Genomic DNA, 57,671 nt, shown 5'->3' with positions numbered 1-57,671 from the left:
GTGCTGGTCAGGACGTCGACACCGAGCGCCTTCAGGCGTGCCATGACCGGACGCGTCAGTTCGGCATCATATTGCGGCAGGATGCGGTCCGTCGCTTCCACCACAGTAACCTTCGCACCAAGCTTGGCAAAGGCCGTGCCGATTTCCAGCCCGATATAGCCGCCACCGACAATGGCGAGCTTTTCCGGGATTTTTTCCAGCGACAGTGCTTCAGTGGACGAAATGACTTTTCCGCCAAATGGCAGCGCCTGAATTTCCACCGGGACCGAACCGGTTGCGATCACGATGTTTTCTGCGTGGATCGTCTGGCGGCCTGTATCGGTTTCGACGAGAACGGTCTTCCCGTCGAGAAAGCGAGCCTGTCCATGGAACATGCGCACGCGCGACCGTTTCAGGAGGCCTGCCACGCCGCCATTCAGACGGCTCACGATGCCGTCTTTCCATTCAAGCGTTCTGGCAAAATCGATGGCCGGATTTTCTGCCGAAATACCGAGCGCGCCCTTTGACGCGAAGACAGAAAGCCGGTGGAATTCATCGGCGGCATGGATCAGCGCCTTGGATGGGATGCAGCCCACATTGAGGCAGGTGCCACCCAGTCGTGTCTTTTCCACCAGCACTGTATCGATGCCAAGCTGGCCTGCCCGGATGCCGCATACATAGCCGCCGGGACCGCCTCCGATGATCAGGAGTTTGCAGGAAATCTCGCTCATTCGATCAGCCTTCTACAAAAATCATCGCGGGCGTCTCCAGAAGGCTTTTCAGCTTCTGCACGAAGACAGCAGCGTCCCAGCCGTCGATAACGCGATGGTCGAAACTGCATGACAGGTTCATCATCTTGCGCGGCACGAACTGCGCGCCGTCCCACATCGGACGAACGGCCATCTTGTTGATGCCGACGATTGCAACTTCCGGGCGGTTGATGATTGGTGTCGTGGCGATTGCGCCAAGCGGTCCAAGCGATGTGATGGTGATGGTGGAACCGGTCAGTTCTTCCCGCTTCGCCGTACCGTTACGCGCCGCATCAGTAACACGCGACAATTCGGAAGCCGCCGCGAATAGGTTCATGCTTTCCGCATGGCGCACCACCGGCACAATCAGGCCGTTCGACGTCTGCGTGGCGATGCCGATATGCACACCGCCGAACTGGCGGATGATGTCGGCCTCGTCATCGAAATGCGCATTGAGACCGGGCTGCTCCTTCACGGCTTTCACGATCGCGCGGATGATAAACGGCAACAGCGTGAGGCGCGGACGCCCCTCTTTCTGCTCGTGATTGAGCTTGGCGCGCAGCTCCTCAATCTGGCTGACGTCAACTTCCTCAACGATGGTGATATGCGGAATATGGCGTTTCGCCTCGGCCATGCGTTCGGCAATCTTGCGGCGGAGGCCGATAACCTTGATCTCGTTGACCGAACTATCGGCTGCGTAACCGGACAGAGACGGCGCTGCGCCCGTTTCCTGCTGGAAAAAGAGGTCGAGGTCTTCATGTGTGATACGTCCCGCCGGTCCCGTACCGCGAACACGACGCAGGTCGACGCCTGCATCGCGGGCACGCAGTCTGACGGATGGCGTTGCCAGCGGCTTTTCGCCCTCACCGCGTACTGGGCCAGCGCCGGTGAATGGTCGGCCAGCACTCTCACGCTTCGGCGCAGCGGGCTTCGGAGGAACCGGCGTCTGCAACAGAACCGGTGTTTCAGGAGCTGGTGCTGGTTGCGGTTTGACCGTTTCCACAGCCGCTGGAGCCGGATTTTTCTCGGCTTTTTCGGCAGGCTTTTCTTCCGTCGCACCGCCCTCGATCTCCAGACGGACGAGTTCGGAGCCCACCGCGATCTTCTCGCCGACTTTGCCATTGATGGCGATGACCTTGCCGCCGCGTGATGATGGAATTTCCACCGTTGCCTTGTCGGTCATGACGGCAGCGAGAAGATCATCCTCGCGCACGACATCGCCGACCTTCACATGCCATTCGACAAGTTCAGCTTCGGCAACGCCTTCACCAACATCGGGGAGCTTGATTGTAAAATGTGCCATTCTTCCCTCCCCCTCAGGCTTCCATGATGGATGTTAGCGCGCGGCCCACCCGGTCCGGACCGGGGAAATAGGCCCATTCCTGCGCATGCGGATAAGGCGTATCCCAGCCGGTAACGCGGAGGATAGGCGCTTCCAGATGATAGAAGCAATCGCGCTGCACGAGTGCGGCAAGTTCTGCACCATAACCGCAGGTCAGCGTCGCTTCGTGCACGATAACGCAGCGCCCGGTCTTCTTCACAGACGCCATGATTGTGTCCGTATCGAGCGGAAGCAGTGTGCGAAGATCGATAATCTCCGCATCGACGCCGGTTTCTTCGGCGGCTGCAAGCGCCACATGAACCATGGTGCCATAGGCAAGCACCGTCACGTCGCTGCCCTCGCGGCGAATGGCAGCCTTGCCGAGCGGCACGGTATAGTAGCCTTCCGGCACATCCCCGAGATCGTGCTTCTTCCAGGACGTCACCGGACGGTCGTGATGCCCGTCGAAAGGACCGTTATAAAGGCGCTTCGGCTCGAACATGATAACGGGGTCAGGGTCTTCGATGGCCGCCAACAGCAACCCCTTGGCATCGGCAGGCGTGGACGGCATGACCGTCTTCAGGCCCGACACATGGGTGAAAAGCGCTTCGGGGCTCTGGCTGTGCGTCTGGCCACCATAGATACCGCCGCCGGATGGCATGCGGATCACGATAGGACAGGTGAACTCGCCCGCAGAGCGATAACGCAGGCGTGCCGCTTCCGAAACGATCTGGTCATAGGCCGGATAGACATAGTCCGCGAACTGCACTTCGATACAGGGGCGAAGGCCGTAAGCGGCCATGCCGATGGCGGTGCCGACAATGCCCAATTCGCTGATCGGCGCGTCGAAGCAGCGTTCTTTGCCGTATTTCTTTTGGAGGCCGGCCGTACAGCGGAAAACACCGCCAAAATATCCGACATCCTCACCAAACACGACGACCTTCTTGTCGCGTTCCATGGCGATATCGTGGGCGTTCTGGATCGCCTCGATCATGGTCATTTTCGTCATAGATCAGAACCCCGCTTCCTGACGCTGGCGGATAAGATGCGGCGGCGTTTCAGCATAGACATCCTCAAACATGTCACGCATTGACGGCTTGCGACCATCATGCAGCGTACCAATAGCTTCCGCTTCGCGCTGTGCAGCAACCACCAGGTCCATTACTTCGGCTTCGGCCTGCTTGTGGCGCTCATCCGACCAGACGCCGCGCTTGATAAGATGGTTCTTGAGCCGCAGGATCGGATCGCCGAGCGGCCACGCATCGCTTTCGGCTTTGGGGCGATAGGCGGAAGGGTCATCCGAGGTAGAATGCCCGCCAGCGCGATAGGTCACATATTCGATGATGGTCGGCCCGAGATTACGCCGGGCGCGTTCCACAGCCCATTTGGCAACCGCATGAACGGCCAGATAGTCGTTGCCATCGACACGCAGGGCAGGAATGCCGAAACCGTGCCCACGAGCTGCGAAAGTGCCGGAGCCGCCGCGCGCAATGCCCTGAAAGGTGGAAATAGCCCACTGATTGTTGACGATATTCATCACCACCGGGGCTTTGTAGGTCGAAGCAAAGACCAAAGCTGCGTGGAAATCGCTTTCTGCGGTCGAGCCATCGCCGATCCATGCGGCAGCGATCTTCGTATCATGGCTGATGGCCGACGCCATGGCCCAGCCGACGGCCTGCGTATATTGCGTTGCGAGGTTGCCCGAAATGGTGAAGAAGCCATGTTCCTGCGATGAGTACATCACCGGAAGCTGGCGCCCTTTCAACGGGTCCTGCTCGTTGGAGAAAATCTGGTTCATCATCGTGACGAGCGGATAGTCGTCGGCAATGAGCAGACCGGCCTGACGATAGGTCGGGAAATTCATGTCGCCCTTGCGCAGTGCCTTGCGGAAAGCGCAGCTCACCGCTTCTTCGCCCAGATGCTGCATATAGAACGAGGTCTTGCCCTGACGCTGAGCCATCATCATGCGGGCATCATAAGCCCGCAGGATCATCATGTGGCGAAGCCCGTCCTTCAGCTCATCGTCGGTCAAGGTGCCCGCCCAGGGACCAACCGCCTCGCCTTCGCGGTTCAAAACGCGGATGATGCTGAAAGCCAGATCGCGCATCGCTTCCGGTTTTTCATCAATTTCCGGTCTGCGAATGCTTCCCGCACGCGGAATTTTGACATGGGAGAAATCCGGTGCATCACCAGGCCGCCACTCCGGCTCGGGAACATGCAGGGATAGTACGACATCATCGCTCATGCGGGTAACCCTCGAAACTGGCCTCGGGAACTTACAGAATGTCGAACGGGAGAATATTGGATTGGTTCCGTGCGTTTCGGAAACCCTATTGCCGGCGCTGTTGCTCACATCTGCCGATCTTGTTCCTCCCATGCGACATGGCGCCGATTTCCTCCTTCGGCTCCATCCGTTTTCAGGGTGGAACGGGTTCAAAAATAAAGCAAGATTATTTTTCGACTGCTTCAGCGCTCTTTTGTGAAACCGGTTCGCTCCTGCATTGAAAGGAACAGAGATGCATCGCACGAAACAAGCTTATTTCCGTGATTTAAATGGGATTTTAAGTGGAATGTTTTGCTGTCATATACCGCAATAATATTGCTTTTGATTGACGGAAACGTCAGTACCTATTGGTACTCTTTCGGCTGTTTTGAACACTGTTTTCGTTTCTCACAAATTCAGCATGAGGCGTTTTGTCCATAGGTTTCGGTGTGAATTGCGTCCATCGGACGATGCCGATTCTCCAAAAAGAAAAGCCGCCCCCTGGGGTACGGCTTTTGGATAGAGTCTTGCAGGAAGCTGCGAAATGGCTGGTTCAGCGGATCGCTTTGCCGTTCGCATCGAACCGATGCACCTTGCCCTCATCCGGCGTAATGAAGATCACATCATCTTCATTGTAGTGGTGTTCGCCGAAGAGCCGCACCGTTATCAGGCCGGCAGCTTCTGTTTCGACGTAGAGGATCGTATCGGCGCCGAGATGTTCGGCGTGGATGACCTTGCCTTTCCACTTGCCGTTCTCGCGGCTGACGGAAATGTGCTCCGGGCGGATGCCGACAGTCTTCGCTCCAGTGGCACCAACACGAGTGCTGTCCACGAAAATCATCTGCGGCGAGCCGATAAAGCTCGCGACAAAGAGATTGTCCGGCCTGTTATAGAGTTCCATCGGCGAGCCGATTTGCTCGATGCGACCGGCATTGAGGACAACGATACGATCTGCAAGCGTCATCGCCTCGACCTGATCGTGCGTGACATAGATCATCGTCGCCTTGAGCTCGCGGTGCAGCTTGGCGATTTCGAGCCGGGTCTGAACGCGAAGCGCAGCGTCGAGGTTGGACAGCGGTTCATCGAACAGGAACAGTTCCGGTTCGCGTACCAGTGCACGACCGATGGCGACGCGCTGACGCTGGCCACCCGACATTTCAGCCGGACGGCGACCCAGATAAGGATCCAGTGCCAGCATTGCCGAAGCCTTGGAAACGCGCGTTTCAATTTCGGCCTTCGGCGTACCTGCCTGCTTGAGGCCAAGCCCCATATTGTCCTTGACCGTCAGGTGCGGATAAAGCGCATAGGACTGAAACACCATTGCGATGCCGCGCTTGGAAGGCGGCGTGACGGTTACATCCTCGCCATTGATGAGTACCTGACCGGAAGAGACGTCTTCCAGACCGGCAATGGAACGCAGCAGCGTTGACTTGCCGCAACCGGAAGGTCCGACGAAGATGATGAACTCGCCGTCCTGCACTTCAAGATTGATATCCTGCAGAACGTCCTGGGCGCCATAGCGCTTGTGTACCGATTTGAGTAGCAGCGATCCCACGTAACAAATTCCCTTAGAGCATTTCCAGCAAAAGTGCGAAGCGGTTTTGCGTAGGATAATGCGTGAAAACAGAGAGATAGAGCGGTTCCACGAATCCGTTTTAACTGGAACCGCTCTAATTTCTACCGGCTTACAGTTTGACAGGCTGGCCCGAGCGCACGCTTTCATCCGCCGCAAGGCAGATGCGCAGCGATTGCAGCGCGTCATCCATATGCCGGTCGAGATCGATATTCTCGCGAATGGCCTTCAGCATGTAAGCCTGCTCGCGTTCACACAATTCCTGATGTCCGGGCTCATCAGCCATGGAGAGGTCCGTATCCGGTTTCAGGAACTTGCCGTCCGCCCCGCGTTCTGCGCGATGAACACGGATTGTCGAGGTCTTGGTATGCGCGTCCACATCGTCGGACTTGGTCACGGCCTCGTTCATCACAATCGAGACGCAACCATTCGGCGAGATGACATCCTTCACGAAGAAGGCTGTTTCCGACATCATCGGTCCCCAGCCTGCCTCGTACCAGCCGACCGTACCGTCATCGAACAGCACCTGAAGATGGCCGTAATTATACATATCCGGCTTGATCTCGTCGGAAAGGCGCAAGCCCATGCCGCGCACTTCAACCGGCTTGGCGTCGGTGATCTGGCACATGACGTCCACATAATGCACACCGCAATCGACGATAGGCGACGTGGTGTTCATCAGGTTCTTGTGCGTTTCCCAGGTTGGGCCGCTGGATTGCTGGTTGAGGTTCATGCGGAAAACATAAGGTCCACCGAGCTGGCGCGCTTCGGAAATAAGCCGCATCCATGACGGATGATGGCGCAGGATATAACCGATCACGAGCTTGCGGCCGTTGGCCCGTGCGCAATCGATCACACGGCGCGCATCCTCAACCGTCGTTGCCAGCGGCTTTTCCACGAACACATGCGCGCCCTGCTCAAGCGCCGCGACGGCATAATCCGCATGGCTTTCCGAATAGGTGGCGACACAGGCGAGATCAGGTTTCAGTTCCTTCAATGCTTCATGGAAGGAAGGATGGATTTCATAGCCTGCCAGTTCATCGGGCACGGCAACCCTGGTGCGATTGACAAGGCCGATGACCTCGAAGCCCGGATTGCGGTGATAGGCGAGCGCGTGGCTGCGGCCCATATTGCCGAGACCGGCGGAAAGAACACGAACAGGATTTTGCATTGCAGAACTCATTTTACAGCCCCCGCGGTGATGCCGCGGATCAACTGCCGCGAGAAGATGACATAAAGGACGAGGATCGGGAACATCGCCAGCGAAAGGGCCGACAGAACCGCATTCCAGTTGGTGACGAACTGACCGATGAAGAGCTGCGAACCGAGCGTCACCGTCTTGGTGGCTTCACTTGGCGCAAGGATCAGCGGGAACCAGAGATCGTTCCAGATCGGGATCATGGTGAAGACGGCGACCGTGGCCATGGCAGGCCGGATCAGCGGCAGCACCAGCTTGAAGAAGATCGCATATTCCGACATGCCGTCTATTCGCCCGGCATTTTTCAAATCATCGGACACGGTTCGCATGAACTCCGACAGGATGAAGATCGCAAGCGGCAGGCCCTGCGCGGTATAAACGAGGATCAGCGCCGTCAGCGTGTTGACCAGACCGGCGGCCACCATGCCCTGCAGCAGCGCAACCGTGCCGAGCCGGATCGGGATCATGATGCCGATGGCGAGATAAAGGCCCATCAGCGTGTTGCCCTTGAAGCGGTATTCGGCGAGCGCAAAGGCTGCCATCGCACCAAACAGGATCACAAGGAAGATGCTCACTACCGTCACGACGGCACTGTTCTGAAAGTAAGTCAGGAAGGAACCCTGCTTCAGAACCGTTTCATAACCGATGAGGCTGAAGCTTTCCGGCGTCGGAAACTGCAACGGCGTGCGGAAAATCGCATTGCGGTCCTTGAACGAGTTGATCAGCGTAAGCGCCACCGGAAATACGGCAATCAGCATGTAGAAGATCAGGGCCGCATGGACGAGAGTGGTGCGAATGGGCGATGTACGTGCTTTCGACATGGTCTCGTCCTTCAGAACTGGTAGCGGCGCATGCGGCGCTGGATGCCGAACAGATAGAGCGACACACCTGCCAGAATGATGAGGAACATCACGGCGGCGATGGTTGCGCCCATGGACGGATTGCCAAGCTGCAGCTGGAAGCCGAAGAAAGTGCGATAAAGGAACGTGCCCAGAATATCAGTCGATTTGTCCGGTCCGGCCAGCGCGCCCTGCATCGAATAAACGAGGTCGAACGCGTTGAAGTTGGCAACGAAGGTCATCACCGAGATCAGGCCGATGGATGGCAGGATCAGCGGCAGCTTGATCTTGAAGAACTGGCTCCAGCCGGTAATGCCGTCACATTCGGCCGCTTCGATGATTTCATCGGGAATGTTCAGAAGGGCTGCATAGATCAGCATCATCGGAATGCCAACGAACTGCCAGACCGAGACGAGCGACACGGTGACAAGGGCGGTATCCGCCTTGCCGAGCCACGGGCCGAACAGCCATTTGAGACCGACAAGGTCCATCATCCACGGTGCCACGCCCCAGATCGGGGACAGGATCAGTTTCCAGATGAAGCCGACGATCACGAAAGACAGTAGCGTGGGAAGGAAGATCGCCGTGCGATAAAAGGCAGCAAAACGCAGCTTCGGCAGTGACAGCATGGCTGCCAGCAAAATTCCGATCGGGTTTTGAACAAGCATGTGAATGCAAAAGAATATAACGTTGTTTTTCAACGCATTCCAGAAATCGCGCGACCAGTTCGGATCACCGAAAAGCGCCTGGAAATTCGCGAACCCCACAAAAGCGCGCTGTCCGTCGACGACATTGAAGAATGCCTGCCGAAGGGTCTCGATCAATGGCAGCACCATTACCGCCGTATAGATCAGGACACAGGGCAGAAGAAATACAAGTATATGCCAACGCCGCGGGCGCTTGTGCACAATACCTGTCATGTCGGCAGATTGGCTCATATAGGCATTCGCTCTTCAAGAGCATTTCCAGCAAAGGTATCAACCGCTTGCGTTCGGAAATGCGTAAAACCAATGGTTAGCAGTTCTCACTCACGAGAATGCGTGCAAGTCGGAAATCCTGTTTCCCGTCTCTGCCCGCGCGCGTCACTTTTAAACTGACACGGAATACACCGATTGCAAAACAGCATGTCGATGCGACAGATGAAAAGATATGGGCGGCGCGCCCCCGCGATCGCCGCCCATATTATCCCGCGTTTTTACTTCGCAGGCTTGTACCAGCTGTCCAGACCTTCCTGCAGCTTCTTCGCGGCATCTTCCGGCGTCACAGTGCCGTTGATGACGTTGGCCGACTGAACCCAGGTTTCATTTTCGAGGTTCGGCGTGCCACGCGAGAGGATCTGGTAGGTCGAACGAATGGTCGGCTTGCACTTTTCGCGCCAGGAAACGAATTCCTGCGCCAACGGATCGCTCATCTTCACAGCCGTCGAGTTCAGGCTGAAGAAGCCCGGCAGCGCATTGGCGTAAATTTCAGCGAATTCAGGCGAAGACACCCAGTTCAGGAAAACCTTTGCCTGTTCTGCGTGCTTGCTCGAAGCATTGAGGCCGAGACCGATATCGTTGTGGTCGGAGATGTAGCAGGTATCGCCTGCATTCTTGACCGGCGGCGGGAAGGCCCCCATCTTGAACTGCGCCTGCGTGTTGAACAGGCCGATTTCCCACGAGCCAGCCGGATAGATGGCGGCGCGGCCAAGCGTGAACAGGTTCTGGCTGTCCGGATAGGTCTGTGCTTCGAAACCGTCGCCCAGATAATCCTTCCACTTGGCGAGAACCTTGAACGGCTCAACCCACTGCGGATCGGTGAGCTTTTCGGTGCCTGCGATCAGAGCCTTGCGGCCTTCTTCGCCCTTCCAGTAGGTCGGTCCGATATTCTGGTAGCCCATGGTCGCGGCTTCCCACATATCCTTCGTGCCCATGGCCATCGGGATGTAGTTACCGTCAGCCTTGATCTTCTCCAGAACGTCGAAGAATTCAGCTTCCGTGGCCGGAACCTTGAGCCCCAGCTTGTCGAAAGCTTCCTGATTGTAGATGAAGCCATGAATAACCGAAGCCATCGGTACGCAGAAGGTCTTCGAGCCGTCGTCGGTGGTCCAGGCGGACTTGGCGACGTCGGAGAAGTTCTTCATACCTTCGAGGTCGGTAAGATCGGAAAGTTTGCCCTTGTTGAACAACTCCAGCGAGGTGTCGAACGGACGGCAGGAAATCAGGTCGCCGCCTGAACCGGCGTCGAGCTTGGCATTGAGGGCCGCGTTGTATTCGGTCGGCGCGCTCGGTGCGAAATTGATCTTGATGCCAGGATTCTTGGCTTCAAAAGCCGGAATGATCTTTTCCTGCCAGATTTGCAGATCGTCGTTACGCCAGCTTTCAACCGTCAGCGTGACGTCTTCGGCAAGCGCAGCCGATCCCGACGCCAGAAGCGTGGAACCCAGCAGCATGAGTTTCAACGTATTACGAACCATTTGACCTTCTCCCGTTTTTAGAGCGCGGATGCGCAAAAGAGGCGAAAGTACGCCAGACCGTTTCGGTACGATCGCTCCTCGCGTTGCGGGAAAAGTACCGGCCCCCGCCGGTGATCTCCATCCCAAATCCGCGTGATCCTCGCCCTCAGCGGCATTGCGCTCCCCTTCTGCTGAAATTAATGCCAAAAACGTACCAATTGTCCAGAGAAGTTTACAACTTTCGCGCAGAAAAATTTAAAACGGTCATTTTTCTCAAATTTTATCAACGAATTAATCAATTTTTTCACAAGCCGACAAATCTGCTTGGTTAATGGTATTTTTTTGGTATCTTCAGGTCGGAGGTATCTTCATGACTGAATTCTTCATTGGCGTTGATGGCGGCGGCACGGGATGCCGCGTCTTGGTGGCGGATAGCGATGGTGCGATTCTGGGTTCGGGGCGCAGCGGCTCTGCCAATATCGTCACCGATCCGCAGACGGCGCTGATTAATGTGATCGCGGCGATCGACAACGCCTTTGACGATGCCGGGCTGGACAAGGCGCATTATGCTACCAGTCACGCGGTTCTCGGTCTGGCAGGCGGTAATGTCGAGGGTGCAGGCACCCCGATAGAACGCGGCCTGCCCTTCGCGCACTCCAATGTGGAATTTGATGGTGTGATCGCCCTGCAAGGCGCGCTAGGCGATCAGGACGGGATCGTTGCTATTCTCGGCACCGGCACGGCCTATATCACGCGCCGGAACGGCCGCATCCATTCGGTCGGCGGATGGGGCTTTCCCTTGAGCGACCTTGGCAGCGGTGCAAGGCTCGGCCAAAGCCTGCTACAGGAAAGCCTGCTCGTGCATGATGGCATTCATACGCGCACACGCCTGACGACGGATCTTTTGAACGAGTTCGACAACAATCCGGATAATCTGGTCGAATTTGCCTGGACTGCGAAGCCGGGCGACTTCGGCAAATATGCTCCGCGTATTTTCCAGTATGCGAGCGAGGGCGACGAAACTGCGCGAATGTTGCTGGAGCGCTCCGCTGCCTATGTCAGCGAAACGCTCGACGTGCTGATCAAACAGGGCGCTGAACGCATCAGTCTGCTGGGTGGCATGGCACCGCTTTATGTGGAATGGCTGCCGCCACACCAGCAGAAGCTCCTGGTCAAACCTGCGGCGGATGCTTTGACAGGCGCGCTGCAGCTAGCCCTCAAGCGATATGGGCCGCAAAGCGGAAAGGCGCGCGAATGAGCGGAAATTTCAGCGCTTTCCTGCCCAAGAACCTGCAGGGTTCTGCGCCATCCTCCGGCGGGCCGCTCTATATGCAGCTGCGTCAATCACTGGAGGCTGCAATCCGCGCCGGGCAACTGGTTGATGGCGAAGCCCTGCCGCCGGAGCGCGACATTGCTGAATATGCCAATATCAGCCGTGTGACGGTGCGCAAGGCCGTGGACGATCTCGTCAAGGCCGGGCTTCTCGTGCGCCGTCACGGTTCGGGCACGTTCGTCGTACGCCCAAGCGAGCGCGTGCAGCAGTCGCTCTCGATGCTGACCTCGTTCACCGAGGATATGGCGCGCCGCGGCATCACCACGCAATCCCGGTGGCTGGAGCGCGGCCTCTATTACCCCTCGCCCGAAGAGATGATGAAGCTGGGTGTTTCTTCAGAGACGCGCGTTGCCCGCCTCGGTCGTCTGCGTATTGCAAGCGACATGCCGCTGGCCATTGAACGGGCAAGTCTTTCAAGCGAAATCCTGCCCGATCCGGATGCGGTGAAGGGTTCGCTCTACGCCGAACTGAGCCGTACCGGATTTCGTCCTGTGCGCGCGGTCCAGCGCATAGCGGCCTGCAACATCAAGGACCCCGATGCACGCATTCTGGGCGTCAAGGAGGGCGATGCAGGTCTGTCCATCGAGCGACTGTCCTATTTGCCGTCCGGTCGGGTGGTGGAGTTTACAAAATCGCTTTATCGCGGCGATGCCTATGATTTCGTAGCAGAACTGACCATACCGCAACCTTGATCGACCTCTACCAAAGAAAGCGGCCCGTTTCCGGGCCGTTTTTATTTCATATCGAAGCATAATCCTACCGGAGTGAAATGAGGATCGATAAGATTATGCTTGAAATAGAGGACGTTAGAGCGCCGATCTGAAGCAATCAGATCGAAATGCGCTCTAATGATGTTTCTTGCCTTCACGGGCCAGATCCGCTGTCGGATCGGCCACAAGACGCTTGCGCGCCCGATCGTCCATCAGTTCGTACCACATGGCGTTGAGCACGGCGAAAGCCGCAGCAAGCGGAAGCCCCAACAACCAGGAAAAATACCACATATCGCTTTCCTTTCTCGGTTGGTTCAAGCGCATCCCGAAAGTGTGAAACGGTTTTCGGATAAGATGCGCGTTAAAATGAAACTTACAGAGCGCTGATCTGATGTAATCAGATTGAAAAGCGCTCTAGTAAGCGTGATTGCTTTCGTCTTCGATCATGTCCTTGTCGACCTTGCCCCACAGAACCTTGTAGACCCAGGACGTGTAGAGGACGATCAACGGCAGGAAGATGAGCGTCACGACCAGCATGATGAACAGCGTCATATGGCTGGAAGACGAATCCCATACCGTCAGGCTTGAACGCGGATCGAGCGACGATGGCAGAATGAACGGGAACATCGACACGCCGACCGAGGAAATAATGCCGAAGATCGACAGTTTTCCGAACAGCAGCGGTGCCAGCTCACGACGGCTACGCAATGCTATGAAGACCGCAAGCGCTCCCAAAATGCCAAGCGCCGGAGCGATCAGCAGGATCGGATAGTTTGCATAGTTGGCGAACCACGCACCGTGATCCAGTTCGACGGTCTTGCGCAGCGGATTGGACGGCCCATCGGTCACGATGGCGCTCGTGATCCGGTAGCCCGAAACCCAGAACCAGCTGATGACGCCAGCCAGAACATAGAGCACGACAGTCAGAAGAGCTGCAATGCTGCCATAGGACCGCGCACGCGCCTGAACAGCACCGGTCGTTTTCAACACAAGCCACGAGGCGCCGTGCATGCTGAGCATAGTCACCGAAAGCACGCCGCAAAGCAGCGCAAACGGATTGAGCAGACCAAAGAACGAGCCCTCATAGAAAATCTGGAGATCATCGGCGAGGCGGAACGGAACACCTTGCAAGACATTGCCGACTGCAACACCGAAAATGAGGGCGGGAACGAAACCGCCGATGAACAGCGCCCAGTCCCAGCCTCTCCTCCAGGCCTCACTGTCACGCTTGGAACGATATTTGAACCCGACCGGGCGCAGGATGAGCGCGAACAGGATGATAAACATCGCCAGATAGAAGCCCGAGAAGGACACTGCATAGAGCGGTGGCCAGGCGGCGAAAATCGCGCCGCCCCCGAGGATCAGCCACACCTGATTGCCTTCCCAGACTGGGCCAATCGTGTTGATGATGATGCGCCGTTCGACATCTGTCTTGCCGATGACTGGCATGAGTATATCGACACCGAGGTCGAACCCGTCCATCGCGGCAAAGCCGATCAGCAATACACCGAGCAGCACCCACCAGATAAGGCGCAGGGTTTCATAGTCCAACAAATCGCTGAGTATCATGATCCTTACTCCGCAGGTGCAATGCTGGCCGGTGCGAGAATTGCTTCCGGCTTGCTGTCGGGTTCAGGTCCAGCCTTGATGGCGCGTATCATCAGGCCCATCTCGATGATGAAGAGAACCGTGTAGATCGCCACGAAACCAAGTATGGTCAGCAGCACTGTGGATGCTCCGAGATTGGAAACCCCAACTGCCGTCGGCAATATGCCTTCGATGACCCATGGCTGGCGACCGAACTCTGCAACGATCCAGCCCATTTCGGCCGCGATCCATGGCAGCGGTATCGCAAATACGGCGATCCGCAACAGGAACGGGTAACGGTCGAGTTTACGACGCGCCGACAGCACGAAGAATGTGCCCGTCAGCAGGATCAGAAAGAAGCCGATGCCGACCATGATGCGGAAAGCCCAGAACAGGGGCAGAACGCCGGGAACGGTGTCGTTGGCGGCCTGCGTGATCTGCGCGTCGGTTGCCTGACGCGGATCGTCGACATAACGCTTCAGCAGAAGCGCATAGCCCATCCACTGGCTGTTATCGGCAAAGACGTCCTTGACTTCCTGCGGAACGGCGTTCGTATCGCCAGCCGCGCGGATTTTCTGCAAGGCGTCATAGGCGACGATACCGTTGCGGATATGGTTTTCCGCGCTCTGGACCAGATCATTGATGCCCTGGATAGGCGTCGTGAGAGAGCGCGTACCGATCAGGCCCATGACCCATGGAATATGCACCGCGAAATGGGTTTCACGCGCCGCCTGATCCGGAAAGCCGAATACGGTGAACGAAGCCGGAGCAGGCTCGGTTTCCCACATGGCTTCAATGGCTGCGATCTTCATCTTCTGGTGTTCATTGGCCAGATAACCGCTTTCATCGCCAAGGACGACGACGGACAGCGAGGCGGCCAGACCGAAGGATGCAGCGATAGTCAGGGAACGTTTGGCGAGTTCTACTGAACGACCCTTGAGCAGATACCAGGCTGAAACACCAAGAACGAAAATGGATGCCGTGACATAACCGGCGGAAACCGTATGAACGAACTTGGCCTGTGCAACCGGGTTCATCAGCACCGCGAAGAAATCGGTGATCTCCATGCGCATGGTTTCGGGATTGAACGCCGACCCGACCGGATTTTGCATCCAGCCATTGGCGATCAGAATCCACAATGCGGAGAAGTTCGAGCCGGCCGCAACCGCATAGGTTGCCATCAGGTGCCCGACTTTCGACAGGCGATCCCAGCCGAAAAAGAACAGGCCCACAAAGGTCGCTTCAAGGAAGAATGCCATCAGACCTTCGATGGCGAGCGGTGCGCCGAAGATGTCGCCGACATAGTGGCTGTAATAACTCCAGTTCATGCCGAACTGGAATTCCATCACGATCCCCGTTGCAACGCCCATGACAAAGTTGATGCCAAAAAGCGTACCCCAAAATTTCGTCATCTGCCGCCAGATGAGTCGCCCCGTCATCACATAAACGGTTTCCATGATGGCAAGCAGCACGGAAAGACCCAAGGTCAGAGGTACGAAGAGGAAGTGATAAAGTGCCGTGATTGCAAACTGCAATCGCGACAGGGAGACAATATCGAGTTCCATCTCTTTAAGCCGGTAACCCGGCCCTCCTGGTGTTATGAGCAGCGCTTCCAGCGCGGCCCCATTTTGAATGCGGCGGCTTCTTAGAACCCGCACTCCGCTTCAATTTCAAATATCGGCCCAGATATGGACACGGACTTCAAATCATTCTCCATGTCCACGCGGCTCATCTCATGGTCTCAAGGATTTCGCCAAAACGCGGCGAATTCTTACCTACGGACTCAACTAGAGCGCCTTGATTTAAAACAATGATCCGTTCACAAATTTGCGCATCGCGGCGGATATGCGTGGCGATCAGCAAGGTGCGTGGACCTGTCTTGACCGTGAGACGCTCCAGAACATCCTGTGCTGTTGCAGCGTCCAGCCCCTCGGTCGGCTCATCCAGCAGCCAGAGCGGAACATCGGTCAGGAAAAGGCGCGCCAGAGCCAGACGGCGTGCCTGTCCGCCAGAAAGCCCCAGACCGCCCTCGCCCAGCATTGCATCCAGCCCGGCAGGCAACTCAGCGATAAATGCGCCAAGGCCAGCGGCTTGCAATGCATCCATCAGTTCCTGATCGCTCGCATCAGCGCGCGCCAGCCGGAGATTGTCGCGAAGACTGTCCTGAAAAAGTTCTGTTCGCTGCGTGAGAAGACGGGCGGGCAGCACGGCAACATTGCCCCGATCAGCCGGAATTTCACCTGCGACGAGATTGAACAAGGTTGATTTGCCGGCGCCGCTCGTGCCTATAATGGCAACACGCTCGCCCGCTGCAATATCGAGATCGAGGCTTTTCAGGGCATCCCGGTCGGCGCCATCGTGACGCACGGACACGTTTTTCAGGTGAACGGCCGCGCCATTCTCCGGCTTCTTGGGCACCCCCAATTCGACATCACCGTGCAACTGGGGGGCGACGCGCTTTGCAGCGAGTATCGTGCGTCCAAGTTCCATCGCACCACGCCGCAAAGCAGAAAAAGGTTCCATCGCACCAAGGATGATAAGCATTCCGAGGGCTGCAACGGGTGCGCCGATAGTTCCTGACTGCATCAGCAATCCAACGGCGACGAGGCCACCTGCAAGCAATGCTGCGTGAACGATACCGAAACTGGCGCCAGTGACGATCTCTATGCGATTAAGCTTGCGATCCGAAGCGGCGACATAGCCGTCTGCACGCACCAAGGCCAGTTTCTGATCTTCCAGACGCCCCGCCATTAGAAGCTCGGTCTGCCCGGCAACCAGATCGACGGTGCGGGCGCGCAGCGCTTCCGTGCCCTTTGCGCGCTGTCGCATGGACTTTTCGGACTGGCGAGCTGCCGAAAGCGGAATGCCAAGACCTGCAACGAGCAAAACAAGCGCTACCAGCAGTCCGAATAACGGGCTCATCAGACCAAGCGCGATGCCGGCCACAAGCGCTGTCGCAAGTGCGGCACCGACAGGCACCACCACACGCAGATAAAGCGAGTCGAGTGCATCAATGTCTGCCGTCAGGCGGAACAGGAGACGCGCCGGACGTTTCAATAAAGCGTTTGCAGCACTCGGGCGCGCCCAGCTACGGAACAGCTTTTCGCGTAATGCCGCAAGGATTGCGAGCGTTGCATCATGGGTGACAAGCCGCTCCAGATAGCGGGAACCGGTGCGCAGGATAGCAAGCAGGCGAATACCGGCGGCGGGCGCGAACACGTCGAACACAACTGCGGTCGCAATGCTCAAGCCAGCAATCGCCGTTGCCGTTATGAACCAGCCTGACAGGCCGAGAAGAGCAATACCGGCGAGGACAGTTACGGTTGCCGTCGCGATACCGGCAAGAAGTGCCGTCCCCTTGGTCTGAAAGAAGAGCCGCAAAATCGGTTGTAATGACCGGAGACCGTTCATTCCGCTGCCCTCCTCTGCCAGACCGGATCTTTATCTTCGCTGCCATCCAGACGGATGATGCGATCCATTCTACGGGCAAGGGTTTCGTCATGGGTTGCGACCAGCAACGTCTTGCCTTTGGCGAGCCTGAGAAGACTGTCGGCAATGATCGTTGCCGTTTCCTGATCCAGATGAGCGGTGGGCTCATCAGCCAGAATAATATCTGCATCGGGATCAACTGCCGCACGGGAAAGTGCCAGCCGCAGGGCTTCACCGCCCGAGATTCCGGCACCGTTCTCGCCAATCAGGCTATTGCCGGTAATGCCGAGAACATGGCCGAGCGCCATGTCATCGATGATGGCTTTTGTGTCTTCCGCTTCGGCTTTTCGACCAAGCGTGATGTTTTGGCGGGCCGAACCGGCAAAGATATGCGGCTTCTGGCCGATCCAGCTCATCCGTGCGCGAAGCGCGGTTGCGGTTTCATCGCTAAGTTCAACACCACCGATTTCTATCCGGCCTGCTTGTTGAGCCGTCAACCCTGCAATGAGCGCCAGAATGGTGGACTTGCCGTAGCCACTCGGCGCCAGCAATGCCACGTGTTCGCCTGCCTCGATGTCGAGATTGAACGCATCGAGAACCTTGGTTCCTGTCCCATAACCGAAGTCGATATTGTGCAAAGTGACTGCGGGTGTATCGCCCATTGCAGTTTGACTTCCACTCCTGCCAACAATTGGCATCGGATGCTCAGCGAGCTTTTCCAGCGCGTCGACAGAGGCTTCACCCGCCGCACGATCGTGCCACACGGCTGAAAGATCGCGTAACGGTTCGAAGAATGCAGGAGACAGAAGCAGGACGAAAAGGCCTTCTGCCAAAGTCAACTTATGGCCCCAGGCTCCGAAGTTGAGCTGGCCCAGCAGATGAAAGCCGATATAAACCGCGACCATGGCAACGCCGATAGCAGCGAAAAGCTCAAGCACCGCCGAAGACAGAAATGCGATGCGCAAGACAGACATCGTCTTGGAACGCAAGGTTTCGGCATTTTCGCGCAAGCGGTTCGCCGTAGAATCCACGGCATGGAAAGTGCGAATGGTTGTAAGGCCCCGCAACCGGTCGAGCAGAAAGCCATTCATGCCGCCAAGGGCCGTCAATTGCTTTTCGCTGGCGGCCTTTGCACGCCAGCCGATCAACGCCATGAAGATCGGTATCAGCGGCGCGGCCACCATCAGGACAAGCGCTGCGGCCCAGGAATACCAGAGCACGACGGCAAGTATCGCGAATGGCACCAGCATGACGCGGATGCGGACCGGCACGAAGCGCGAGAGATAGGGAACGACCATTTCCGCCTGTTCGGCGAGAATGCTTGCCGCCTCGCCGGATGACGGGCGCGTGACGTCAAGCGGTGAGCGTTGCGCAAGCGCTGAAACGGCATTGATCCGCAGCCGGGAGAGTTCCTGCCGGGCAGCGTCGAAAGCTTTTGCTGCGCCCGCACTGTCGAGAATACTGCGTAGGCAACCGAGAGCGAAGATGCCTGCAGCACTGTAATAGATGGAATTATCAAAGCCTGTATCGGCCAGTCGCCCGATGGCATAAGCGAGAATACCCGCTTGCGGCAGCCACAGAAGTGCTGCCAACGCCTGTAGATATGCCCCCCGTTTCAGCAAGGACGGAACAGGACGACGATGCGGGCGGCGCGAACCTTTTTGATCGCCTGCCGCTTCGCCGTCTTCTGCCGTCACTGTTTCCGTTCGGGGGACAACGGATGTCACTCTCGCTTAGGCTCCTTTTTGGCCGATGTTCGCCCACGTCCGAGCGCCACGATCCTGTCCGTGGTTTCAAGGAAGCGGGTCACCTTGGCGCCAAGCGCCAGAAGACTGGTCAAACGGTCGGTATCGAGCCGCTTGACGTCGTCGTACCAGTTGGTCAGCCTTTCGATCAGGCCGTACATGTCCTTCATGCGATCCTGCGCATAAAGATCGCTTTCGCCTTTCGGCTGCTCCATCAGGATTTCGCGCAGAACGGTAAGCGTGGGATCGATCTCGCGCTTCTTGCGCTCTTCGGCGAGCGTGCGCAGGATCTGCCACACATCATCGGGCGTCGTGAAAAAATCGCGACGATCACCTGGAATGTGCTTCAGAAGCACCAGATTCCAGCCCTGCAACTCGCGAATGCCCATGGATACGTTCGAACGCGATACACCGAGAGCATCGACGATCTGGTCGGCGCATAGAGGCTCAGGCGATATATAAAGCAGCGCATATATCTGACCCACGGTGCGGTTGATGCCCCAACGGCTGCCCATTTCTCCGAAGTGGAGCACGAACGACTGAACGATTGGCGACAATTCCAAAATTCTCTCTCCCGTAAATTCTGAATTTTCAGAAATTACTGAAATTCAGATAATTCAAATGGCCTCATCCTTCAATCCGCTTGTCCCTGGCAAAGGCCCGAATGGACAATTGGCCGCAGCCCCGGGACACTCCTCCAAATGTCCGAAACGACGATAGGCCGCTGCTTCCGCTCCGCAGTCGGTGGGCAATCAGGCCAGGGATTCGGCAAATGGCAGATGGTGTTTCCGGTGAGCAGGATAGCCGGTCTTGAAGCGAACTCCAAAACAGGTCTCCGGTCAGCCCGGAAGCGACAGCCGCTGCGTCCATGACGGAGCAGCGAGTTTCCCCATTTGGTGCGGCGGAAAACGCTGGCTTTCCGCCCTCTCCGCACCCTCAAGCATGATACCTACAGACCTATAGCGGGTCGGAAGATGAAGGCAGCTCCTTGCTGTCCTGCGTTCTGTCGCGATGGATCACGGCGCGGCTGAGCAGCATGAGCGTTACCGGCGTTGTGACGACCACAAAGACGGTAATAAGCACTTCATGCAGAATCGGCTTCGATTGCAAGATGGAGAAAAATATTATCGACGCGATCAGGATGCCGCCAGCTCCGAAGGACGAGCCAAGTGTGGGCGCATGAACGCGTTCATAAAAGCTTTTGAAACGGACAAGCCCGATGCACCCGACGAGCGTAAGGAAGGCACCGGCGACCAGAAAAAAAGCAATAACTATAGCTGCCCATACGGGAAGTTCGCCTGCGTTGATCATTCGATCACCTCCCCGCGCATGAGGAACTTGGACAGCGCCACTGTTGCGACGAAACCAAGAAGAGCGATAATCAGCGCCGTCTCGAAATAGATGATGCTGCCCGTGCGTATGCCGAACGTAATCAGGAGAAGCAGCGCGTTGAGGTAGAGCGCATCGGCGGCGAGAATGCGATCCTGCGCACGCGGGCCTACAAGCAGCCTGTAGACCACGCAAGCCAGTGCACCGAGAAGCATCAGCTGAGCAGCAAGCAGGGACCAGAAGATGATAACTGCACTCATGCGGATTTCTCCTCTTCCATGATGTCAGCCGCTCCAAATATCTTGATAAGCGGCTTCTCATATCTTCCCTTGATCGTGTCCCGCCAGGCCTGCGCATCATCCAGATCGAGCACGTGGATGGTCAGTTCGCGTCTGGCAGCGTTGTAGTCCACCCAGGCCGTGCCCGGCGTTGCAGTGATGATGCAGGCGAGAACGGCAAGCGCGGTCCGGTTTTCCAGATCGAGCTGGATAACGACGAAGCCCGGACGCCGCTTGCGCTTGCGCGACAGTATGATGCCTGCCACCGCGATATTGGATTGCAGGATGTCGTAGCTCATGGTGCCGAACAGCCAGAGCATCGTCGGAACCGAACGAATATGGTTCTTCTGCGGTTGCAAGGCCGTCATGATGAGACACGCCACGAGCGCGATGATCGCGCCAAGCAGGAGCTGTGCCCGTGTGAAGCCGTTCAAAAGCAGCCAGAACAGCAGCAACGAGGCGAACAGAAGCGGATAAGGCAGGATTCTTTTCACTGTGCCCCCTCCGTTTCGGTGCCTGCGCGCGGCGTATTAAGGACACTGCTTATGTAGGATGCCGGATTATGCAGCGAACGCGCCGTTTCATCCATATAGCGCATGGCTGGACCGGCAGCGATTGTCAGAGCCAGACAGATTGCCAAAAGCCCTGCAATCGGCACAACTTCCCGCACCAGAACGCGCGGCACATTGCCTTCAAGAGAGGCCCAGAACGTGCGAATACCGGTACGCGTCATCGCGATCAGCGCTGAAAGGCCAGACAATAGAAGGAGCGCGACCAGTGCCCAACTTGCCGGGCTGACGGGCATTGCGAGCTGCGGTGTCGGACCATCACCGTTGAAAACGGCTGCAAGGATCAGGAACTTGGCGATAAAGCCGGAGAACGGCGGCAGGCCGATCAGCAATATCGCGCAAATGCCGAAGAATGTTCCCAGGACGGCAAGGGTCGCGGGCAGCACTGCCCCGATCTCGTCCTCGTCTTCTTCCTCCTCGTCGTCACCATAGGCTTCCATGGTAACGGCAAGAACGTTTGCAGCCGCATCCTGTCCGCGTTCGATCAATTCGATCAGCAGGAAAAACGCTGCAATGGTGAGCGTGGAACTGACCATATAGAATAATGCGGCGCCGGTCATGGCAGTGTTACCGCTGCCGATGGCAGCCAGCAAAGTGCCGGAGGATACGAGAATGCTGTAGCTGGCGAGGCGGCCCATTGCCTGCGATGCGACGACCCCGATCAGGCCAAAGGCAAGCGTGACCATCCCGCCGAAATAGAGCCAGTCATTGCCGAAACCATAGGAAGAACCGGCACCGATACCGAACATCAGCGGCGACAGGCGCAGAAGAACATAAATGCCAACCTTGCTCATGATGGCGAATACCGCTGCCACCGGTGCTGCTGCAGCCGTATAGGTTGGCGCAAGCCAGAAATTGAGGGGCCACATGCCTGCCTTGACGAGGAAGGCAACGCCCAGAACTGCCGCCCCTGCTTCAAGCAGCATACGGTCTTCAGCCGCGACCTGCGGAATTCTCTGTGCAAGATCGGCCATATTCAATGTGCCGGTCACGCCATAGATCAGGCTGACACCGATCAGGAACAGCGAGGAAGCGACAAGATTGACGGCAATATAGTGCATGCCAGCCTTTACGCGTGCCGGGCCAGACCCATGCAGCGCCAGACCGTAGGAGGCTGCCAGCATCACCTCGAAGAAAACAAAGAGGTTGAACAGATCGCCAGTCAGAAATGCGCCGTTCAGCCCCATCAGCAAAAGCTGAAAGATTGTATGGAAGTGCGGGCTGGCCTTGTGCCAATGCGCGAGTGCGAAGCTGAGCGAAGCCATACCAAGCAGGCTGGTCAGCATAAGCATGAGTGCCGCTAGCCGATCCAGCACCAGCACGATGCCGAAAGGTGCGGGCCAGTTGCCAATCAGGTAAACCAGAGCGTCGGGCGCCTTGTCGCTCGCCATGCCGGCAAGCGTGATGGCAAGCGCAATCAACCCCAAGGTCGAGATGGAGTTGATGGCCATCTTGAGTTTGCGCTTGCGCTCATCGAACAGCAGCAGGACAGCCGCGGTGACGAGCGGCAGGACGATTGGAGCAACGATGAGGTGCGTTTTCCAGTCCAACATCAGTTCTCCTTGCCGTCCACGTGGTCCGTACGTGTCAATCCGCGCGAGGCGAGCAGCACGACAAGGAAAAGTGCGGTCATTGCGAAACCGATGACGATGGCGGTCAGAACGAGCGCCTGTGGCACCGGATCGGTATATTGTGCGGCCTGAACGTCAACGCCGCTGTCGAGCACGGGGGCAGCATTCGTGCGCAAGCGTCCCATCGAAAAGATGAAGAGATTGACGGCGTAGGAAATCAGCGACAGGCCGATCGCTACCTGGAATGTGCGCGGGCGAAGAATGAGCCAGACGCCTGATGCCATCAACACGCCGATTGCCAGAGCAAGAACGAGTTCCATCAGTTCTCCTCCTTCGTTGCGGCGAGCTTCTCGACACGATGCTTACGCAGCGATTGGTGCGCGAGAGCGATCAAAACAAGGACGGTAGCGCCCACCACGAGGGTGAATACACCGAGATCGAACAGCAGGGCGCTGGCCGTCGGCATTTTTCCGATATGCGGTATTTCCGTATACTGGAAGAACGTGGTGAGGAACGGATAGCCGAAGAACCACGATCCTGCGCCTGTTGCAGCCGCAAACAGCAAACCCAACCCGATCCAGCGCAAGGGCAGAATGCGCAAGCGGTCTTCTACCACTCGCGCGCCTGACGCCAGATATTGCAGCAGGAATGCAATTGCGAGCGTGATGCCGGCCGCAAATCCGCCGCCTGGCAGATCATGACCGCGCAGGAACAGATGCACTGCCAGCACAATGATAACCGGGAACAGCCATTGCATGATGACGGATGGCACGGCCAGATAATCAGCCAGTGTCTCGCCTGCCTTGCGGTCGGGTGCGGCCTCGTCATAGGCATCCTGAATCTTCTGCTGGGCAGTCGATCCGGTTGTGTCGGGCGCAGGACGGAAACGGCGCAGGAGCGCAAAGACTGTAAGACCTACAATGCCGAGAACGGCGATTTCGCCAAAAGTATCGAAAGCGCGGAAGTCGACCAGAATGACGTTCACGACATTCTTGCCACCGCCACCTGAATAGGCGTTTTCGAGGAAATAGTCGCCAATGCTGCTGGGCGACATTCGCGTCATCACCGCGTAGGCGATGACCGCTACCCCTGCTCCGCTGCCGATTGCAAGCAGCAAGTCGCGATAACGGCGGATGCGCGGGCCAATTTGTACCGGGAGCGGATCAGGATCTTCCCAGCGCTTCGGCAGCCAGCGAAGTCCGAGAAGCAGCAAAACGGTGGTGACAATCTCGACCAGCAACTGTGTCACTGCAAGGTCGGGCGCGGAAAGCCAGACGAAAGTGATGCAGGTGACAAGCCCTGCTCCGCCGAGAAGGATCAGCGCTGCCAGCCGGTGATATTTTGCCTGATAGGCCGCGCCGATGGCGCAAGCTCCACCGAGTATCCAGAGACCGGCGAAGATCGGGTCCACAGGCTGGGCGCCGAGCGAGCCGGACTGCAGGCCTGAAGCGAAAATCGGCCAGGCGGCTGCAAGGACGGCCACCGCAACCACAATGCGAAGCTGCGGCTGCAGACGGCGCGTACTGAGGAATGATTCTGCCTTGCGCGCCCAGTTCCATGACAAGGTCACCAGAACACGCTCGAAAATGCGCTGTCCTTGCAAATGCCGGAAGAATGGCGGGCCGTCTTCACTGGTTGCGAGATAGTTCTTCAGCATCCAGTGCAGAAGAATACCGCCGATCATGGCGACGATACTCATTATCAGCGGCAGGTTGAAGCCGTGCCAGACCGACAGGCTATATTCAGGGGTGGCCTGCCCCAATACCGACAGAACAGCCGAATGCAGGAACGGTCCGATGGAAAGGCCCGGAATGATACCGATCAGCAAGCAAAGCAGAACCAGGAGCTCGATAGGACGGCGCATCCAGTGCGGCGGCTCGTGCGGCTCATGCGGCAGGTCATGCGGTGGTGGCCCGAAAAACGTCGAATAGATGAAACGTACGGAATAGGCGACCGTGAAAATACCGGCAATCGTGGCGACGTAAGGCGTGATCGTATCGAGCCAGGACGCCATGTGCGTTTCAACCGCTTCAGCAAAGAACATTTCCTTGGAAATGAAGCCATTGAGCAGCGGCACGCCCGCCATGGCTGCACTCGCCACCATGGCGAGCGTCGCCGTATAGGGCATGGGCCGCAACAACCCGCTCAGCTTGCGCATGTCGCGGGTGCCGGTCTCATGGTCGATGATGCCCGCGGCCATAAACAGCGATGCCTTGAAAATCGCATGGTTGACCATGTGGAAGATTGCAGCAACGGCGGCAAGCGGACTGCCAAGACTAAGCAGAACGGTAATCAGACCAAGGTTACTGATGGTCGAATAGGCAAGCAGCCCTTTGAGGTCCTGCTGGAAAACCGCGAAGAAGCTGGCAATCAGAAGCGTGATGAGACCAGCCGAACCAACGATCCAGAACCACTCTTCCGTTCCGCTGAGAACCGGCCACAGGCGCGCCAGCAGGAACACGCCTGCCTTCACCATGGTTGCCGAATGCAGATAGGCCGATACGGGTGTGGGCGCCGCCATGGCATTGGGAAGCCAGAAGTGGAACGGAAACTGCGCGCTTTTTGTAAAGGCCCCGAGCAGGATCAGGATGAGCGCCACGCTGTAAAGCGGATGCGTCCGCACGATGTTGCCCGCTGCCAGCACCTTGTCGAGATCGTAGCTTCCGACAATATGGCCCAGGATCAAAACGCCTGCGAGCAGGCAGAATCCGCCGATACCCGTTACGGTCAGTGCCATGCGGGCGCCGTCGCGGGCGCTGGCATTGTGATACCAATAGCCGATCAGTAGGAACGAGAAGATGCTGGTCAACTCCCAGAACACGGCCAGCAATATCAGATTGCCGGACAGGACCACGCCGAGCATCGATCCCATGAAGGACAGAAGGAACGAGAAGAACCTCGGCACCGGATCTTCGGGCGACATGTAATAACGCGCATAAATGACGACCAGCAGGCCGATGCCCGTGATGAGCATAGCAAAAAGCCAGGCAAAGCCGTCCATCCGAAAGGTGACATTGAGGCCATAGGCCGGAAGCCATTCCACGGTGCCGTGAAGCACCTTGCCGTCCGAAACAATGGGATAAAGGCTGGCGGTTACGACAAAGGCGACGAGCGCAATCGCTGCCGTAAACCAGGCCGAACCGCTACGATCAGCCCCCCTGAATAATCCGGTTATGGCGCTGCCAAGAAATGGTAGAAGGACAAGCAGGAAAAGCATTCTGCCGTCCATCATCATGCGCCACAGGCCTCCTAGCCGAAATCAAGGTTGATCCGAAGCAGGCACCGCTCAAGAAAACAGCAACAGAATCGCTCCGGCAAGTTGTAGAGAGGAATCATATATTCCGATGGCGTTATTATGACCGGCCACGGAACATTATGGCAATAGCTTTCAATGGCTTATCGCATGGATTTGAATCATTTTATCGTTCTCCGCACCGGAAAATCTATAATTCATCGACCACTGTCAATCGCGATACCTGACTGTTGGCTATACTGACCTGAAAACCTTTCAACCGGATGACACAAAACTTCTCGTGAATTTTTGCCGCAGAAGCGGCTTCATCCTTCAAGCAAGACAACCGATAGCCGCTCAGCCTGAACGCGGATGTCCGGGACGGCAGTGACCTCCCAGAATGCGCCTTTCGTCACCGGGCCGATAGCGAAAAACGGACCGGATGGCTCTCCTCGCGCATTAAGAACTTGCAGATCACGCGTGACATCGAAACCGAGATCGAGCGTATCGGGGCGGGCCAAGCCATGTTCCATGAGGCCGATCAGTGCCGCATTGCGGGTTGTCGAGAAACGGGGATTACCGCCACGACAATCGATAACGGTCGATACGTACAGTTTTTCGATCTGTCGGCTATGCCGCGCGCGATAGCTGATTGCTATTCCCTGACCTTCGTCGCGTACCGAAACAAGATGACCTGCGGCGACTTTAAGTTGGCCGCTGTTCACGGCAGATTGGATACGTTCCGCGACAGCCGGTGCCATGCGATGTCGATGCACATCCCACCAAGGACGCAGATGACGGAGAAAGCTGCGACGTTGCGACATCGGCAACCCCGCCCAGATATGCTGCGTATGCGGACGTAGGCCATCCATCACGCCGCGCCAGCCGGAACCGGATTTTTCCGCTTCAACCATCATGGCGCGCACGCGCTGCATAAGCTTCGAAATGCCCAGCGATACCGGCAGATCGTCTGCTCCGATTGGAAAAGCTTGTGCGGGCGCATGAGACGCGGGCAGAAGCCCACGGCGCGAAATCGCATATATTTCAGCATCATGGCCGTTATCGAGCAGCGACAAAACGCTATCGATCATCGACAGGCCTGTGCCGAATATCGCAACCGGAGCATCTGTTGGCACATCGAAGTAGCCATTGCTCGACCAATATTCCGTAACGTGATTGTCGGATTTTGCGATGGCAGCTTCGTTGCCCGTCGCCACGATTACAGCATCGGCGATGAACTTTTCTCCAGTCTCGGTGGTAATGGTCGGTCTGCCGTCCTTCAGCGCGACATCGACAACGCCGGTCTTTTCAACCGTCAAACGTGTATCCTCGTCGGAAAGATGAGGCGTGATCAGATGCTCCAGATAGGAGCGATAGAGCTTGCGAGGCGCAAAACTGTGCGGTTCCCACGAATAGCTGGCGCCGGCAATGTCGCTCGACTGCAACCAGTTTACGAAATGATCCGGTTGGTCGGGAAATGCGCTCATATTGCTGGCGCGGACATTGAGAAGATGGCTCGGGTTTTCCGTTGCATAAGCAATCCCTGCCCCCAATTGGCCGGAGCGCTCGAAAATTCGCACGACTGATTCTGGTGAACGCCGGAGCAATTGTGCAGCCAGAATGATACCGCTCGCACCGGCTCCGATGATGATAAATGACTTCAAACTATCGTGACCTCTTCCCGTTTCACGAAAACGACGCGAAAGCGCGTCGTTATTTCATCGACCCTAAATCCCACTGTTTTAGTTAGATTCCAATAAACAATTGCGCTTGTAAACCCCATAAAGCCGCAGAAGTTGCACTGTTCAGGCTCTTGTATAGCGCCAACGACGCATGGGTGCGGCGATCAAAGTGTAAACAGTAAAGCCCGGCTAACAACGGATCGTTGACAGTGTGTTTCAGAAACACGGGCTGGCTTCAGCAGCCAAAATAACAATATTTCCTTCAACATCATTCATGAGGTTGTCTTGAAAATCCCAAGCCTGACAGCCTGTTGGACCGCTGAAACACAGGACAGAGTAATGAACAATTCCCTGCTGAATTCCATCAAGAAGCGCCGCACGCAGTACGCTCTGGGCAAGTCTCTTCCACTGTCGAATGAAGACACTGCCGAGCTGATCCGTGAGGCGGTCAAGCACACGCCTTCCTCTTTCAACTCGCAGAGCTCGCGCGCTGTGATCCTGTTCGGCGACGAGAGCGACAAGCTCTGGAACATCGCGAAGGAAACGCTTCGCCAGATCGTTCCTGCCGACGCTTTCGCGCAGACGGAAGCCAAGCTCGACAGCTTCGCTGCCGGTGCAGGCACGGTTCTGTTCTATGAAGACCAGAACGTCGTTAAGGGTCTTCAGGAAAACTTCCCGCTTTATGCCGATAATTTCCCGGTCTGGTCTGAACAGTCGGGCGGCATGGCACAGCATTCGGTATGGACCGCACTTGCCAATGCGGGCATCGGTGCCAGCCTTCAGCATTACAATCCGCTGATCGATCAGGAAGTCGCGAAGGTCTGGGATGTTCCCGCCTCGTGGAAGCTGCGTGCTCAGATGCCGTTCGGCTCGAACGAACAGCCTTTCGGCGAGAAAGCCTTCATGGACGATGCAGACCGCTTCAAAGTGTTCTTTTAATCATTTGATTATATAGAACGAACAAAGCCGGAGGAATTTTCCTCCGGCTTTTTCATAGACCTGTTAAGCCCGTGCGGCGATTGAGCTTTTTCAGGTGTGATGCGTTCGCATCTTAACGCCCTGCTATAAGACACTATTCTCCGTCGAAACTGAACGGCGGTAATTGCTCCAGCGCGGACTTCAGCGCCTCCGACCAGCTTTCCGATACGGTCTGATAATAGGGATCGGTGGCCTCAAATCGTCTGCGGGCACCAGTTTCAAAGCTGCCCGTTTCATAAATCTGCATGTCGAGCGGAAGCCCCACGGACAGATTCGCTTTCAGCGTGGAATCGAAGGATACAAGCAGCAGCTTCACCGCTTCCTCGAAACTCATCCGCTCCTGATAGGCGCGTACGAGGATCGGCTTGCCGTATTTGTTCTCGCCAATCTGGAAGAAGGGCGTATCGGCTGAACTCTCGATGAAGTTGCCCTCGGGATAGATGTAGAAAAGGCGCGGTTGTCCGCCCTTGATCTGCCCGCCAAGAATGAAAGACGCACCGAAAGCATCGGCATTCTGCCCTCCGGTGGCAGAACTCTGGATCACTTCCTTGACGGTATCGCCGACAAGACGTGCAACCTGAAACATTGATGGTGCATCGAAAACTGACGGATGCCGGTCAGCCGGAGCCTTCATGCGTTCTTCCAGAAGACTCGCGACAGCCTGCGTCGTCGCAAGATTCCCCGCCGAGAGCAGAACAATCACGCGCTCGCCGGGCTTGGACCAGCTTCGCATCTTCGAGAAGACAGAAATATTGTCGAGCCCGGCATTTGTCCGCGTATCGGACATGAATACAAGGCCGCGATCGATTTTCATTCCAACGCAATAGGTCATAAGCAATATCCGGCAGGCAATTCGCTATCGAAAAAGATCACTGCCCTACATTGATGTGAACCGCAAGGCTTTCCACCGTACCGCCGAGACGGACCCCCGAAATCGGTGCCGCATCACGATAGTCGAGGCCGGTTGCAATCCGCACATAACGGTCATTTGGGCATATATTGTTGGCGGCATCGAATCCGACCCATCCAAGTCCGTCGATATGGGCTTCGGCCCATGCATGGCTCGCGGTTTGTTCCTCCACGCCTTCCATCATCAGATATCCTGAGACATAACGCGCCGGAATGCCAATCAGACGGGCTGCGGAAAGGAATATATGCGTGTGATCCTGACAAACGCCTTTTCCGGTTTCCAATGCGCTTTCGGCATCGGTTGAAACGCTTGTCGTTCCCGGCATATAGGCGACCGCCTTGTGGATGGTGATCATCAGATCGTGCATCAGGGCAAGCCGTTCCTGCCCAGTTGAAAGGCCGCTCGCCAGTGCCTTGATGCGTTCGCCCGGCGCGGTCAAAGGCGTCTCGCGTTCGAAGAGCCAGAGAGGCGCATATCCATAGACAGGCCCCAATACGCCCACCCTGTCTTCCACATCGATACTGCCGCTGGCGGTTATGACGATCTCGCTGACATTACGCGTATGCTGGACCAGATCGGTCTTGTTGCCAAAACCGTCGACATAGGAAACCTCCGGCTCACCGCCTTCGATTTTCAACTCCCAGTGCTTGACCATCTGGCCTGGTACCGTTGGCGGACGCAGCCGCAACCTCTGGACCGCATAGGGAACCGGATGCTCATAGCGATAATGTGAAACGTGCCGGATGTTGAGCAGCAAGCGAAGACCTCAATAGAAATTATAGGTTTCTGCGATCTCGTTACCGAGCCGGTTGTTGCGGGTAATGAATTCGGTCAGGAATTCATGCAAGCCCACGTCGAAGATCGCGGATATGTCCTGATTTTGCAGGCTCGCATAGATTTTGTCCGCTGTCTCGTGGCAGGCGGCTCGATTGCCATAATCTTTCGACAGATAATCCAGATGTTCGGCGATGCTGCGATAGCAGTAATGGAGCGAACGCGGCATGCGGCCATTCAGGATCAGGTAATCCGCAACCTGTGCCGGACGGTAGTCACCGTCATAAACCCAGCGATAGGAACGATGCGCAGAGACCGATCGCAGGATCGATTCCCATTGATAATTGTCCAGCGTCGTGCCGACATAGGAAATGGCAGGCAGCAGGACATAATATTTCACATCGAGAATGCGGGCCGTATTGTCAGCACGCTCAATGAAAGTACCGAGGCTTGCAAAGTCAAAGATTTCGTTGCGCAGCATCGTGCCGTGGAAAGAGCCGCGAATGAGCGCTGTCTCGCGCTTGATCTGATCGAGGAGCTGCGGGAGGTCACTTTCCTTCAACGGCTTGCACAGCGACTTTTTCAGCGACATCCATGCTTCGTTGACGCTTTCCCACGCCTCGCGTGTCAGCGCAGTGCGCACCATGCGAGCATTGGAACGCGCGGTTTCAATGCAGGTCATCACGCTTGATGGATTGTCTGCATCGCGCAGCAGGAAGTCCGCAACATTGGCGGCGTTATAGACGTCGTATTTTGCAGAGAAGCCCTGACTTGCACCCGCTGAAACCGCGACCGATGACCATTCCTCCGGCGCGTCAGACGTTTTCGTCAGTGCCATGCGAAGTCCCGCATCGACAAGGCGCGCCATGTTTTCGGCGCGCTCTATATAGCGGAACATCCAGTAAAGTCCGTTTGCCGTACGGCCAAGAAGCATAAATCATTCCCCTTTTCGCGCCCTGATCTTTTTGTCAGTTGCAGCACGTCAATCCAATTGTTTCAGTCGTCGAGTACCCACGTGTCCTTGGTTCCACCGCCCTGGCTGGAATTCACGACAAGCGATCCCTCCTTCAATGCCACGCGGGTGAGCCCGCCGGGTGTGATGCGGATGCGATCCGAAACCAGAACAAATGGGCGGAGATCGACATGGCGTGGCGCAAGCCCGCTCTCGGTGAAGATAGGTGTCGTCGAAAGTGCAAGTGTAGGCTGCGCGATGTAATTGCGCGGCCTTGCCTTCAGTTTTTCCGCAAATGCATCGCGTTCGGCCCTCGTCGAGGCCGGTCCGACAAGCATTCCATAGCCACCGGAACCGTGTACCTCCTTGACGACAAGCTCGGCGAGATTGTCGAGCACATAAGCAAGGCTGTCCGGTTCGGAACAACGCCAGGTCGGCACGTTTTCGAGAATGGCCTTGCGGCCCGTATAGAACTCCACGATCTCCGGCATATAGGAATAGATCGCCTTGTCGTCGGCAATGCCGGTTCCAGGCGCATTGGCGATCGTGATATTCCCTGCCCGGTAGACATCCATGATGCCTGCAACGCCGAGCGTCGAATCCGGCCTGAATGTCAGCGGGTCGAGAAATGCATCGTCCACACGCCGGTAGAGCACGTCGATAGCGCGATAACCTTGTGTGGTCCGCATCGCCACACGTCCGTCAACGACGCGCAGATCGCTTCCCTCGACCAGTTCGACGCCCATCTGGTCGGCAAGGAATGCGTGTTCGAAATAGGCGGAATTGTAAATGCCGGGGGTCAGCACCGCGACAGTCGGCACATCCTGCGTGCCGGGAGGTGCAACACTTGCCAGCGACTGGCGCAGCAATTGCGGGTAATTCTCAACCGGGCGAACCTTGACGTTCTGGAACAGCTCGGGAAAGAGCTGCATCATCGTTTCGCGGTTTTCCAGCATATAGGAAACGCCGGATGGCGTGCGGGCGTTATCCTCCAGCACATAGAACTGGTTCTCGGCGGTGCGTACAATATCGACGCCGATAATATGGGTGTAGACATTGCCCGGCGGGCGAAAGCCGATCATTTCTGGCAAGAAGGCTTCATTCTTGGAAATCAGGTCTTTGGGAATGCGCCCTGCCCTGACAATCTCCTGCCGGTGATAAATGTCATCGAGGAAGGCATTGAGCGCCATGACGCGCTGTTCAATACCCTGCGACAGACGCCGCCATTCCTGCCCGGAAATGATACGCGGGATGATATCAAAAGGGATGAGGCGCTCGCCCGCCTCCTGATCGCCATAGACAGCAAAGGTGATACCCGTCTTGCGGAAAACGCTTTCCGCGTCATCGCTTTTCTGCAGAAGTTTGTGCGGGTCTTGGCTGTCGAGCCACTGCTTGAGAAATTCGTAAGGCTGGCGGACATTCCCGCCATGATTGAGCATCTCGTCGAATGGCTTCACTTAATTCCCCTTCTTTTTCCCTATTATTCAGTCCGGACTCAGGGAAAAGCAAGCAAGGAAATTATGCAAAAGCGCAAAGCTGGGTTGCGCAATTTCGTCACGACAGTTGATCTCCGACGCGCGCTCATTCGGCCGCAAATGCAATATCAGCGAAAATTCAACCCGGTCGATGGGCTTTCACGACTGCCGGATCGGTATCGATACGCCCGGCCCCGATGAGGTCGAGACAATAAGGCACTGCCGGAAAAATCGCCTGCAAGGTCATGGCAATTGATGCTGGCTTGCCGGGGAGATTGAGAATGAAGCTCTTGCTGCGACTGCCTGCCGTCTGGCGGGAAAGAATGGCGGTTGGGGTCTGTTCAAGGCTGACGCGGCGCATCAATTCGCCGAAACCGGGCAGTTCCTTATGCAGCACGGCCTGCATAGCTTCCGGTGTTTCATCGCGCGGGCTCGGTCCTGTGCCACCGGTTGTCAGGATCAGATCACAGGCCTCGTTGTCGCAAAGATCGATAAGCGTATCGCGCACCGATTCCATGCCATCGGGAATAACGCGACGAATGGTTTCGTAAGGCGTAACGACAGCGCCTTTCAGCCATGCTTCCATCGCTGGCCCACTCAGGTCTTCGTATTCCCCGCGACTTGCACGGTCGGAAACAGTCACGAAACCGATCTTCACCATCACACCCTCACAGTCAGTTTTCAGCGCTCAGCAGACTTCTGGCGATCTTATAGGCGCTCGCCGGTTTTATGTGAAGGTTTGCATACTCCCAAATGAAAACGCCGCCCGAAGGCGGCGTCTTGCATATGATGTAACTCGAAAATTACGGCGTAACGTCGAAGCCGAACCACTTTTCCGACAGACGCTTGATCGTGCCGTCAGCTTTTGCGGCTTCAATGGCATCATCGAACATCTTCTTCAGTTCGGCATCGTCCTTGCGCAGACCAACGGCGACGCCACGGCCCAGAATGCCGCCCTTGAAGAAAGGACCAGTCATGACGATGTCTTCATTGCCCGGCTTCTTGGCAGCATCCGTGAGGTAAGCAAGCGAAGCTACGATCAGGTCGACGCGACCAGACTTCAGGTCGAGGTCGTGCTGTTCCGTGGTCTTGTATTCGCGAATGTCGATGCCATCCTTGAAATACTTGTCGAGCAGCGTCAGGCCGAGCGAAGCGGTCTGGACACCGACGGTGCGGCCCTTGATTTCAGCTGATACGTCGTCGATTGCCTTCTGGGAAGCAGCTTCATCCTTGGCGAGATAAAGGGTTTCGCCAGTGTGCGGCAGCTTTGCGTAAGGGCTGTCCTTCAGCGTCGCGAAAGTCTGTGGTGTCAGGCCATAGGAGATCGAGAAGCTGATGGTTTCTTCGCGCTTCGGCGTAGCGGTAAGGCCAGCCATGATAGCGTCGAACTTGCCGGCATTGAGCGCCGGAATAATGCTGTCGAAAGGCTGTGCAACCATCGTGCACTCGACCTTCATGCGGGCGCAAAGGTCCTTGTAGAGTTCGACTTCATAGCCATCCAGCGAGCCATCGGGCTTGGTGAAGTTGTACGGGCGGAATGCACCTTCAGTGGCGATGGTGATCTTCGTCCACTTCTTTTCCTCGGCATGGGCCGAGATGCTCGTCAGAGCAAGAGCGGAAATGAACACGGCTTTGAAAAGTCCGGTGGTCTTCATTGCAGTTATCCTATTGCGGTTGTTTCTGTCCGGCTTTCGCCGGAACACAGAATTTCGAAAATTAGGCAGCGTTCTCGTGGCTGATGAACTTGCGGAAACGTTCCGACTTCGAGTTGCTGAAAACGTCTTCCGGAGCGCCGTCCTCTTCCACCAGACCTTGATGGAAGAATACCACGCGGTTGGAGACGTCGCGCGCGAAGCCCATTTCGTGGGTCACCACCAGCATGGTACGGCCTTCTTCAGCCAGACCGCGCATGACGCGCAACACTTCACCGACCAGTTCCGGATCAAGGGCCGAAGTCGGCTCATCAAAGAGCATGACCTTCGGCTTCATTGCCAGTCCGCGGGCAATCGCAGCGCGCTGCTGCTGTCCGCCAGAAAGATGAGCCGGATAGAAATCGCGCTTGTCGGCGATGCCAACCTTCGCCAGCAGGGCCTCTGCTTCCGCCACGCATTCCGCGCGCGGACGTCCCTGCACATAGATCGGCGCTTCGATGATGTTTTCCAGAATGGTCTTGTGCGACCACAGGTTGAAGCTCTGGAACACCATACCGAGTTCCGAACGAATGCGCGAAACCTGCTTCTTGTCCGTCGGGTAAGCTTCACCCTTCGAACTCTTGGCCATGCGGATGGTTTCACCCGAAACCGTCACAGTGCCTGACGTCGGCGTTTCCAGAAGATTGATACAGCGCAGGAAGGTCGACTTGCCGGAACCCGACGAACCCAGGATCGAAATGACCTCACCTTCGCGTGCTTCGAGTGAAATGCCCTTCAGCACTTCATTGGCACCGAAGCTCTTGCGCAGGTTTTCGACTTTCAGCGCCACCGGTGCATTGGGGGAAACGATTTTGCTCACGATGTTTGTCCTTCGGAGGAAAGCTGGAGCATTTCCAGCAAAAGTGCGAAGCGGTTTTGCGTAGGAGAATGCGTAAAAACAAAAAGATAGAGCGGTTCCATCGATATCATTCTAATTGGAGCCGCTTTTGACGACCGGCTGGCGTAGATAAGGGGTCAGCCTATATTCTGCGAACATCAGCGCACGTGTCAGAACGAAGTTGATGGCAAGGTAGATCGCACCGGCGATCACGAAGATTTCTATGGCCCGGTAGCTCTCGGCGATCAGCTTTGCTGCAATACCTGTCACTTCCATAAGCGTGATGATCGATGCAAGCGAGGTTGCCTTGATCATCGAAATCATCTCATTGCCGTAGCCCGGCAGCGCCTGGCGGATCGCAAGTGGCATGACGATGCGGCGGAAGCAGGTGAAGGAGGACATGCCACAGGCTTTAGCAGCTTCGATCTGACCATGCGGCACCGACAGCAGACCACCACGGATGATTTCGCTCGCATAGGCAGCGTTGTTCAAGGTTAGCGCAATGATCGCACACCAGTAAGGTTCACGCAAAATCGGCCACAGGAACGAGTAGCGAATAGCCGGAAACTGGCTGAGGCCATAGTAGATGATGAATATCTGCACCAGAAGCGGTGTTCCACGGAACACGAAGACATAAAGGCGTGCGATCCAGTCCAGCACCTTGACGCCCGACAGTCGCATCAAGGCGAAAAGCAGGGCCAGTATGGCGCCGAACACGATGGAAGTTGCCGCAAGCTTCAGCGTAAGTGGCACACCACCAAGCATCTGGAAGAATGCATCAGAATAAAATTCAAAATTCATTTTGCCCTCCGGACGCCGCGGGAGAAGTGGCGCTCGGCCATCTGCAGAAGCCCGCCGGAAACCGACGAAATCAGCAGATAAAGCGCACCGGCAATGAGGAAGAAGTTGAAGGGCAGACCCGTCGAACCTGCACCGATCTGCGCCTGACGCAGAAGCTCAACCACACCGGCAACCGACACCAGAGCGGATTCCTTGAGCGAAACCTGCCAGACATTGCCAAGGCCCGGCAATGCGTGTCGCAGCGCCAGCGGCGCGATGATACGGCGGAATTTCAGCATCTGGCCCATGCCGCAAGCAGTAGCAGCTTCGAGTTCGCCTTTGGAAACGGCACGGAATGCGCCACGGAATACTTCCGTGTGGTGCGCCCCACAGGAAATGGCAATTGCCAGCACACCTGCCAGAAAGCCCGGAAAGCCGATGAAGCCTTCCGCACCAAAATATTTGCCCAACGCTGTGACTGCCGCACTGCCGCCGAAATAAAACAGATAGATGACGAGCAGATCCGGGATACCGCGAATGATCGTGGTGTAGCCATCGGCAACAGCGCGAAGCGTGCGCCCGCCGGAAATCTTCGCCCAGGCGGCAAAAACGCCAATGGCAGCGCCAAGAAGGAAGCCCAGAACGGCGAGCGCTACGCTCACCAGTGCACCCATCATCAGCACATAGCCCCAGCCGTCCGGCCCGAAGCTCAAAATATCGAGAAAGCCCATCTGCTTCATGATGCGTCAGGCCCTGTTGGAATTGGGGGATTGAATGTCATTTCTATTTTCAGAATCTGTCTGACCGCCCGCATCATTTCGCGGTTTCGGGCAGCGCGGGTTGAACGCTATCTGGGATTGGATTCACGAAAACGGTTCCGTCGAGCCGTTTTTCGTGATCCTGCTTGGCTTTCTTGATCTGCTCCGGATTACGGAACAATTCGATGGCGGTGCTGCCCATGATCTTTGCGGCATGGGCCATGCCCTTATGCGCTGCAGGCAGCTTGCCCTGCGCCACCATCTGCCATGAATGAAGCGGCGTGCCGATTGCACAGGTCGCGCCGCGCATCTGCACGGTTGGAACGACCCAGCTCACGCTGCCGACATCGGTCGAGCCGACGAGGGTATTATCGCCCTTATAGGGCGTATAAATATCTTCGCAAAGCGCGAGACCATTCTTCGGTTCGACACCAAAGCGGCGGAAGGCATCGGAAATGTCTTCCTTGGAGAGCGTCTGCTGGAATCGGCTCGCGATTTCGCGGTCCTGCTCATCGAAGTCAGGAGGACCGAGGCGCTCAAGCTGAAGCTGCATCATCTGTTCAAGCGGCGTGTTGCCGATCAGATCGGCATCGCCACTGACGATTTCGCTGCGGACCGTCGTTTCGGTCATCAGCGCAGCGCCTTCGGCGATCTTCTTGACGCGCTCCAGAAGTGTTTGCATTTCCGGCAAACTGCGGGCGCGAACGAGATAACGGACCGTTGCCTTGGCCTGAACGACATTCGGCGCAAAACCGCCTGTATCGGTTACAGCGTAATGAATGCGCGCCGTGGACGGCATATGCTCGCGCATATAGTTCACGCCGACATTCATCAGTTCGACCGCGTCCAGCGCGCTGCGCCCCAGATGCGGGGCTGACGAAGCATGGGCTGCGCGACCGCTGAAGTGAAAATTGATTTCGTTGCAGGCAAGCGAAACCGGATCGTTTACACCGGCAAAAGGCGCCGGGTGCCAGCAGAACGCGATATCCACATCGTCAAAAAGTCCTTCGCGGACCATGAACCCCTTTGCTGAACCGCCCTCTTCCGCCGGGCAGCCATAATAGCGCACGCGGCCCTTGATGCCCTGTGCGGCAAGATAATCCTTCACTGCGGCAGCGGCGAGCAGTGCCCCTGAGCCCAGCAGGTTATGACCACAGCCATGTCCATGGCCGCCGGCCTCGACAGGTTGCTCTTCAACCAGTCCCGCTATCTGGCTGAGGCCTGGCAAAGCATCGAATTCACCAAGAATGGCGATGACCGGGCCTTCGTTACCGGCCTCGCCCATTACTGCCGTCGGCAGGCCAGCGATGCCGCGTTCGACGCGAAACCCTTCGGCTTCCAGCATCGCGGCATGGGCATCGCTCGATTTGTATTCTTCGTAATTCGTTTCAGGATTATCCCAAACCGTATCGCTCAGTTCGAAATATGCGGCGCTCTTGGCGTCGACGATATCCCAGATATCGTGATGGTTTTTCAACTTGGCTCCATCGCTCATTTCACCGACGCCATGCGATATGGCGGCGGGTATTTGGACGTTCTGGCAAGGAAGCTCCCAAACATTCCTCAGACTGCAATTTTTGATGATGCTGATAGAACTCGGGCCCCGCTCCCGCAAGGGCAGATCGGAAAGATGACGCGAAATTGCTTATTTTCGGGCGATTTTCTGCCCTCAATTTGCTGTTTCGGTTCAATTCGTCCGATTGAAGTTGGCTTCTGGCCTCCCGCACGCCTCAATATTCCTCGCACCTGTACTGACCAGTACCCGAGACGAATGGCGGGGAGTAGCCGTGATATTGGTCAAAATTATCGGAAGTTTTCGCAATATGAAAAGTTCTGCCTGACAATTTGCCAACAAGTTCGTTGAAGTGCTGCGATCGCCGCTTCTGGTTCCCCTTGAGAGCCTATCGATGAAACGATAGTTCACCGTACAAATGAAATTTGAAAGGCAGCGGTCATGGTACACGAAAAGAAGCATGCGGATTTCATCATACGTCCACTGCAGCGCAGCGAAGTGACTGACATCTGGCAAATTGATCGCAGCGAGATCATCGAGGAAATGTATCGCCTCGAAGGAGAGCAACTCCTGCTGGAGCCGCAATTCTACGATGTGCAGGGCTGGCCGGAGGGCGAAGCGGAAATCTACACACATATCCTGCTCGACTGTCACGACCATGGCGGCGTATTTCTTGGCGCCTATCTCGATGGCACCCTGGTGGCCGTCGCAGTTACGGATGTACGTCCTGTGGGCACCTATCGCGAACTGCACCAGCTTGGCTTCATGCACGTAGAGAAGACAGTCCGGGGATTGGGACTTGCTGGTGAACTCTATCGACGCAGCGTGGCCATCGCGAAGGACGCCGGAGCAGAAGGTTTCTATATTTCTGCGACGCCCACACGGCGGACCATCGATTTTTATCTGAAGCAAGGCGCAAAAGTCACAACAACGCCTGATCCGTTGCTCTTCGAGCGCGAACCGGAAGATATTCACCTCATCCATCGTTTCAACGCCCAAGCTTCTTGACGCGGAACTGAAACCACTATCAACGTCAGACATGCGCATTCTACTCGTAGAAGACAATCTCACTCTTGCAAACTGGCTGGCAAAAAGCCTGCAGCAGTCGAACTACAGCGTCGATACAGTGCACGACGCGGCGGATGCGGAACAGGCAATCGCCTTCACGGAATACGATCTGGTGATCCTTGATCTAGGCCTGCCGGACAAGACCGGGCTCGACGTGCTGGAACACGTTCGCGGTAGAGGCAATGAGGTGCCTGTCATCATTCTGACAGCCAATGCCAGTCTCGATGGGCGTATCCGCGGATTGGATGCCGGTGCTGACGATTATCTGGCGAAGCCCTTCGAACTCAGCGAACTTGAAGCGCGCATCCGCGCCCATCTTCGCCGGTCCAGCCAGCGAACAGCACCAGTTGTGACCTGCGGCCTTTTGCGTTTCGACACCAACACCCGGTTGTTTTCGCTTGGAGACGATCCGCTGTCACTTGCGCCCAAAGAACATGCAGTTCTCGAACAGCTTTTGCGGCGCATCGGAACCACCGTCAGCAAGACAACACTTGTTCAAGGAATCTACAATTTCGACAGCGAGACCGATGAGAACGCCATCGAGATTTACATTCATCGTCTGCGCAAGAAGCTGGAGGGGAGCAGAGCCGAGATCATAACCTTGCGCGGACTGGGCTATCTGCTGCGTGAAGCGAGTTGAGATGAAACGGCTGTTCAACCGCCTTTCCCAAAGCCTGCGTGCGCAACTCGTTTCCTGGATCGTGATCCCGTTGATTGTCGTGGCCGCGATCAATCTGTGGACGGCATGGCGCGCTTCGGAAAACATGGCCGGGATCGTGTCTGACAGAATGCTGACGGCGTCTGCGCGTGCCATCGGTGAAGCGACTGCCGCCTCGCATAATGCCATTGATGCCGTCATTCCACCGGTAGCGCTGGAGATGTTTTCGACTGGAAATGGCGACCGGGTCTATTATCGCGTTGAGACGTCGGATGGACGCCTGCTGGCAGGCTTTCCCGACCTGCCAAAGCCGGCCAAAATAGCGGATTACGACCCGCTCCATTATGAAGGCACCTATCGCGACAATCCCTTGCGACTGGTTGTCGTGCGTCATCCCGTTGCCGCACCGTCCAACCTGCCACAAGCTGTCGATGTGGTCGTGGGTGTCACGCTTGCAGGATATACCGCCATGCAGCAGGAGCTATGGCTGAACTCCGTGCTGGAACAATCACTGCTTATCATTGTCGCCGGTGCCCTTTCGCTTTTGGGCTTGCGCTTTGTGTTGCGCCCGCTGATCCGGCTCCGCAACGAGGTCCGCAATCGCACATCCGAGCTGGAACCATTTGATCCGCAGACAGTCCAGACCGAACTTCGACCGCTCGTCACAGCGCTGAACCAGTATATGGAGCGCGTGCGCAAGCAGATGTCAGCGCAGCACCGTTTCATCCAGAACGCGGCACATCAATTGCGTACACCGCTTGCGACATTATCAACACAGGCCAGTTTCGCTGAACGGGCGACCGGTGAAAGTGACCGCAAGGATGTTCTGGCAGGAATCAAGAATACAGCCATGCAACTCTCACGGCTTGCCGGGCAATTGCTCATGCTTTCGCGTGCCGAACCGGGCAGCAGGCGCCCCCGCGCCGACCGGGTTGATCTGGCGGAAGCGGGACAGAAAATTCTGGAAAGCCTCGCGGGCAAGGCGTTCGACCGCAAGATTGATCTCGGGTTCGAGCTTAAAGCAACCAAGCCGATGATTTCTGGCGACGGCACCATGCTGCGGGAAATGATCGTCAATCTGGTGGATAACGCCCTTACCTATACGCCCGAAGGCGGCACAGTAACGCTTGTGATTGATCAGAATGGGCGCAAAATCAATATCCGGGTCGAGGACAACGGACCCGGCATTCCGGCCAGCGAGTATGAACACGTTTTCGAACGCTTCTATCGTGTTCCGGGCACTGCCGCGGATGGAAGCGGGTTGGGCCTTGCCATCGTGCGCGAAGTCGCTGACACGGCAGGTGGCCATGTGGAGCTTTCCCAAACGAAAGGCGGCGGGCTTACGGTGACTGTCACCTTGCCCGCCGCCTGACATTCATGCATTTGACCGACTATCAGCTTCCCTGTTCGGAAAGCGCCTGCGGACGCCATTTCACCAGGTGGTTTTCAACCAATGTGATGATGTATTCCACGACGAGCGCCAGAACCGCCAGAATGACCATGGCAGCAAAAACACCATTGGCGTTGAACGTGCCCTGAGCGGTTGAAATCATTAGGCCGACGCCTTTCTTTGCACCAAGGAATTCACCGACAACAGCGCCGACGAGTGCAAAGCCGAAGCTGACGTGAAGGCTAGCCAGAATCCAGCTCATGGCCGACGGCACGATGACGGTGCGCGTGATCTGTGAACGGGATGCACCCAATATCTGCGCATTGGCAATCAGCGCGCGGTCAGCTTCTCGCACGCCCTGAAACGCATTGGCGAACACGACGAAGAACACCATGACGACGGCCAGCGCCACCTTGGATGCCATGCCGAGACCAAGCGCAATAATGAAGATCGAACCCAGCACGACGCGCGGGATGGAATTGGCGATCTTGATGTAGATCGAGAACACATCGGCGAGGAACTTGTTGCGACCCAGCAGGATGCCGCAAATGATGCCGCCAACCGCACCGATCAGAAAGCCGAGCGCTGTTTCCTCAAGTGTTACGATGATCTGTTCCGAAAGCGGCCCCTGTGAAGTGCCTTCCGTGATCCACATCCATATCTGATCGGCAATGCCGGAGGGGCTTGCAAAGAAGAATGGGTCAATCAGGCCAGTTCGTGCGCCGAGTTCCCATCCGCCCAGAACGGCGACAAGAATGGCGAGGCGTACGAGGATAACGACCGCGCGCCGGCGGCGCATATCGGCGCGAAATTTCGCTTCGGTGCGCGCAAGTTCGTCGGCACTTGCATTGGCCTGCAAGCTTGCTGAAGCGGAGAGAGCTTGTGTTGTCATATCATTTTCTCCGATTAGTTTCCGTTGGCCAGCGCGCGCTTCTGGCCGATCTGCACTTCCTCGCGCAAATCATCCCAGATAACCTTGGCTATATCGACAAACTGGCTGTCGTAGCGGATGTCTTCCATGACGCGCGGGCGCGGAATGTCGATGTCGTAGACGCTCTTGACCGTGGCTGGACCGGCGGTGAGCACATAAACCTTGTCGGCCAGTGCAATCGCTTCTTCGAGATCGTGCGTGACGAAGATGACGGACGCGCCAGACTGCTGCCAGAGATCGAGTAATTCACCCTGCATCAGCGTGCGCGTCTGTACATCAAGCGCGCTGAACGGTTCATCCATGAGCAGGATTTTCGGTTCGTTGATGAATGTCTGTGCCAGCGCCACGCGCTTGCGCATACCGCCCGAGAGCTGGTGCGGATAATGCTTTTCAAAACGGGCCAGACCAACGCGGGCAATCCAGCTACGCGCTTTCTCATAGGCTTCTTCCTTGCCCATGCCGCGATAGCGCGGACCGGCGCTCACATTGTCAATGACATTGAGCCACGGAAAAAGAGCATCCGCCTGAAACACGAAACCGATATCGGGGCTGATGCCTTCGATAGGCTTGCCCATCAGGCGAACTTCGCCGGCACTTGGCTTGGCGAGACCGGTTACGAGATTAAGCGTCGTTGACTTGCCGCAGCCGGTCGGACCAACAACACAGGCAAATTCGCCCTGCGCAACATTCATTGTGAAATCGCGCAATGCGGTCATCATCTTGCCGTCGGGGGTGACGAAACGGCGGGTTACATTGTTAAGCGCGATTGCAGGCACGCTATTGCCAGCTTTCTCACGCGCAATGGTTCTGGGGGCTTCCATCAGCATGGGTTCCTCGCGGGTATGCGGCACCGCTCGCACGCGATAATTTTGTTATCGAGCATCTCGGAACGCAAAACCGGTTTACACTTTTGGCTCGAAAATGCTTTGTCGCGCGCCTGCAATGCGATTGAATCTGTGGAGGGCAGCGGGACTGACGTTCATATTTGAACGTCAGTCGAAGGCTGTTTACTTCGCAGCGTCGAGCGTTGCGTTGGCCTTGTCCACGAACTCGGTCGTGAAGGTCTTCGAAAGGTCTACCTGCTTCTCCTGAAGCGGCTTCTTGAAGGTTGCGAGAACCTTGAGAACAGTTTCAGGACCATCCTTCGGCATCCGGCCGTCCGGCGTGTACTGTGCCTTGCCCTCGGCCAGTCCCTTTACGTAAAGGTCCTTGTCACCGACATAATAATCCTTGGGCATCTGGTCTGCGATTTCTTCAGCGCTGTGCGAAGCGATATAACGCATGGTCTTGACCAGAGCGTTGGCAAGTTTCTGCGCGTCTTCCTTGTGCGTCTCAAGCCACGCGCTTTGCACGTAGAACGATGCAGCCGGGTATGGTCCGCCAAGCGCTTCGATTGTCTTGTCCGGCGTGCGCATGTCGACCAGAACCTTGGCATCGCCGCTTTTCAACATATTTGCGACAGTTGGCTCTGTGGTCATGCCTGCCTGAACGGCATCCTGCTTGAAGGCCGCGATGAAAGTATTGCCCGCGCCGACCGGCAGCAACGTGTAGTCACCCTGCTTGAGACCATTGCGCATGGCAAGGTATTGGGTCAGGAAGTCCGTGGAAGAGCCGAGACCCGTGACGCCGAGCGTGTGGCCCTTGAAATCGGCAGGCGACTTGATCTGGTCGGCATATTTGCTGGAAACGAGTTCCACTTCACCCGGCGCCTGGCTGAACTGGACGATGGACTGGATGAACTTGCCCTTCGACTGCAGGTCGATCGTGTGATCGTAAAAGCCGACCACGGCCTGAGCTGCACCAGCCAAAAGTTCGTTTTCTGCATCCACGCCTGCACGGCTGTTGATCAACTCGACATCAAGGCCTTCATCCTTGAAGTAACCGAGCTTTTCCGTCAGCACTGCCGGAAGGTAAATCTGCTTTTCCATACCGCCGACGATCACCGTCAGCTTTTCGGCATGGGCCGCGCCTGCGCCAATTACCATCGCACCGCCAATAACGGCCGCGCCAAACAGATGGCGGCATGAATCAATAGAGATTTTCATTTATACTCCTCCGAGAGCTCCTGTCGGTCCGACAATGCCAGACCCCTCCTGATATGCGCCGATTCCTCAATCGGTTCTGAATGGTTACCGCAGGCAAGCTTTCAACCAGCTTTCAACAAACTTACCGCGCGCTTTCAAACCCGACGGTTTGGAAAACAGAGATTATCGCTATGTGCATCGGGAAGTGCCAGATTGCCAAAAACACTATCGTGATAGGTCTGATATCGCTGTCATAAAACGATCAGTTGCTTTCCCCCTGAATTAGGGGTTCAATCAATCAAATGGGGAGGCGTCCATGCCATTTCGCGGTAACAAGTATCAGGGTACTTATGCGCCAAATGATCTTCAGGCGCTTCAGGCTGCCTATAATCGTTGCTGTGCATTGCTGGATCGATGTCCCACAACACACGAAGATAAAGAGATGCTCGCACGAGCGATCATTAGAGCATATGAAACGGGCGAACAGGATCCAGACAACATCGCGGATATCGTAGCCAAGCTGGAACTCGCTCGCATCTAGTGAATAGAATTTGACGTTTGATACCCGCCCGATAACAATCCCGTTTCAAACGTCAAATTCGAAAAATCCACTAGAACTCTTCCCAGGAAATGTGGAACAGTTTTCGAACCCAGATACGCGCCGAAATCATTGGTAAAGGATACCCAATCAATCAACTTATATTGTAAATGCTCCTGGACTTATTGCTGTTGCGGCGAATATCCAAGCGAAAGACAGCCACGCAATTCCTCAAGATTTGCTGTACGAAGAGTGTTTTACATAAAGTAAACAATTCTCGGGTATAAAGTTTTGCAATCGGCTTTATTATAGTATAGCGGATCGCACGAGTTTATAGGCTTTTGGATGGAATGACCTGTCCGTGAGCCATCTGCGGAATGCACAGAATGCCATTTTCGAGAGATTACTATTTCGGGCGTTTCAAACCCGCCGAGTTGGAGGAGCTGCAAGCGGCTTATTTGAAGTCGTGCGAAGCTATGACCCGCTGCCCGATTACCTCTCCCCACAAAGACGAAATGGCGCGCGAAATCATCCAGATTTATGAATGCGGCGTTATGGATGCCGAGAAAATCGCCGAACTCATGGTGCAAATTGAAGCAGTCAAGCCGCGTCCGATGAGCGAGCAGATGCTTGCTCAGGTAACGGCGATCCAGCCCAAGATCGCCTGATCGAAATAATTTCAATGGGAACACCCGGATGCGAGAACCGCATCCGGGTGTTTTTGTTTAGCGCTGCGCTACTGGGCGGACAAGCGGGGTCACGCGACGAATGGTGACGCGGCGATTTTCCTGCTCAGCCGCCTGCGTGCGAATTTTGAGGAAGCGTTCGCCGTAGCCCTGAGTGACGAGGTTTTCTGGCGGAATATCATATACTTCCGTCAATAGGCTCGCAACGGATTCAGCACGTTTGTCGGACAAGACTAGGTTCGAACGATCTGAACCGACAGCATCCGTATGCCCTTCGATAAAAAATGTTTCGCCTGGGTCCTTCGCCAGAACCTTCTGCATGGCGGTTGCAACCTTACGCAACGTTTTGGCCTGCGACATCGAAACCTCGGCACTTCCCGTCGCGAAGTGGATCGTGTCCAGATCGATACGACGCACCTTGTCGCGCAGACGGGCAGAATGACGAACCTCGTCAATCGTATAAACACGCTCCACACGTTCGACCGGCGGCATCGCCAGGAAATCATAGAAATCGCGTTCAGGATCGTCTGCAACATCGATGATGTAATCCCGCACCGGGACAGTCAGACGCATCGGGGGCAGTTCATAGCCAACATCGATAATCGAAGCGCGCGGATTGTCGTCATATTCCGGCGCATAGATCATCAGATGTTCGTTGCCGTCCCGATCGATACGGGAACGCTGCAGAATATCGCCGTAACGATCATAAACCGTGACGATCCGGTTTCCGCCCGGGCGAACGATGGTTTCACGGGTGCGTCCGCGCGGCAGTTCATCGTAATAGGTCTGTTCCGCATCACGGCGCAATCTGGGGCGATCATCGCCGCGCACGAAGATGCGATCACCCACATCCAGAATGACGCGATTATCCACTTCCTCGATAACTTTGACGTTCGAGACATTGTTGGTCACGTTATTGACCGTTGTATTGTTGATCACCGTATTGTTCACCACCGTGTGGTTGACGATATTGGTGGTTTCCGGCACGGCAAAAGCTGGCGCTTCCTTTATGCGAGTACCCTCTTCCTTGAGGTTGGCCTCGATCTTCTGTGGCAGCGCTGCCTTCACTTCCTCGGGAATAGCGACCTGTGCCGCCGCATCGTTTGCCGGGGGCGGTGCATTTTCCTCGGTGGAACGCTGTTGTTCACGCTGCTTGCGACGCTCTTCACGCGACTGGCTCCCACCAGAATTGTCGGCATCCTTGTCGCTGTCGAGAATGGCGGCGCCATTTTCAACCGGCAAGACAACGGTGTCGTCTGTCTTGGCAGGGTCTTTCGCAATCTCCTGCTTTTCCTCAGTCGATCGCTGATCGACTATTTCCGGCGCTGGCTCAGGCGCTGGATTCGATACAGGCTGTTGCTGGCCTTCGGTTGATTGCGGCTGCTCAACGGGCTGTGCGGGCTGAGCCTGATTCTGCGGTGCCTCTGTTGCTTTCGGTTCTTGCGGTTGAGCTTCTTCAGGATGCTCAACAATCGATTCTTCGGCTGGCTCTTTCTGCGAAGGGGTTGCCTCTGCCGGTTGCTCGGCTGGTTTTTCCGTTTCCTGAGCCGGAGTCTCCCTGGCTGGCTTTACAGTACGTTTGGCAGGCTTTTCGGCTGCAGGCTGCTCAGGCTTCGCTTCCGGTTCCGCCGCTGGAGCTTCCTTTACCGGCTTCTCGGCGGGTGCTGCCTGCTCTTGAGACTCAGCGGTCTTGCGAGCAGCCTCTTCAGCGGCCTTCTGCTGTTGTTCGCTCTGGCGCTGCGCCTGTTCCTCGGCCTTTTTCTGCTCGGCAGCCTGCTTGGCCTGTTCTTCAACCTGCTTTTGAGCTTCGCGTTCTGCGGCCTTCTGTTGTTCCTCGGCTTGCTTCTGTGCTTCGCGTTCGGCAGCTTTTTGCTGCTCTTCGGCTTGGTGCTGCGCCTCTGCTTCCGCGGCACGCTTTTGCTCTTCTGCCTGACGCTGAGTTTCTTCCTGAGCGGCCTTTTGCTGCTCTTCGGCTTGTCGACGGTTCTCTTCCTCGGCAGCGCGCTGCTGTTCTTCTGCCCGGCGCGCTTCTTCTTCTGCTGCCTTTTGCTGCCCTTCAGCCTCACGCTGTTGCTGCTGCAACTGTTCGTCGGACGGCTGCTGGTCTCCATTTTCCTGTGCCAGCAGGATTGGGGCTGTCAGCGTATCCGCCAATACGGGTTGTGCAAGAATGGAGGCCGAGAGAACCGGCACGGCAACCGTGGCAAGAAGCTTCGAACGAATAGACATAAATCCTTCTCCTTCTGGAGGGCAGAATTGATATGCGTCTCACCCATAGATTCGCGGGCAAAAACGCCGTAGAGCCGCTAGCGATATCCATCGAATTGGGGCAAATTCCGGCAGCTTCACAAATCCGTTATCGCAATCCACATGAATGCAGGCTGAACTCAGCCGTTCGGGAACGACGAGATTTGCCGCATTCTTTTAGCCAGAAGCTCGATACCTTCCGCAATCCGATTGATCGGAATGGAAGAATAAGCGATACGGAAATAACGACATGGCCGGTCGTCGCTCCAGAAAAACGGCGACCCTGACTCGATCAACACGCCGTCCTCGCGCAAATCACGTGCGAGCTTATCGGCATCCATGCCTTCCGGTCCTTCGATCCAGAATGCCGTGCCGCCGAAGGCCGATTTTCCGGCGATTTTCAATCCTTCACGATTAAGCGCGTCGATCATGACGATATGGCGCTTGTGATACTCTATCCGCATACGGTGGATGACCGCATCATAGTGACCAAGCGCCAGAAAATAGGCGGCGGTTCGCTGTTGATGGCCCGGCGGATGACGCAGCATGAGTGCCCTTAACGCCCTCGCCTCGCGGATCACTGGCGCTGGAGCGACCAGATAGCCGAGCCGAAGTCCCGGAAACAGTGACTTTGAAAAGCTGCCCGCATAAAGAACACGGCCATACTGATCGAGCGATTTCAGCGCCGGTGTCGGCGGCTGCAAGAAGCTCATCTCAAATTCGTAATCATCTTCAACGATGACAAAATCGCGTTCCGCCGCTGCTTCCAGCAGTGCAATACGCCGCGCGCGTGGCATGGTGGCAGCGGTTGGAGACTGGTGACTTGGTGTAACAAAGACCGCATCAATCCCATCGGGCAATCGTTCCGGCGGCAAGCCACCTTCGTCAACGTCGAGGGCCGTTACACGGGCTCCTGTCAGATGAAGCGTCGCGCTGATATCCGGATGCCCTGGGTTCTCGCACACGACATGCGAACGTCGCGTCAAAAGCAGATGGCTGACGATCCAAAGCGCGTTCTGTGCTCCCACCGTGACCAATATCTCGTCTGGTTCGGCCCGTATTCCGCGGCTCGGTAGCGTGCGTGAGCGGATATAATTGACCAGTTCCACATCGTCAGCAGCAGCAAAATCCCCAGCCATGAGGATGAAGTCTTCCCGAGCTAGGGCGCGCCGGGCGCAATCGCGCCATGCGGCCAGATCGAACAAGGTCTGGTCCATCTGGCCATAGAGAAAGGGGTAACGATACTTCCGCCAATCGAGCGGCTTGCGAATGGTCTTGGCTATATTGAAGCCGGGACGCAGTTTGGACGACCAGTCGACAGCCGTATCGGGTGTCTGCAAAAAATCCCTGTCGGGACGGCTGATAGGCGGCGTCGTGGCTACATGATAGGCACTGCGTGACCGCACTTCCAGATACCCCTGAGAAACGAGCTCCTGATAAGCCAGCGTTACAGTCAGGCGCGAGACTTTCAGATAATCCGCCAGCCGTCGCGTCGAAGGCATACGCGCACCCGGTAAAACACCACCGGATAGAACGGCCGATACAGTCGTTTCACGGATTTGCGACTGCAATCCGGTGTTTCGGCTGCCATCTATGAAGAAGATTGTCGGGGAGACGGCATCCAAGGCATTACTCCATTAGTATATCTGTAATTACGCCCAACTTCGCGTCAGTTTTTCAGCTTCATGCTTCACTTAGCAATAGTGTTTCTTCTTTCTGTTTCTCCACGTGGAATAATTTCGACGGTAAGGTGGGCGCGCATTCCAATTTTCAGGCACGGCCATCTTGATCACCAAACTGGACTTATTGACTATTCCAACTGGATATAAGGCAAATTTGATGAGATGGCTATCGTTTGTAACTGGAACTGTAGATTGGCGAAAAACGCCAGCAGTCGTGACTAGGTCAGGCATGGTTCTTAAATGGAAGGGGAACTCCATGAACTATTTCAATAGCATAAAACGGGTGGTGTTATTTTCGGCCGTAGCAGCGCTTTCAACGTCTGCGGCCTATGCCGAAACCACGGTCGTGGTCGGCTATCAGCAGATCGTCGGGCCATTTCTGACCGCGATCGCTGACGGAAAGTTCGATGCGGCAGCAAAGGAAGCCGGATACAAGATCGACTGGCGCCAGTTCGCATCGGGTGGCGATATTTCGACGGCACTTGCGTCCGGGAATGTGCCGATTGGCGTTATCGGTTCAACGGGCATCGCAGCAGCCGCTACACGTGGCGTCGACCTTCAACTCTTCTGGATCCTCGATAATATCGGTAAATCGGAAGCACTGGTAGCGCGCGAAGGCTCAGGCATCGAGAAGCCCGAAGACCTCAAGGGCAAGAAGATCGGCGTGCCTTTCGTCTCGACCTCGCACTTCCATCTTCTGGTCGGCATGGACGATATCTGGAAGATCAATCCGCGTGACGCGGAGATCCTCAACATGACACCGCCGCAGATCGTTGCTGCCTGGCAGCGTGGCGATATCGATGCGGCCTATGTCTGGCCCCCTGCTCTTTCTGAAATCCTCAAGACTGGCAAGGAAATTGCCAATTCTGAAGAAATCGGCGCAAAAAGCGTTCCAACTTTCGACGGACTTGTGGTGGACAAGAGCTTCGCCAGTGAAAACCCGAAATTCATGACCGCCTTCACCACTGTGTTGAAGGACGCCTATGCTGACTACAAGGCCAATGGCAGTCAATGGACAGCGGATTCCGAACAAGTCAAAGGCATGGTCAAGCTGATCGGCGGCAATGCCGCTGACATACCTGGTGCACTTGCACTGTTGTCCTTCCCCACCGCAGAAGAACAAGCCTCACCGACTTGGCTCGGTGGTGGCAAAGACAGTGGTGCGCTCAAATCTGTCACTCAGAGCGCGAAATTCCTCGTCGATCAAAAGCAGCTCGATCAGGCTCTGGATGACTATAGCGGCAATGTAAATGGCAGTTTTGCTGAAGCCGCCGCGAAGTAATTACGTGAAGTAATTCAAGCGCCTCCGCCAGCGGCCTGCCTTCGGGCTTGCCGCTGAACCAAGACGGTTCCTGTAGTGTTTTACCTTCTGGTTTGTGCCGGAACCGTCTCTCGTTTCCGAAAGGTGACGTCATGGAAACCTTGAACGTATCGAATGTCAGTCTGACCTATCCCGGTCTTTATGTGGAAGAAGCCGTGATTGCGCTGAAGGGTGTCAATCTGCGCATCGACAGCGGGGATTTCGTGGTGGCGCTTGGTGCGTCCGGCTGCGGCAAGACCACGCTTCTCAATCTCATGGCGGGGTTCATGATCCCGTCATCCGGTGAAATTACGTTGGGTGGAAGGCAAGTGCGTGGTCCCGGCGCCGACAGAGGTGTCGTGTTCCAGAAACATGCGCTGCTTCCCTGGCTCAATGTGATTGACAACACCGAGTTTGGCCTCAAGCTTCAAGGTGTGCCGAAGGCCGAACGCCGTGCGCGTGCCACCAAGAATCTGGCCCTTGTAGGCTTGCAGGATTTCCACAATCACAAAATCTACCAGCTTTCCGGCGGTATGCAGCAGCGTGTCGGCATTGCCCGCGCACTGACCTGCGATCCGGCAATGCTGCTCATGGATGAACCAATGGCAGCGCTTGATGCCCTCACCCGCGAAACGATCCAGGAATTGCTTCTGCGGGTATGGCAAGTGACCAATAAAATGTTCTTCTTCATCACCCACAGCGTCGAAGAGGCCCTGTTCCTTGGTTCGCGGCTGATCGTCATGTCACCGCGTCCCGGACGGATCACCCATACCTATGATCTGGATTTCAACCGACGCTTTCTGGAATGCGGTGACGCGCGCGCCGTCAAGTCCAGTCCCGATTTCATCAAGATGCGTGAGACAATTCTGGGGATTATCTATGGCGATGAACGTGCATCAGGAAACCCGGAACTGGTCCATGCTTGAGTTCCTCACTCGGGCACGACCAGTCAAACCCGGTAAAATCTATGGCGCCCCCGGCGACGGCAATAGTGGCTTCATCAGCCTGGTGACCGCATTGATTTTGCTGGGGCTCTGGTTTCTCGTGACGGGGATGGGCTGGGTCAAGCCGCTTTTTCTCCCCTCTCCCTTCGCGGTCTATGGCAAGTTCATGGTGGCCATGACTGATGGCGTGGCAAACTCCACTCTGGCTGAACATACCCTTGCAAGCCTTGGGCGCGTATTGGGCGCTTTCGCGATTGCCTGCATCACGGCAATTCCCATCGGCATCATGATGGGCATGAGCAGCTTCGTTCGTGGCGTTCTCGATCCGATTATCGAGTTCTACCGACCACTGCCGCCGCTTGCCTATCTGCCGTTGATTATCATCTGGCTTGGTATCGGCGAATTCCCGAAGGTGTTCCTCATCTTCCTCGCGATCTTTGCTCCAATGGCGATTGCAGCCAGGGCTGGCGTGCGCTCGGTCTCAACCGAACAGATCCATGCAGCCTATGCGATGGGCGCATCCCGGACGCAGGTAATAACGCAAGTCATCATGAAAGCGGCCATGCCGGAAATCTTCACCGGCATGCGCATCGGGATCGGCGTTGGCTGGACGACGCTGGTTGCAGCGGAAATGGTGGCGGCACATCGCGGTCTTGGCTTCATGGTGCTCAACGCGGCACAGTTTCTGGCCAGCGACACCGTCATCATGGGCATCATCGTCATCGGTGTGTTCGCTTTCGCCTTCGACCTTTTGATCCGTTACATGGAAAAGGTCCTCATCCCATGGAAGGGTAAAGTCTGATGGCGCTGCAATCGCTTTAACCGACCCGACCGAAATCTCATTTGCAACATCAATCGCGCGGCAATTCTGCCGCGCCACGGGGAAGCTTTGCCCGAAATCAGGGCAGATTTCAGACGTATCAAGGAGCATTCGAATGTCCGCCGGACAACTCACAGAGAAGCATTTTTCCGACCTCTTCGACGCCTTCAACCGGCATGACATCGACGCGATTATGGCCTTTTTCGCTGATGATTGCGTGTTCTACACCATCGGCGGCGAGGAAGTTTACGGCGCTCGTCTCGAAGGCAAGGATGCCATCGCCAAGGCTTTCTCCGGCGTATGGGCTGCCATGCCCGATGTGAAGTGGGATGGACACAGACACTTCGTGAGCGGCGACCGTGCCGTGTCCGAATGGACCTTTCGCGGAACGGATGCCAACGGCGCACGCGTCGAGGCTGAAGGTTGCGATCTTTTCACACAGCGTGACGGCAAGATCGTCCGCAAGCAGGCATTCCGCAAGAACCGGCCTTTGCTGAAGGCGTAAGCCCCAACAATGTCCGTCGGTGATTTGGAGGACCGACATATGGATACCCAAACTCTCAACAGTTTCTCTGCCACCCAGCCATTCGATCCAGCCTATGATCCGGTGGTTTCGAAGACGCCTGGACAGGGGCGCGACTATGCCCCGACTTACTGGATCGGCACTGCCGGGCCGACGCCGGAAGACGATGGCCCTATTCGCGGAGACGTCGATGCCGATGTCGTTATCGTCGGCTCGGGCTATACTGGTCTTTCGGCAGCGATCCATCTCGCCCGGGATCATGGCGTCAAGGCCGTGGTACTGGAAGCAAATGGCGTTGCCTGGGGTTGCAGCACCCGTAATGGCGGTCAGGCGCAGATTTCAGCCGGTCGGCTCAAGCGTTCGCAATGGATCGAGCGCTGGGGTGTAGACGTAGCCCGGAAGTTGCATAAGGAAATTGCCGAGGGTTTCGATCTCTTTCGTGCACTCATTGCCGAACCGGAAGTCGATTGCGATCCGCAGGATGGTGGCCATCTGTACATCGCCCATCGCGACAAGGTCATTCCCTCGCTGGAGAAAGAATCGCGCCTGCTGAACGACGTGTTCGGCTATCGGACGCGCATGGTTGGCCGCGACGAGATTCACCGCGACTTCATCCTGGATCAGGAAGCCCGCGGCGCAATGTACGAACCGGACGGCATTGGCATTCACGCTGCAAAGCTCGCCTTCGGTTATCTTCGGCTTGCCCGCAAGCTGGGTGCAAAGGTGCATACTGCAAGCCCGGTTCTCAGCTGCCGCAAGAACGGTAATGTTTTCCATCTCAACACGCCGAACGGTACCGTCAAGGCGCGACAAGTATGTTTTGCGACGGCGGGATATACCTCTCCCGGCCTTCATCCTCTTACCCGTTACCGGCTGATGCCGGTGCTGTCGAACTCTGTTGTGACCAGACCACTGACGCCGGACGAAATTGAAGCATGCGGCCCGAAGACTGGCATTCCGCTGACCGACACGCGGACGCTTCGCCACTATTATCGTTTTCTGCCTGACGGGCGGATGCAGATCGGCAGCCGCAGCGCCATTACTGGAGCCGATGCACCGAACCCTAAACACTACGATCTGCTACTTTCTGGCCTTTACCGGAAGTTCCCGTCCCTGAAAGGCATCAAGATCGATTATTCCTGGTGGGGATGGGTCGATGTCAGTCATGACATGATGCCCCGCATCTATCGTCCCGACCCGACGCAGGAAATCTACTATGCCATGGGCTACGGCGGCAATGGCGTGATGTATTCCGCGCAGGCTGGACGTCGGGTTGCCCAATTGATGACCGGTCGTGGACAGGGACTGGACCTGCCGATCTTCACCTCCGAGCTGCCGAGTTACGGCATGCTGACGCCATTCAGGCGCATAGGCCAGCGCGCGATGTATCGCTGGTATGCGTTGAAAGATGAAGTTCTCTGAATTCCAAGAAAGGTACGCGCCATGAAGATGACGACGGAAGAAGCGTTTGTTAAGGTTTTGCAGATGCATGGTATAGAGCATGCATTTGGGATCATCGGTTCTGCGATGATGCCGGTTTCGGATCTGTTTCCGAAGGCTGGCATTACGTTCTGGGATTGCGCGCATGAGACGAATGCGGCGCTGATCTGTGACGGTTATACGCGTGTGACGGGCAAGATGGGTATGGCGATTGCCCAGAACGGTCCGGGCGTGACCGGCTTCGTGACCGCCATCAAGACGGCTTACTGGAACCACACGCCGATGCTGCTCGTCTCTCCGCAGGCTGCCAACAAGACCATCGGTCAGGGCGGCTTTCAGGAAGTGGACCAGATGGCGCTGTTCGAGGAGATGGTCTGCTATCAGGAAGAAGTGCGCGATGCGACCCGCATTCCCGAAGTGCTGAACCGGGTGATCGAGAAGGCATGGCGCGGCTGCGCACCGGCACAGATCAACGTTCCGCGCGATTTCTGGACCCAGGTCATCGATGTCGACCTGCCGCAGATCGTGCGGCTGGAACGCCCGAGCGGCGGACGCGATGCCATTGCCGAGGCCGCAAAGCTTCTGACGGAAGCAAAATTCCCGGTCATTCTCAACGGTGCCGGTGTCGTCATTGGTGGTGCAATCCCGGAATCCATCGCGCTTGCCGAAAGGCTCGATGCGCCGGTCTGCTGCGGCTATCAGCATAATGATGCCTTTCCCGGCACCCATCCGCTGTCCGCAGGTCCACTCGGCTATAACGGCTCCAAGGCCGCGATGGAGCTGATCTCCAAGGCCGATGTGGTTCTGGCGCTCGGCACCCGTCTCAATCCGTTCTCGACGCTGCCAGGCTACGGCATCGATTACTGGCCGAAGGACGCCAAGATCATCCAGGTCGATATCAATCCCGATCGCATCGGCCTCACCAAGAAGATATCGGTCGGCATTTGCGGCGACGCCAGGCAGGTTGCGCAGCAGATCCTCGACCAGCTGGGAGCCAATGCAGGCAATGCCGGTCGTGACGAGCGCAAGCAACTCATCCATCAGCGCAAGTCCGCCTGGTTGCAGCAGCTTTCCTCGATGGATCATGAAGATGACGATCCGGGCACGCATTGGAATGCCGGTGCCCGCGAGCGCGAAAAGGACCGCATGTCGCCGCGACAGGCATGGCGCGCCATTCAGGCCGGCATGCCGAAGAATGCCATCATGTCCACCGACATCGGCAATAATTGCGCCATCGGCAATGCCTATCCAAGCTTCGAGCACGGACGCAAATATCTGGCGCCGGGCATGTTCGGCCCCTGCGGTTATGGCTTCCCGTCCATCGTCGGCGCCAAGATCGGCCAGCCCGACACGCCGGTGGTCGGCTTTGCCGGCGACGGCGCGTTCGGCATCTCCATGAACGAGATGACCTCCATCGGTCGCAAGGGCTGGCCTGCAATCACCATGGTCATCTTCCGCAACTATCAGTGGGGTGCCGAAAAGCGCAATACGACGCTGTGGTACGACAACAACTTCGTCGGCACCGAGCTCAATCCGAACCTGAGCTACGCCAAGGTGGCGGATGGCTGCGGCCTCAAGGGCGTGACCGTCGATAGCCAGCAGGCGCTCACCGAGGCCTTGCAGACGGCAATCGACGAGCAGGCCAAGGGGGTGACCACCTTCATCGAAGTCGTGCTCAATCAGGAACTGGGCGAACCATTCCGCCGCGATGCGATGAAGAAGCCCGTCGTCGTGGCCGGTATCGACAAGGCCGATATGCGCCAGCAAATGCCTGTCTGAACCAGTTCGTCAGAGCATTTCCTGTTTTGATTGTGTCATTGGAAATGCTCTATCCGTTTGTTTTTACGCATGTCTTTATCCCGAAACCGGTTCCCACTTTCGGGAGACATGCTGTAATGATCAGGCCGGGAGCGCAACTCCCGGCCTTTTGAAAAGATTGCGCCATGCTGCCATTGGAAAAGATTTTTGAGAAAGCCCGGTCGAGGCCGCGCCACATCGTACTGGCCGAGGGCGAAGATCCGCGCATCATCGATGCGGCGCTGCGTGCCGAGCGTGAAGCCATTGCCCGCATCACGCTTCTGGGGTCCGAAAGCATCATCGGCAGCCAGATCGACGGATTGAAGATCGCGATCATCGATCCCAGGACATCGAGCTTGAGCGCGGATTATGCGCAAAAACTCTATCGGCTGCGTCAGGCCAAGGGCATGACGGAAGAACAGGCTGAGGCGATGGTGAAGACACCGCTTGGCTTCGCCGCCATGATGGTACGCGAAGGCGATGCGGATGGGACGGTGGCTGGCGCAGTCGCAACGACCGCCGATGTGGTGCGCCATGCCCTGCAGATCATCGGCAAGGCTGAAGGCGCTTCACTCGTTTCAAGCTTCTTCCTGATGCTGCTGTGCCAGTCGCATCATCAAAAGAAGGGCGCTTTCGTCTTTGCCGATTGCGGCCTCGTGGTGGAACCGGATTCCGCGCAGCTTGCCGATATCGCCATCCAGTCGGCCGATTCATACCGCCAACTGATGGAAAAGGACGCAGCCGTTGCCATGTTGTCCTTCTCCACCGGCGGTAGCGCCGCCCATGAGCGTGTGTCGAAGGTGGTGCAGGCAACCCGGACGGTGCGGGAGCGCAAGCCCGATCTGTGCATTGATGGCGAATTGCAGTTCGACACGGCATTCGTGGAAGCGATCAGCCATGCCAAATCACCGGATTCCCCGCTGAAGGGCAATGCCAATGTCTTTGTCTTCCCCAATCTCGAAGCCGCCAATATCGGCTACAAGATTGCCCAGCGCATCGGCGGCGCACAAGCCATCGGCCCCGTGCTCCAGGGCCTCGCCAAACCCGCAAACGACCTCTCGCGCGGCTGCAGCGCTGACGATGTCCTCCACATGATCGCTATAACAGTCAATCAGGCCAGGTGAAGGACAGCG

General features: G+C 56.5%; 52 protein-coding genes (1 of these 52 running past the window's edge). 15 read left to right on the top strand and 37 right to left on the bottom strand.

Annotated features, from left to right (window positions below; all coding sequences use genetic code 11):
* From lpdA to F9K94_RS14640, 9 genes are all read right to left on the bottom strand, one after another.
* A protein-coding gene (gene lpdA, locus F9K94_RS14680; protein ID WP_151646503.1) for a dihydrolipoyl dehydrogenase crosses the window boundary here: on the bottom strand, positions 1 to 710 show its 5' portion. 685 nt of this gene lie to the left of the window's left edge; the window shows 710 of its 1,395 coding nt (coding positions 1-710); its start codon is at positions 708 to 710; its stop codon lies off the left edge, out of view.
* Between the two features lie 4 nt (positions 711 to 714).
* Positions 715 to 2,031, bottom strand: coding sequence for a dihydrolipoamide acetyltransferase family protein (locus F9K94_RS14675; RefSeq protein ID WP_151646501.1), 1,317 nt, complete (start codon positions 2,029 to 2,031; stop codon positions 715 to 717).
* Positions 2,032 to 2,044: 13 nt separating this feature from the next.
* Positions 2,045 to 3,058 carry an alpha-ketoacid dehydrogenase subunit beta gene (locus F9K94_RS14670; protein WP_061345293.1) on the bottom strand — a complete coding sequence of 338 codons (1,014 nt, stop codon included), beginning with the start codon at positions 3,056 to 3,058 and terminating at the stop codon, positions 2,045 to 2,047.
* 3 nt (positions 3,059 to 3,061) lie between these two features.
* Complete coding sequence (locus F9K94_RS14665) at positions 3,062 to 4,294, bottom strand: 3-methyl-2-oxobutanoate dehydrogenase (2-methylpropanoyl-transferring) subunit alpha (RefSeq protein ID WP_151557787.1); 1,233 nt, start codon at positions 4,292 to 4,294, stop codon at positions 3,062 to 3,064.
* A 571-nt stretch (positions 4,295 to 4,865) separates the two neighbouring features.
* Positions 4,866 to 5,867 (bottom strand): ABC transporter ATP-binding protein, encoded by a 1,002-nt coding sequence (locus tag F9K94_RS14660; RefSeq protein ID WP_151646499.1) that lies wholly within the window; start codon positions 5,865 to 5,867, stop codon positions 4,866 to 4,868.
* 130 nt (positions 5,868 to 5,997) lie between these two features.
* Entirely contained in the window at positions 5,998 to 7,068 is a 1,071-nt protein-coding gene (locus F9K94_RS14655; RefSeq protein ID WP_151646497.1) for a Gfo/Idh/MocA family protein, read from the bottom strand.
* The gene (locus F9K94_RS14650) at positions 7,065 to 7,904 is read right to left on the bottom strand and encodes a carbohydrate ABC transporter permease (protein ID WP_151646495.1); all 840 of its coding nucleotides are present in this window, start codon (positions 7,902 to 7,904) and stop codon (positions 7,065 to 7,067) included. Before F9K94_RS14650 ends, F9K94_RS14655 begins: the two co-directional genes overlap by 4 nt.
* Positions 7,905 to 7,915: 11 nt before the next feature.
* Positions 7,916 to 8,860 carry a carbohydrate ABC transporter permease gene (locus tag F9K94_RS14645; RefSeq protein WP_010658745.1) on the bottom strand — a complete coding sequence of 315 codons (945 nt, stop codon included), beginning with the start codon at positions 8,858 to 8,860 and terminating at the stop codon, positions 7,916 to 7,918.
* A 257-nt stretch (positions 8,861 to 9,117) separates the two neighbouring features.
* Complete coding sequence (locus tag F9K94_RS14640) at positions 9,118 to 10,377, bottom strand: ABC transporter substrate-binding protein (protein ID WP_061345288.1); 1,260 nt, start codon at positions 10,375 to 10,377, stop codon at positions 9,118 to 9,120.
* 349 nt (positions 10,378 to 10,726) lie between these two features.
* On the opposite strand from F9K94_RS14640, the gene F9K94_RS14630 reads away from it, so the two are divergent.
* Both F9K94_RS14630 and F9K94_RS14625 read left to right on the top strand, forming a co-directional pair.
* On the top strand, positions 10,727 to 11,614 hold the full coding sequence (locus F9K94_RS14630; RefSeq protein ID WP_151646493.1) for an N-acetylglucosamine kinase: 888 nt from the start codon (positions 10,727 to 10,729) through the stop codon (positions 11,612 to 11,614).
* Positions 11,611 to 12,381, top strand: coding sequence for a GntR family transcriptional regulator (locus F9K94_RS14625; RefSeq protein ID WP_061345286.1), 771 nt, complete (start codon positions 11,611 to 11,613; stop codon positions 12,379 to 12,381). Before F9K94_RS14630 ends, F9K94_RS14625 begins: the two co-directional genes overlap by 4 nt.
* A gap of 153 nt (positions 12,382 to 12,534) precedes the next feature.
* Here F9K94_RS14625 and cydX read toward each other — a convergent pair whose 3' ends face one another.
* The 13 genes from cydX to F9K94_RS14560 form a co-directional block, all read right to left on the bottom strand.
* The gene (gene cydX / locus F9K94_RS14620; RefSeq protein ID WP_061345285.1) at positions 12,535 to 12,690 is read right to left on the bottom strand and encodes a cytochrome bd-I oxidase subunit CydX; all 156 of its coding nucleotides are present in this window, start codon (positions 12,688 to 12,690) and stop codon (positions 12,535 to 12,537) included.
* Between the two features lie 123 nt (positions 12,691 to 12,813).
* Positions 12,814 to 13,968: a cytochrome d ubiquinol oxidase subunit II gene (cydB, locus tag F9K94_RS14615; RefSeq protein ID WP_151646490.1), complete on the bottom strand. Its 1,155-nt coding sequence runs from the start codon at positions 13,966 to 13,968 to the stop codon at positions 12,814 to 12,816.
* A gap of 5 nt (positions 13,969 to 13,973) precedes the next feature.
* Positions 13,974 to 15,551 carry a cytochrome ubiquinol oxidase subunit I gene (locus F9K94_RS14610; protein WP_061345283.1) on the bottom strand — a complete coding sequence of 526 codons (1,578 nt, stop codon included), beginning with the start codon at positions 15,549 to 15,551 and terminating at the stop codon, positions 13,974 to 13,976.
* A 163-nt stretch (positions 15,552 to 15,714) separates the two neighbouring features.
* Positions 15,715 to 17,397 carry a thiol reductant ABC exporter subunit CydC gene (gene cydC / locus F9K94_RS14605; protein ID WP_151646488.1) on the bottom strand — a complete coding sequence of 561 codons (1,683 nt, stop codon included), beginning with the start codon at positions 17,395 to 17,397 and terminating at the stop codon, positions 15,715 to 15,717.
* Positions 17,394 to 19,142: a thiol reductant ABC exporter subunit CydD gene (gene cydD / locus F9K94_RS14600; protein ID WP_151646486.1), complete on the bottom strand. Its 1,749-nt coding sequence runs from the start codon at positions 19,140 to 19,142 to the stop codon at positions 17,394 to 17,396. The genes cydC and cydD overlap by 4 nt, the downstream gene beginning before the upstream one ends.
* Complete coding sequence (locus F9K94_RS14595; RefSeq protein WP_192799317.1) at positions 19,139 to 19,723, bottom strand: GbsR/MarR family transcriptional regulator; 585 nt, start codon at positions 19,721 to 19,723, stop codon at positions 19,139 to 19,141. Before F9K94_RS14595 ends, cydD begins: the two co-directional genes overlap by 4 nt.
* Before the next feature lie 394 nt (positions 19,724 to 20,117).
* Positions 20,118 to 20,471 (bottom strand): monovalent cation/H(+) antiporter subunit G, encoded by a 354-nt coding sequence (gene mnhG, locus F9K94_RS14590; protein ID WP_061345280.1) that lies wholly within the window; start codon positions 20,469 to 20,471, stop codon positions 20,118 to 20,120.
* Positions 20,468 to 20,749: a K+/H+ antiporter subunit F gene (locus F9K94_RS14585; RefSeq protein WP_010658733.1), complete on the bottom strand. Its 282-nt coding sequence runs from the start codon at positions 20,747 to 20,749 to the stop codon at positions 20,468 to 20,470. Before F9K94_RS14585 ends, mnhG begins: the two co-directional genes overlap by 4 nt.
* The gene (locus F9K94_RS14580; protein ID WP_151646484.1) at positions 20,746 to 21,261 is read right to left on the bottom strand and encodes a Na+/H+ antiporter subunit E; all 516 of its coding nucleotides are present in this window, start codon (positions 21,259 to 21,261) and stop codon (positions 20,746 to 20,748) included. The genes F9K94_RS14585 and F9K94_RS14580 overlap by 4 nt, the downstream gene beginning before the upstream one ends.
* Positions 21,258 to 22,886, bottom strand: coding sequence for a monovalent cation/H+ antiporter subunit D (locus F9K94_RS14575; RefSeq protein WP_151647670.1), 1,629 nt, complete (start codon positions 22,884 to 22,886; stop codon positions 21,258 to 21,260). Before F9K94_RS14575 ends, F9K94_RS14580 begins: the two co-directional genes overlap by 4 nt.
* 2 nt (positions 22,887 to 22,888) lie before the next feature.
* Positions 22,889 to 23,227, bottom strand: a complete 339-nt coding sequence (locus F9K94_RS14570) for a Na+/H+ antiporter subunit C (RefSeq protein WP_010658730.1) — start codon at positions 23,225 to 23,227, stop codon at positions 22,889 to 22,891.
* Positions 23,227 to 26,142, bottom strand: a complete 2,916-nt coding sequence (locus F9K94_RS14565; RefSeq protein WP_151646482.1) for a monovalent cation/H+ antiporter subunit A — start codon at positions 26,140 to 26,142, stop codon at positions 23,227 to 23,229. Before F9K94_RS14565 ends, F9K94_RS14570 begins: the two co-directional genes overlap by 1 nt.
* Positions 26,143 to 26,465: 323 nt before the next feature.
* Positions 26,466 to 27,803: an FAD/NAD(P)-binding protein gene (locus F9K94_RS14560; protein WP_151646480.1), complete on the bottom strand. Its 1,338-nt coding sequence runs from the start codon at positions 27,801 to 27,803 to the stop codon at positions 26,466 to 26,468.
* 357 nt (positions 27,804 to 28,160) lie between these two features.
* Between F9K94_RS14560 and F9K94_RS14555 the strand changes: the two genes are divergently transcribed.
* Entirely contained in the window at positions 28,161 to 28,760 is a 600-nt protein-coding gene (locus tag F9K94_RS14555; protein ID WP_151646478.1) for a nitroreductase family protein, read from the top strand.
* Positions 28,761 to 28,893: 133 nt separating this feature from the next.
* On the opposite strand, the gene F9K94_RS14550 is transcribed toward F9K94_RS14555, so the two are convergent.
* The 10 genes from F9K94_RS14550 to F9K94_RS14505 all read right to left on the bottom strand — a co-directional run bounded on the left by F9K94_RS14550 (position 28,894) and on the right by F9K94_RS14505 (position 38,472).
* The gene (locus F9K94_RS14550; RefSeq protein WP_151646476.1) at positions 28,894 to 29,631 is read right to left on the bottom strand and encodes a proteasome-type protease; all 738 of its coding nucleotides are present in this window, start codon (positions 29,629 to 29,631) and stop codon (positions 28,894 to 28,896) included.
* 37 nt (positions 29,632 to 29,668) lie between these two features.
* Positions 29,669 to 30,466 (bottom strand): transglutaminase family protein, encoded by a 798-nt coding sequence (locus tag F9K94_RS14545; RefSeq protein ID WP_151646474.1) that lies wholly within the window; start codon positions 30,464 to 30,466, stop codon positions 29,669 to 29,671.
* A 9-nt stretch (positions 30,467 to 30,475) separates the two neighbouring features.
* Complete coding sequence (locus tag F9K94_RS14540) at positions 30,476 to 31,417, bottom strand: alpha-E domain-containing protein (RefSeq protein ID WP_151646472.1); 942 nt, start codon at positions 31,415 to 31,417, stop codon at positions 30,476 to 30,478.
* 62 nt (positions 31,418 to 31,479) lie between these two features.
* Positions 31,480 to 32,892, bottom strand: coding sequence for a circularly permuted type 2 ATP-grasp protein (locus F9K94_RS14535; RefSeq protein WP_151646470.1), 1,413 nt, complete (start codon positions 32,890 to 32,892; stop codon positions 31,480 to 31,482).
* A gap of 157 nt (positions 32,893 to 33,049) precedes the next feature.
* Positions 33,050 to 33,568 (bottom strand): molybdopterin adenylyltransferase, encoded by a 519-nt coding sequence (gene mog / locus F9K94_RS14530; RefSeq protein WP_151647668.1) that lies wholly within the window; start codon positions 33,566 to 33,568, stop codon positions 33,050 to 33,052.
* Between the two features lie 145 nt (positions 33,569 to 33,713).
* Positions 33,714 to 34,565: a transporter substrate-binding domain-containing protein gene (locus tag F9K94_RS14525; protein WP_061345270.1), complete on the bottom strand. Its 852-nt coding sequence runs from the start codon at positions 34,563 to 34,565 to the stop codon at positions 33,714 to 33,716.
* 61 nt (positions 34,566 to 34,626) lie between these two features.
* Positions 34,627 to 35,421 carry an ABC transporter ATP-binding protein gene (locus tag F9K94_RS14520; RefSeq protein WP_151646468.1) on the bottom strand — a complete coding sequence of 265 codons (795 nt, stop codon included), beginning with the start codon at positions 35,419 to 35,421 and terminating at the stop codon, positions 34,627 to 34,629.
* 111 nt (positions 35,422 to 35,532) lie between these two features.
* A complete protein-coding gene (locus tag F9K94_RS14515; protein ID WP_061345268.1) occupies positions 35,533 to 36,240 on the bottom strand; it encodes an ABC transporter permease in 708 nt (235 codons plus the stop codon).
* A complete protein-coding gene (locus F9K94_RS14510; protein WP_061345267.1) occupies positions 36,237 to 36,959 on the bottom strand; it encodes an ABC transporter permease in 723 nt (240 codons plus the stop codon). Before F9K94_RS14510 ends, F9K94_RS14515 begins: the two co-directional genes overlap by 4 nt.
* 73 nt (positions 36,960 to 37,032) lie before the next feature.
* Positions 37,033 to 38,472, bottom strand: coding sequence for a M20 family metallopeptidase (locus tag F9K94_RS14505; protein ID WP_151646466.1), 1,440 nt, complete (start codon positions 38,470 to 38,472; stop codon positions 37,033 to 37,035).
* Between the two features lie 459 nt (positions 38,473 to 38,931).
* Here F9K94_RS14505 and F9K94_RS14500 point away from each other — a divergent pair, with 459 nt between their 5' ends.
* From F9K94_RS14500 to F9K94_RS14490, 3 genes are read left to right on the top strand one after another with little or no spacing between them, the layout of a single operon-like run.
* Positions 38,932 to 39,498, top strand: a complete 567-nt coding sequence (locus F9K94_RS14500) for a GNAT family N-acetyltransferase (RefSeq protein ID WP_151646464.1) — start codon at positions 38,932 to 38,934, stop codon at positions 39,496 to 39,498.
* A 31-nt stretch (positions 39,499 to 39,529) separates the two neighbouring features.
* Positions 39,530 to 40,198 (top strand): response regulator, encoded by a 669-nt coding sequence (locus F9K94_RS14495; protein ID WP_151646462.1) that lies wholly within the window; start codon positions 39,530 to 39,532, stop codon positions 40,196 to 40,198.
* 1 nt (position 40,199) lies between these two features.
* Entirely contained in the window at positions 40,200 to 41,588 is a 1,389-nt protein-coding gene (locus F9K94_RS14490) for a sensor histidine kinase (protein WP_151646460.1), read from the top strand.
* Positions 41,589 to 41,610: 22 nt separating this feature from the next.
* Here F9K94_RS14490 and F9K94_RS14485 read toward each other — a convergent pair whose 3' ends face one another.
* The 3 genes from F9K94_RS14485 to F9K94_RS14475 form a co-directional block, all read right to left on the bottom strand.
* Positions 41,611 to 42,498: an ABC transporter permease gene (locus tag F9K94_RS14485; RefSeq protein WP_151646458.1), complete on the bottom strand. Its 888-nt coding sequence runs from the start codon at positions 42,496 to 42,498 to the stop codon at positions 41,611 to 41,613.
* Positions 42,499 to 42,512: 14 nt separating this feature from the next.
* Positions 42,513 to 43,364, bottom strand: a complete 852-nt coding sequence (locus F9K94_RS14480) for an ABC transporter ATP-binding protein (protein ID WP_081104430.1) — start codon at positions 43,362 to 43,364, stop codon at positions 42,513 to 42,515.
* A gap of 180 nt (positions 43,365 to 43,544) precedes the next feature.
* On the bottom strand, positions 43,545 to 44,570 hold the full coding sequence (locus F9K94_RS14475) for an ABC transporter substrate-binding protein (protein ID WP_369798290.1): 1,026 nt from the start codon (positions 44,568 to 44,570) through the stop codon (positions 43,545 to 43,547).
* Between the two features lie 307 nt (positions 44,571 to 44,877).
* Here F9K94_RS14475 and F9K94_RS14470 point away from each other — a divergent pair, with 307 nt between their 5' ends.
* Positions 44,878 to 45,102 (top strand): hypothetical protein, encoded by a 225-nt coding sequence (locus F9K94_RS14470; RefSeq protein ID WP_061345260.1) that lies wholly within the window; start codon positions 44,878 to 44,880, stop codon positions 45,100 to 45,102.
* 383 nt (positions 45,103 to 45,485) lie between these two features.
* Positions 45,486 to 45,767, top strand: coding sequence for a hypothetical protein (locus tag F9K94_RS14465; protein WP_061345259.1), 282 nt, complete (start codon positions 45,486 to 45,488; stop codon positions 45,765 to 45,767).
* A gap of 57 nt (positions 45,768 to 45,824) precedes the next feature.
* Here F9K94_RS14465 and F9K94_RS14460 read toward each other — a convergent pair whose 3' ends face one another.
* Positions 45,825 to 48,014 carry an OmpA family protein gene (locus F9K94_RS14460; RefSeq protein WP_151646456.1) on the bottom strand — a complete coding sequence of 730 codons (2,190 nt, stop codon included), beginning with the start codon at positions 48,012 to 48,014 and terminating at the stop codon, positions 45,825 to 45,827.
* Between the two features lie 158 nt (positions 48,015 to 48,172).
* Positions 48,173 to 49,657 (bottom strand): MocR-like pyridoxine biosynthesis transcription factor PdxR, encoded by a 1,485-nt coding sequence (gene pdxR, locus F9K94_RS14455; protein WP_151646454.1) that lies wholly within the window; start codon positions 49,655 to 49,657, stop codon positions 48,173 to 48,175.
* A 313-nt stretch (positions 49,658 to 49,970) separates the two neighbouring features.
* Here pdxR and tauA point away from each other — a divergent pair, with 313 nt between their 5' ends.
* The 7 genes from tauA (at position 49,971) to pta (ending at position 57,662) form a co-directional block, all read left to right on the top strand.
* Positions 49,971 to 50,996: a taurine ABC transporter substrate-binding protein gene (gene tauA, locus F9K94_RS14450; RefSeq protein ID WP_151646452.1), complete on the top strand. Its 1,026-nt coding sequence runs from the start codon at positions 49,971 to 49,973 to the stop codon at positions 50,994 to 50,996.
* A gap of 131 nt (positions 50,997 to 51,127) precedes the next feature.
* Positions 51,128 to 51,940 (top strand): taurine ABC transporter ATP-binding protein, encoded by an 813-nt coding sequence (locus F9K94_RS14445; RefSeq protein ID WP_025091973.1) that lies wholly within the window; start codon positions 51,128 to 51,130, stop codon positions 51,938 to 51,940.
* Positions 51,933 to 52,760, top strand: a complete 828-nt coding sequence (locus F9K94_RS14440; RefSeq protein ID WP_151558832.1) for an ABC transporter permease subunit — start codon at positions 51,933 to 51,935, stop codon at positions 52,758 to 52,760. Before F9K94_RS14445 ends, F9K94_RS14440 begins: the two co-directional genes overlap by 8 nt.
* Before the next feature lie 133 nt (positions 52,761 to 52,893).
* Positions 52,894 to 53,283: a nuclear transport factor 2 family protein gene (locus tag F9K94_RS14435; RefSeq protein ID WP_151646449.1), complete on the top strand. Its 390-nt coding sequence runs from the start codon at positions 52,894 to 52,896 to the stop codon at positions 53,281 to 53,283.
* A 39-nt stretch (positions 53,284 to 53,322) separates the two neighbouring features.
* Positions 53,323 to 54,723, top strand: a complete 1,401-nt coding sequence (locus F9K94_RS14430; RefSeq protein WP_151646447.1) for an NAD(P)/FAD-dependent oxidoreductase — start codon at positions 53,323 to 53,325, stop codon at positions 54,721 to 54,723.
* Positions 54,724 to 54,744: 21 nt separating this feature from the next.
* Positions 54,745 to 56,520 carry a sulfoacetaldehyde acetyltransferase gene (gene xsc / locus F9K94_RS14425; RefSeq protein WP_151646445.1) on the top strand — a complete coding sequence of 592 codons (1,776 nt, stop codon included), beginning with the start codon at positions 54,745 to 54,747 and terminating at the stop codon, positions 56,518 to 56,520.
* A 164-nt stretch (positions 56,521 to 56,684) separates the two neighbouring features.
* Entirely contained in the window at positions 56,685 to 57,662 is a 978-nt protein-coding gene (gene pta / locus F9K94_RS14420; protein WP_151646443.1) for a phosphate acetyltransferase, read from the top strand.
* Positions 57,663 to 57,671: the final 9 nt, after the last annotated feature.

This window comes from Brucella tritici (genome assembly GCF_008932285.1).
GTDB classification, from domain to species: Bacteria; Pseudomonadota; Alphaproteobacteria; order Rhizobiales; family Rhizobiaceae; genus Brucella; species Brucella tritici.
The sequence above is the reverse complement of the archived record's forward strand: the minus strand, read 5'-3'. Positions and strand labels throughout refer to the sequence as shown.

Bases quoted from the DNA above. Each gene is read 5' to 3' on its own strand.
- F9K94_RS14565 (WP_151646482.1), bottom strand. From the start codon at position 26,142: ATGATGATGGACGGCAGAATGCTTTTCCTGCTTGTCCTTCTACCATTT.
- F9K94_RS14525 (WP_061345270.1), bottom strand. From the start codon at position 34,565: ATGAAGACCACCGGACTTTTCAAAGCCGTGTTCATTTCCGCTCTTGCT.
- tauA (WP_151646452.1), top strand. From the start codon at position 49,971: ATGAACTATTTCAATAGCATAAAACGGGTGGTGTTATTTTCGGCCGTA.
- F9K94_RS14430 (WP_151646447.1), top strand. From the start codon at position 53,323: ATGGATACCCAAACTCTCAACAGTTTCTCTGCCACCCAGCCATTCGAT.
- F9K94_RS14625 (WP_061345286.1), top strand. From the start codon at position 11,611: ATGAGCGGAAATTTCAGCGCTTTCCTGCCCAAGAACCTGCAGGGTTCT.
- F9K94_RS14610 (WP_061345283.1), bottom strand. From the start codon at position 15,551: ATGGAACTCGATATTGTCTCCCTGTCGCGATTGCAGTTTGCAATCACG.
- xsc (WP_151646445.1), top strand. From the start codon at position 54,745: ATGAAGATGACGACGGAAGAAGCGTTTGTTAAGGTTTTGCAGATGCAT.
- F9K94_RS14675 (WP_151646501.1), bottom strand. From the start codon at position 2,031: ATGGCACATTTTACAATCAAGCTCCCCGATGTTGGTGAAGGCGTTGCC.
- F9K94_RS14500 (WP_151646464.1), top strand. From the start codon at position 38,932: ATGGTACACGAAAAGAAGCATGCGGATTTCATCATACGTCCACTGCAG.
- pta (WP_151646443.1), top strand. From the start codon at position 56,685: ATGCTGCCATTGGAAAAGATTTTTGAGAAAGCCCGGTCGAGGCCGCGC.
- F9K94_RS14555 (WP_151646478.1), top strand. From the start codon at position 28,161: ATGAACAATTCCCTGCTGAATTCCATCAAGAAGCGCCGCACGCAGTAC.
- F9K94_RS14485 (WP_151646458.1), bottom strand. From the start codon at position 42,498: ATGACAACACAAGCTCTCTCCGCTTCAGCAAGCTTGCAGGCCAATGCA.
- F9K94_RS14445 (WP_025091973.1), top strand. From the start codon at position 51,128: ATGGAAACCTTGAACGTATCGAATGTCAGTCTGACCTATCCCGGTCTT.
- F9K94_RS14645 (WP_010658745.1), bottom strand. From the start codon at position 8,860: ATGAGCCAATCTGCCGACATGACAGGTATTGTGCACAAGCGCCCGCGG.
- F9K94_RS14515 (WP_061345268.1), bottom strand. From the start codon at position 36,240: ATGAATTTTGAATTTTATTCTGATGCATTCTTCCAGATGCTTGGTGGT.
- cydB (WP_151646490.1), bottom strand. From the start codon at position 13,968: ATGATACTCAGCGATTTGTTGGACTATGAAACCCTGCGCCTTATCTGG.
- F9K94_RS14440 (WP_151558832.1), top strand. From the start codon at position 51,933: ATGCTTGAGTTCCTCACTCGGGCACGACCAGTCAAACCCGGTAAAATC.
- F9K94_RS14540 (WP_151646472.1), bottom strand. From the start codon at position 31,417: ATGCTTCTTGGCCGTACGGCAAACGGACTTTACTGGATGTTCCGCTAT.
- F9K94_RS14495 (WP_151646462.1), top strand. From the start codon at position 39,530: ATGCGCATTCTACTCGTAGAAGACAATCTCACTCTTGCAAACTGGCTG.
- F9K94_RS14490 (WP_151646460.1), top strand. From the start codon at position 40,200: ATGAAACGGCTGTTCAACCGCCTTTCCCAAAGCCTGCGTGCGCAACTC.
- F9K94_RS14650 (WP_151646495.1), bottom strand. From the start codon at position 7,904: ATGTCGAAAGCACGTACATCGCCCATTCGCACCACTCTCGTCCATGCG.
- F9K94_RS14480 (WP_081104430.1), bottom strand. From the start codon at position 43,364: ATGCTGATGGAAGCCCCCAGAACCATTGCGCGTGAGAAAGCTGGCAAT.
- mnhG (WP_061345280.1), bottom strand. From the start codon at position 20,471: ATGATCAACGCAGGCGAACTTCCCGTATGGGCAGCTATAGTTATTGCT.
- F9K94_RS14655 (WP_151646497.1), bottom strand. From the start codon at position 7,068: ATGAGTTCTGCAATGCAAAATCCTGTTCGTGTTCTTTCCGCCGGTCTC.
- F9K94_RS14665 (WP_151557787.1), bottom strand. From the start codon at position 4,294: ATGAGCGATGATGTCGTACTATCCCTGCATGTTCCCGAGCCGGAGTGG.
- cydC (WP_151646488.1), bottom strand. From the start codon at position 17,397: ATGAACGGTCTCCGGTCATTACAACCGATTTTGCGGCTCTTCTTTCAG.
- F9K94_RS14460 (WP_151646456.1), bottom strand. From the start codon at position 48,014: ATGTCTATTCGTTCGAAGCTTCTTGCCACGGTTGCCGTGCCGGTTCTC.
- F9K94_RS14585 (WP_010658733.1), bottom strand. From the start codon at position 20,749: ATGAGTGCAGTTATCATCTTCTGGTCCCTGCTTGCTGCTCAGCTGATG.
- F9K94_RS14505 (WP_151646466.1), bottom strand. From the start codon at position 38,472: ATGAGCGATGGAGCCAAGTTGAAAAACCATCACGATATCTGGGATATC.
- F9K94_RS14630 (WP_151646493.1), top strand. From the start codon at position 10,727: ATGACTGAATTCTTCATTGGCGTTGATGGCGGCGGCACGGGATGCCGC.
- F9K94_RS14510 (WP_061345267.1), bottom strand. From the start codon at position 36,959: ATGAAGCAGATGGGCTTTCTCGATATTTTGAGCTTCGGGCCGGACGGC.
- F9K94_RS14470 (WP_061345260.1), top strand. From the start codon at position 44,878: ATGCCATTTCGCGGTAACAAGTATCAGGGTACTTATGCGCCAAATGAT.
- F9K94_RS14550 (WP_151646476.1), bottom strand. From the start codon at position 29,631: ATGACCTATTGCGTTGGAATGAAAATCGATCGCGGCCTTGTATTCATG.
- F9K94_RS14465 (WP_061345259.1), top strand. From the start codon at position 45,486: ATGCCATTTTCGAGAGATTACTATTTCGGGCGTTTCAAACCCGCCGAG.
- F9K94_RS14670 (WP_061345293.1), bottom strand. From the start codon at position 3,058: ATGACGAAAATGACCATGATCGAGGCGATCCAGAACGCCCACGATATC.
- F9K94_RS14435 (WP_151646449.1), top strand. From the start codon at position 52,894: ATGTCCGCCGGACAACTCACAGAGAAGCATTTTTCCGACCTCTTCGAC.
- F9K94_RS14570 (WP_010658730.1), bottom strand. From the start codon at position 23,227: ATGGAACTCGTTCTTGCTCTGGCAATCGGCGTGTTGATGGCATCAGGC.
- cydX (WP_061345285.1), bottom strand. From the start codon at position 12,690: ATGTGGTATTTTTCCTGGTTGTTGGGGCTTCCGCTTGCTGCGGCTTTC.
- F9K94_RS14640 (WP_061345288.1), bottom strand. From the start codon at position 10,377: ATGGTTCGTAATACGTTGAAACTCATGCTGCTGGGTTCCACGCTTCTG.